This is a genomic window from Altibacter sp. HG106, assembly GCF_028561755.1.
In the GTDB taxonomy this organism is placed as follows: Bacteria; Bacteroidota; Bacteroidia; order Flavobacteriales; family Flavobacteriaceae; genus DFVG01.
This window is the reverse complement of sequence record NZ_JAQQTD010000004.1, coordinates 288,357-346,027: the sequence shown is the minus strand read 5'-3', so window position 1 is coordinate 346,027 and position 57,671 is coordinate 288,357. Positions and strand designations below refer to the sequence as shown.

The following is a 57,671-nucleotide window of genomic DNA, read 5'->3' as shown; positions in this document are numbered from 1 at the left end:
TACGTATCAATAATATTGACTATACGTAAACCGCTAATTATTAATTAATTATCGAAATGTAAAGGAATGATTTTTAAGTCTTTTAATTGTGTAAAAACAGGTACACCTGTGTAATTTTTACACATTTTTGGATATTATTCGGTAGGTGGCGGGCGGCGATCCCGCTTTTTGAGGGCTTGCTTTTTCTTATTGCGGAGACGTTTTTCAATAGCTCGTTTCGAGGGCTTTGTCTTTTTGCGTTTCTTTCGTTTCCGAAGACTTTGTTGTAGTAATTCCACGAGTCGTTCGGTGACGAGCGCTTTGTTTTTATGCTGACTCCTATACGTGTCGCAACTAAGAATCAATTCGCCATCCTTGGTGAGTCGGTTTTCCAATTTCGCTTGTAAGCGTTCCTTTTCTTCTTCGGAAAAGGCTTTTGAAGTTTCCACATTGAAATGAACTGCCACCTTGCTGGACGTTTTATTGGCATGTTGCCCTCCAGGTCCGCTACTGCGCATCGCTCGATAGCTAAGTTCGGTATGAAGTTGGGCGGTGTTCATTAGGCATTGGGTCGATGGGTGCGCTGTAAGAGATCATTGACATTCTTCACAGGGTTGAAGGTGATGATGGGCACCTCGACAAAAGAGGTATTCCAATGAGCCATGGCACCGTTCCAGAGTCCCGGTCGCTCCATAACACGCACCGGTTGCCCGTCAATCGTTTTAGTAGTAATAAAACCCGTATCGGGATTGACAAAAGCCTGCAAATCGAATTTATTCCCTTCATAATCACGAACACCACAGACAATATCCACCGGATTAAAATGTGTGGCATCTTGTACCAAGGTGCGTTGATGGGCATCGCTCAAATCAATTTGAGCCGTTTCTACGATTTGAACCGAGAGGTCTCCATTGCGGTTCTTTACCCAAAAAGGACCTCCCCCCGGAGCACCCGTGTTTTTTACCACTCCGCACACGCGAATCGGTCGGTTCAATAGATTGACGACATCCTTAAGGTGTACTGGCATATCTTTGATATTTAACTGCTGCCACAAAAATGTTTTTATCTCATTCCGCAGGGCATCCGTGATGTCTCCTCTTTTAATCGTTTTAATATAATCGAAGCACTTTTGCTGAATCCACAAGAGCTTACCCGCAAGCATCTTTTTTTGCGCTGCAATGGTGTCAACATATTCGGCAGCGGCAACATTATCGATATTCTTGATAAATATGATGTCCGCATCGATGTCGTTTAAATTGTCCAACAGCGCTCCGTGACCCGAAGGACGAAAAACCAACTCCCCCTTCTCATTTCTAAAGGGTTGGTCTTCTTCATTGAGCACAATATGGTTGGTCTCTGGCTTCTGAAAAGAATACGAAATGGAGAACTGTGTATGTGCCTTCTTTTCCAGGCGGGACTTTATCTTTTCAAAGCGTTTTTTAAATTTTGAAACATGAGCTTCGGAAAACGTAAAGTGCAAACGCGTCTCGCCCTGTGTTGCCGCATACCAGGCGCCTTCATACAGTTGTTCTTCAAAAGCCGTACGGGCAAATTTCTTGTATTTGTGAAACGGAATGAGACCTTTTGGCAAGTTTTCATAGCCTAATCCATCCTCTTTCAACATAGCCGTCACCAATTTGACGGCTCGTTCTCCTTTGTTCGATTGTTTATAGTCGGGAAACTGTTTCCGAATTTGTTTTCGAACTTTATTGATAAATGGAAAAGAATTGATACGATCAAAAAAGGTCACCAGCTTGGTATCGGCATCTGATTTCAAAAACTCGCTCAACGATTGTTTCTTAGGGTCGTATTCGTTTAAGAACGTATGCAAGAACCGAAACATGCGAGTAGCCGCGCCTGAGGCGGGAACGAACTTAACAACATCTAAGTCCTCTTTACATCGATCGTACAAATGGATGAGTGCCTCCTGATTCCCTTCACTAATTACTTCAATACCATTTCCTATCGAGGCGGCTGTCACCACGTCGGCGTGGTCGGTGCCTAATCGATACCGCTCGATTTGATGGATAACATCATTAAGGGTAAGGTGTTGTGCTTCAATTTGAGTGAGGTCTTTCTGTGTAAACATTCAGAGCAATTTATCGAGGATTTCACAAGCTTTCTTGAGTCGAACATCATGCGCTCCCGAAATGACCTCATAGGGTAACTTCTGCGCGATCAATTCCTGTTCAAAAGTATGAAATAAAGCCAACCTATCCTGCGGCCGATCTCTTAAATCGTCTTGCTCCCAGGGAACGTCAATCGAGGCTAATAAGTATAGTGTATATTGATTCGCTTCGGCATATTTGGCAAGGGAGGGAGGACAAAACCCATCAAAATAATATTCAGAATACACCTTGATCTCCAATAAGTTGGTGTCGCATATCAAAAAGGAATCGGTTCGTTTTGCCGCCTCGTTTTCGGCAGTCATCTGACCCTTCGCAATGGGAAGTACATCCTCCCTTTCTAACGAATTTTGGGTGCTATCAAATTTTTTTTGTGCGTATTGGCGCATGAATTCGGGTACCCAGGGTACTTCATAATGCGCTGCCAAGGCTTTGGCGAGGGTCGTTTTTCCCGTAGATTCAGGACCAAATAAGACGACCTTCAGGCAGGTTGAAGGTTCTTGTTGTAAATCTTTTTCCATGCAATAAATCCAAAGATAGAGATAATTACAAAGACCACGTATAGCAAACTGCTTAGGGTATATCCCTTGTAAAAGTAGAGAGGTACACTAATGATGTTCCCGATCAGCAGAAACAACCAGTGCTCGACCTTACGTCGTGCTAAAAGCCACATGCCCGCAAAGAAGAAGGCCGTTGTTAGGGTGTCGACATAAGCCGTCCAGGAGGTCCATTTTGAAAAGGATTCATAAACTAAGTAAATAAAAACTAAGGTCCCAAGAAAAATTCCCAAGGCTGTTTTCCGATCGCGCAGTTTCATCCAACTAATGGGGGTATATTGCCCAGGCGCAACCTTGCGGGTCCATACATACCACCCGTAGACGCTCATCACGAAATAATAGCCGTTAATGATCATGTCGCCCAGCAATTCCCATTGCCAGAGAAGATATACGAAAATTGTGGTGCTAATGATTCCTGTAGGATACACCCAAACGCTATTACGCATGCTACACAGCGCCGAAATAAGCCCAAAAGAAACGGCTACGGCTTCCAAGACAATCTGATACGTTTCATATTCGGAATAGACTCCGAAGAGCCATTCAAAAATGGGGCTCATAGGTGCTTCTATTTGATTTCACCACTTTAATGTACATGAGTCCGCGATCCACCGCTTCCAACGCCACCTTCATTTCCTTCTGAAGGAGTGTCATCACCGCGTCATAGTCACCATACACCTGAGTGCTCAATGGATTTTCCTTAATGGTGAGTCCGCTGTTCCGAAGCGCGGTGATAAATTGAATAATGGCCGGCTCGTAGTCGTCTTGTATGGGTGTTAAGGTCAATTCAACAGAAATATTCATAGCAATTGAGAATTTTAGGTGCGTTATATGATTCGTTCTTCGAGGGCGGTTCCTATCACGACCATGGTAGCTCCGGCGCTGTAGGCTCGATCCATTTGTTCTTTCGACCGGATTCCGCCCCCAACGATCACCGGAACGGTTACAGCTTCACAAACCGCGCTGATGATCTTGGGATGCACCGGATCTTTTGCGCCACTTCCCGCCTCCAAATAAATGAGCTTTTTTCCCATATATTCTGCCGCTTTAGCTGTATGAACGATAGCTTCTATATCCGACTGCGGAAGGGGTGTTGTTTGTGTAACACGCGCCACAGCGGAAGGACTTCCACCATCGATGAGCAGGTAGGCGGTGGGAATTACTGCCAGGTTGGAATTTTGCAGGGCAGGAACCGCCTTAATATGTTGTTCGATTAGGTATTCTGGATTTCGCCCTGAAACTAAAGAGAGAAACAGCAATGCGTCTGCCTGTGGTGTAATTTGCTGATAATCGCCGGGGAACAGCACAATAGGCTGTTGAATTACGGCTCGTAATTGGGCTACCAACGCTTCGGTTGCGCCAGGAGCCACTTCACTTCCTCCTACAAAAATATGGGTTGTTGATGCTGGGAGGTGGGTAATAAAATCTGCGATATGGCGCGAAGTCAATTTATCAGGATCGATCAGGATAGCTAGCAGCGGAATGCCGTTTTGCTGTGCCTTCAACACATCGTTGTAAACCGTTTGGGTTCTCATGCCACTGTCCTTTTGTGCTGTATGAGAGCAAAAGCACAGGTAAATCCTTCAAATTCTAAGAAAGTAATATCATATGCTTCCGTTCGATCGTCATAAGATACTTCAGCTGTTGTTTCGAGACCGTCTAACCTAAAATCCTCTACATAAATGTGCTGTAAAAAGCTCACGCCAGGAGATGCAAAACTCTTATAAAGCGATTCTTTGGCACCCCACACCATCGTTAATTTTCGCATTAAGGCTTCGTCATTTGCCATGGTTCGGTATTCTTCTATAGGAGTAAATTTATGCGCGATCCGCAATATTTTAAGACGCTGTTTTTCGATGTCGATCCCTACTTCTCGATCACTCACGATGATCGCTGAAAAAATAAACGAATGGGTAATGGAGATCTTTTTGCCATCCTTTAGATGGGGCTTGCCTTCTTGATCGTAATACAGGTCAAAATCGGTATATCCGGCTTCGTCCAACAAATGACGAATGCTCATAAAACCTCTTCGGTGCAACTCACTTTTCATCCCCGCAACACGCGATGCGCAATGCGGAGTTAATGCCACATCCTTTGAAAGCCATGCTAACGATTCTTCAATTTTCCAAATGTACACTTTGGTGTGTTCAGTAACCGTTATAGTTTTGTAAAGAGGCATAGAAATTGACTGATATTGTGTAAATTTGCCTTCTGAAAAAAATCAGAACACAATACATTTCAAATATAATAATATGTCTACGAAAACCACGAAATACGTACCGTATAAAGTAAAAGATATTTCCCTGGCAGAATGGGGCCGACGCGAGATCGAACTGGCAGAAGCTGAAATGCCCGGATTGATGTCTTTACGGGAAGAATACAAAGATGAGCAGCCCTTGAAAGGTGCTCGCATCGCGGGGTGTTTGCACATGACCATTCAAACAGCCGTGCTTATCGAAACCTTGGTAGCCCTTGGCGCTGAGGTAACCTGGAGCTCTTGTAATATCTTTTCGACGCAAGATCAGGCCGCAGCCGCTATTGCAGCCGCAGGAATTCCCGTGTATGCCTGGAAAGGTATGACTGACGAGGAATTTGACTGGTGTATCGAGCAAACGTTGTTTTTCGGAGAAGATCGTCAACCTTTGAACATGATCTTAGACGACGGCGGCGATCTCACCAATATGGTGTTAGATCAATACCCAGAACTTGTAGAAGGAATTCGCGGGCTTTCAGAAGAAACCACTACGGGAGTGCACCGTTTGTACGAACGTATGAAAAAAGGAACGCTTCCAATGCCGGCGATCAATGTGAACGACAGCGTTACCAAGTCGAAATTCGACAATAAATACGGATGCCGCGAAAGTGCTGTTGATGCCATTCGTCGTGCAACCGACGTCATGCTCGCCGGAAAACGTGTGGTAGTTTGCGGATACGGTGATGTTGGAAAAGGAACCGCTGCCTCCTTTAGAGGTGCCGGATCGATCGTTACGATTACCGAAATCGATCCTATTTGTGCGTTGCAAGCCGCCATGGATGGTTTTGAGGTGAAGCAATTGGAAACAGTTGTTGGAAATGCTGATATCGTAATTACTACCACCGGAAATAAAGACATCGTACAGGGACGTCACTTTGAAGCGATGAAAGACAAAACGATTGTATGTAATATCGGTCACTTTGATAACGAAATTGACGTAGCCTGGTTAAAAACCAACCACGGTAGTAGTCATGTTGAAATCAAGCCACAGGTAGATAAGTATACCGTTAATGGTAACGATATTATTTTATTAGCGGAAGGACGTCTGGTGAACTTAGGATGTGCGACAGGGCACCCGAGCTTTGTGATGAGTAACTCTTTTACCAATCAGACCTTGGCGCAAATCGAATTGTGGAAGAACAGCGATGAATACGAAAATAAAGTATATATGCTTCCGAAGCACTTAGATGAAAAAGTAGCAAAACTTCACTTAGAAAAGATTGGTGCAGAACTCACCGAACTTCGTGAAGAACAAGCTGAGTATATTGGTGTTGAAGTAAGCGGACCCTTCAAACCTGAATACTACCGTTACTAAGCAGTTATCAGTCAGTATAAAATTACAAACCCTGCCTTTTGAGCAGGGTTTTTTTATGTTGATGTTTTAACAAGTGCCACTCAATAGCAGGCAGTTTTCCACGTTAGAAAACAAGCTACTATGAAAAGAATCCTTTTTTTATATATCCTGCTGATGACTTGTCAAAACTTCGGAAAAACTTCGGAAGTCAATAAACTCGATCATCAAGTGCAAGCGCTAACCCATCGTGTTACACGCCATGCAACCACTTCCGAAGAAAAAGCAACTGCTATTTTCCTGTGGATCACCCGAAACTTTTCATATGATCAGGAATTATACAACAGCAAAACCCTACAACGCGAATTCTATGTTTCCGAAGAGAAGGTAGTACAGAAAGTTTTAGATCGAAAAAAAGGCCTTTGCGGTGGTTTTGCCTTTTTATTTCAGCGTATGTGTTACAGCGTGGGTCTGGAGGCAACCGTCATCCACGGCTACACAAAAAATGGGGCAACACGACGCGTCAAAAGTCAGGTACATCACACATGGAATGCCGTTAACATCAACGGAAAATGGCAACTGTTAGACATCACTTGGGCGATTAGCCACGGCCAACGGAATCGCCCCAATATGTATTGGTATCAAACCCCGCCAAAATCCTTTATCCTGTCGCATTATCCTGAGGAACCGCGATGGACGTTATTGCGACATCCGTTAAGTTTTGAGGCCTTTAAGAACAGTCGTTAGTGCTGTTTCACAAACAACAGCTCGTTGTATTGGGATGTTCTTAGGTATTCTTTCCGAAGGGTCTGCAAATAGGCAACCGAACGTTCCTGCAAGGAATGAGAAGGTCGAAGGCAATCAGTTCCTGACTCGTCGGTAAGTGTCATCACAATATACCAATTACCACTTCTGCTGTTATATTGTGATTCTAAAACAGGATCGACGCCTCTTTCAGAGAGCACGCCGTCCACCATCATAGGGAACAAATTATAGGTTTCGGTCGTTTTTTCTAATTCATAAAACGTGAGATACGCCAATTCATCTTCAATGCGGATCGGGACATTGCCGAGATCATCGTCGTATGAGGTTTGAAATTTATAGTTGATATAGGTATAAAAGGCATTGGCCTCTTTTGGGTCATTAAAGGCAAACACATATCGATTTTTAAAGGTTTTAATGAATTTTTTTCCTTTCACCACTTTTCCTTCGGAATAGTTTGGTGCAATCTTATAGGGAATACATGCGCTTACATTCAGCAGTAACAGCAAGAAGAGAAAATATCGAAGTAGCATCATAATGGAAAGGTTAGTGAGCATAAAACCACAAAAATCTAGCCACAAAAAAACCTCGGCATGTACCGAGGTTTTTAGTGATCTGTATGTTCTGAAAAGTTACGCTTCTGCGCTAGGAACGATCGATACGTACGATTTTCCACCTTTTTTCTTTTCAAACTTTACCACACCGTCAATTTTGGCGTGCAATGTATGGTCTTTTCCTCCATATACATTTTCACCAGGGTGGTGCGTATACCCGCGTTGTCTTACGATGATATTTCCTGCGATGGCAGATTGACCTCCAAAGATCTTTACACCTAAGCGTTTCGATTCAGATTCTCTACCGTTCTTAGAACTACCAACTCCTTTTTTATGTGCCATAATTCAGGGGGTTTTTAATTGTTATTATTTTCTTCCTCCGTCAAGTTTGTCTTGAAGCGCTTCTAGTTCTTCCCACTTGCCATCAGCTGCTAATTGCGCTTGCTCTGGCCAGGTTTCTGTTACTAGATGTGCCATTCGAGAACTTGCCTCGGTTAGGATTTCACTTAATTTCTCAGGACTGGTCTTCGCTACTTTTGCAAAGGTATCTACACCGGCATTCACCATCGCTTCCATTGCTTTTGGTCCTACTCCTTCGATCTTTTTCAGATCGTCTGCCTTGTCTGATTTCTTAGGAGCTGCTTTTTTAGCTTCCGTTTTCTTTGGAGCTTCTTTCTTTTCAGTAGCAGACTGCACTTTTGCCGCCTCCTCTTTTTTAGGAGCTGCTTTCTTTGGTGCTTCTTTCTTCGATTTTTTCGAACCGGAAGCAGCAATGCTTTCAATAACGATTTCAGAAAGGTATTGACGGTGTCCTTTTTTGACACGGTACCCTTTTCTTCGTTTCTTTTTGAAAACAATCACCTTATCTCCTTTAAGGTGTCTTACGACTTTCGCTCCTACGAGCGCTCCGTCTATAGCCGGGGCGCCAATGGTAATATCGTCTCCGTCGCCTACAAGAAGAACCTGGTCGAACTCAACCTTTTCTCCTTCGTCTGTAGCCAAACGATTGACAAAAACCTTTTGGTCTTTCGCAACTTTGAATTGCTGCCCTGCTATCTCTACAATTGCATACATAGCGTATCGTTTAAATAAATAATTTCGTTACAAAATAAAACCCGCTTCTTTTCAAAGCGGGTGCAAATATAATCGTAAAAAATGATTCTACAAAAGGTTTATTTCCATAATTATAGCTGATGTCGTTTGCCTTCTGGTGTGTTCCAAGACTCTTTCAGCAATTGCATAAAAGAAAGCGTAAGCACCAAGGAGGTAGAAAACCCCATGATCACCAATGAGATGACCAAAATCAGCGATCCCTTGTTAAAATTGATCGGCCAAGAATCAACCACCGCCTGCGCAAACTCACTATCCAACTGAAAAATGTAAAAGGCCATAAAAGCTGATATGATGATCGTCGCCAGTCCTCCTGTAAACAAGCCAATTTGAAAACCATCCTGATATTCAAATTTGCTCGTCGACTTTTTATATGTTTTTAAGGCCAAAAAGATAGCGCCTCCAATAATGACCCCATTTAACGCACTAAAGACCGGGTACTCGTGAAGTCCCAAAACTTTGGAGAGTAAGAAATAAAGGATCATGATAACGCCTGCGCCGATACCATATTTGAAATAATATTTTGACATAGTTGGCTTTTTGGAATGTTAAATTTCGGAAAAAAAATCGGAAAAGCCAGTATCCTTAACGATTCCCTAACTATTTGTTGGCTAGATATACTCCGGAAAGGATCACTCCAGCCGCTATTAATTGTCCTACTCCAAACTGCTCTCCATCCAGGACACCCCATAAAACCGCTACCATGGGAATCATATAAGTAACCGAGGTGGCGAATACCGGACTGCTTATTTGAACCAGTCTGTTGAATAACACTTTGGCTACGCCCGTTCCTACCAGCGCCAATAACGCGATATACCCCAGAGAGGGCACTAATTGATCGTGCTGAAAGGTGGTTTCTGAAAAGAATCCGGTTCCTACCAGCACCCCAAAAGCCGGAATGATCAACACAATAAAATTCCCCGCAGCTATCGCCAATGCGGGAACTTCCTGAAGGTGCCTCTTAATTATATTGACGTTGAACGCATAACATATCGACGCAATGAGCACCAGGCCGGCATACCAATAGTTCTTCCCCGGGTTCAACTCGGCTCCCAAATAAATGAGCAAACTGGTTCCTACCAAGCCAATGATTACACCGAGGAACTGATTTCGTGTAAACGGGATTCCGAAGACCAACCCTCCAAAGATCAGGGCCATGATAGGGGTTGTGGAGTTGAGCATGGAAGCAACAGCACTGTTGATCTCTGTTTCCGCGAAAGCGAACAGAAAGGCGGGAAAAAAGGTGCCAAGAAAACCCGAAATGACGATCCATTTCCACAACCGCTTAGGTATTTTCTTTAAGGTGGAATATCCCGCAAGCAATAGAAAGGCGGCGGCCATCAGCGTTCGAAGAGCCCCCAGTTGCAACGGACTCAACCCTAGCAATGCTTTCTTAATGAGGATAAAAGAACTGCCCCAAACCAGTGAAAGGATAATTAAATAAAGCCACTTTCTAGTTGATGCCTCCATAGCGCGCATTGAATCGGCAAAGGTCTTAATTTAATTTTCAGTAGGCTTCGGTTTTCAGATAGAAAAATACTATTTCTCTATAGCGGTAGAAGAACGCCAGTTGAGGCTCTCCATGATCCTACGGATATCACCTCTTAGATACGATACGGCCGGAAATATGGAGTCGAAGTTCGGCTTGGCCTCAAAATAGACCGAACCGGTAACAAAATGCTTAAGACTGTCGGTGGCGTAAAATTGCGATTGGGTAGCCGCATTTCCATTGATCATGTAGAACATTCCATACACCTTATTAATGGAGTCTACACGAGGTTGTTCTAAGATCTCGTTCGCCTTGACCGTATGATCGTAAGTCAATTTTTGAGCGTCTCGCAATAGCGAGTCTAAATTATCTTCAATGGGCAAGTACGTAAGATATATGGTGGCATTCATTCTGGGATACTTCAAATTCACCCAGCAATCAGGCCGCGCTTCGATCTTCGCTTGATCATTCTTGGCAAAATTGTAAGGGCAATCCAATTGCGTCATTTGGTAGCTGGGCTGTGGATATTCCAAACGAAGTTTTGCTTCAGGCTTAATAAAAACCTCTTCGCCGCAAGAAGCGGTCACCAAAAGCAACAGGAGCATGGTACAAAACCTTAGGATGTTGACTCGTTGATCGATAGTTTAATTTGTTTAATACGTTTATTGTCGAAGGCCTCTATGGTAAACGCGTACTGATGAAAGCTTATTATCTCGCCCTTCCGCGGAAAGCCCCGGGAAATTTCGAGCAAGAACCCCGCCAAGGTTTCGGCTTCGCCTTTTTCCTCTTCAAAAAGCTGCGGATCTTCGAGACTAATGACTTTGTAAAAATCTTTCAGAGATGTCTTGCCTTCAAACACAAAGTTACGTTCGTCTAGCTTGGAGAAGATGAGGTCGTCGTCGTCAAATTCATCACTAATTTCACCAACAATCTCTTCAATAATATCTTCCAAGGAAATGAGTCCGCTCGTCCCTCCGTATTCATCCACTACAATGGCCAGGTGCATTTTCATGTTTTTGAATTCATTGAGCAGATCGTCTAATTTTTTATTCTCCGGAACAAAGTAGGCTTCTCGTTGCAAACTTGTCCAGTCTAATTGTTTACGCTCGATATACGGCATCAAATCTTTCACATATAAAATTCCGGTAATGGTATCGATGCTTTCATGGTACACCGGAATGCGGGAATATCCTTTATCGATGATTTCGGGCATGATCTCTTTAAAAGAAGCTGTATCGTTCAAGGCAAAAATATCCATCCGTGGCTTCATGACATTTTTGGTGTCGGTATTCCCGAAGGTTACGATTCCTTGTAGTAATTTTTGTTCTTCCTGAGTGGTATCGCGATCGTCTGTAAGTTCTAACGCCTGTGAAAGTTGGTCTACACTGATACTGGCTCGCTGCTTTCCGAATTTTGCTTCCAAAAATAGCGTTGCCGAACGCATGGGCAAACTAATGGGCGAGAAGATTTTGTCCAGTACGTTGATAGGGTACGCCATGAAGGTAGAAAAGGTGATTTTATTCCGACTCGCATATACCTTCGGAAGAATTTCTCCAAAGAGCAAGATCAAGAAGGTTACCACCACCACTTCGAGCAGGAATCGCACCTCAGGTTGGGTCACGTTTCCAAAGAAAGCATCACTTACGGAAGCAAAAAGCAATACAATGGCAATATTGATCAGGTTATTGGCCACCAGGATCGTTGCCAGCAACTTTTTAGGTCGGTCTAAGAGTTTAGCGACCACCGGAAGTTTTTTGGCATTGGGATGGTCCTCGTCGGTGTCTAAATCGGTAGGCGTCAATGAAAAGAAGGCGACTTCAGCTCCCGAAATTAGCGCTGAGCAAATAAGTAGCACAAAGATGAGAACCACGCTAATAAGTTGTGGGTAGGCAAACGATAGAAATAGTAAACTCGGAGGTTCCGGTTCCAAGGCGTGTACTTTAGTTAAACTTTAAAAGGGGAGATCGTCATCTTCCATAGGTTCCTGAACATGGGCTTGTTGCGCTGGTCGTCCGGCAGGAGTAGCCGATTGTGATGAGGCGGTTCCAGAGGAAGCGGGTGCTCCTGCACCACTTTCTTGTTTGGGAGTTAAAAACGTAAAGTCGGTACATTGAATCTCGGTACTGTAGCGATCATTACCCTGGTCATCTTGCCAGCTTCGGGTCTTGATCCGTCCTTCAATATACACCTTATCTCCCTTTTTCAAATACTTCTCACAGATCTCTGCACCTTTATTACGCACCACGATATTATGCCATTCGGTGTTCGACACCCGTTCTCCTGTGGTTCTATTGGTATAGGTTTCGTTGGTTGCTAACGGAAACCGTCCTATACAACCTCCTCCTTCAAAATAATGCATTTTCACTTCATCTCCCGTATGCCCAATCAGCATTACTTTATTCAATGTTCCACTCATAGGTTAAAAAAATTTGATACAAAGGTACTTTTTGTTAGTTAAAGATACATAAAAATTAAGGTTGAAAAGGCTTGAATTCAGAAATAAACCGAGCGACCAACACCGGCACCGGATAAGCCTCCAACTCCTTCAACGCAATGCCAAGAGACCCTATAGCGTCTACATTCACAATCCAAAACCTCGTATAAAGGTGTTGATGTGATAATTTATGAATTACGGGCTCGTCTGCATACTCAGTCAGTGCCGTGATATCAAAATCACGCGCTAGCCTTTGAAAAGCTTCTGAATGCTTTAACGCAGCCAACGATTGCTTTTTAGCGCTTCGCACCGAAGGAAATTCGTAGAGTTGTTGCCATATCCCTTTTTGAGTTCGTTGTTCCAGGAGGGTTCTATCATCTTCAGAAAGCACCACAAAGTAGTCTAAGTAGATTTTTTTAACCCGATTCTTCTTACCCTTTACGGGGAGTTCAGAGACCCTCCCACTCCTATACGCGTCACATTGCTCAGCAAAAATGCACTCCCCACACTCAGGTTGTTGCGGTACGCAATAGCGGGCTCCAAACTCCATGATCGCCTGGTTGTACGTTCCGGGCTGTGTTGCGTCTAGCAGCGATTGCGCAAGCAACTTGAATATTTTAGTCCCTTCAGTACTATTTATTGGGGTATCGATTCCGAAGACACGCGACAACACGCGATATACATTTCCGTCCACCACCGCTGTAGGTTCGTTGTAACAGATGGATGCGATAGCGCTGGCCGTATAGTCTCCAACGCCTTTAAGCTGCAACAACCCCTTGTAATTCTTCGGAAAAACGCCACCCAGTTCGTTTGAAACGTACTGCGCCGTAGCATGTAGATTACGGGCTCGGGAATAGTAGCCAAGTCCCTGCCACAATTTCAACACTTCCTCTTGAGAAGCACTCGCCAATTCATGAACGGTAGGATATGTTTCAACAAATTTTTCGTAGTACGGAAGCCCTTGCGCAACTCTGGTTTGTTGTAAAATGATTTCTGATAGCCAAATACGATACGGATCAATGGTCTTTCGCCACGGTAATTTCCGAAAATTATTTAAATACCACGTTATCAGCTTTTTATGGAAAAAAGTTGTATCTTCTTGCACGGGGCGAAGGTACATCATATCTCATTATTTTTTAATGAATTACGATTTGATAATTTGAATTTAAAATTAGTATATTTGCCCACCTAAAAATTAACTAACCCTGAATTTGAATTACTTATTAATTAATTTTTAAAAAACCGTTAAATGACTAAAGCAGATCTTGTAGCGAAAATCTCTGAGAAATTGGGAATGGAAAAGGGTGATGTACAAGCCACTATTGAAACCTTCATGACCGAAGTAAAAGACTCATTAGAGAGTGGTGATAACGTATACCTTAGAGGTTTCGGAAGTTTTATTATCAAGAAGAGAGCAGAGAAAACAGGGAGAAACATTTCAAAGAATACAACGATAAAAATCCCAGCACACAACATCCCCGCTTTTAAGCCAGCAAAAGTTTTTGTTGAAGGCGTAAAAGCGAATGTTGAAGTAAAAAATTAATCATAATCCCCGTCTCTGCCGAGACGGGGACTTCAAAAATCAATTAGTGTATGCCAAGTGGTAAAAAAAGAAAAAGACATAAGGTAGCGACGCACAAGCGTAAAAAGCGCAGACGTGCGAATCGTCACAAAAAGAAAAAGTAGTTTTCAAACTACTTTTTTTGTTTACAGACCAATGAATTCACTTTCTGAACGTTTCAGAAGTACTGTTCTTTGACAACGAAATTATACCATCGTATAATTTCCTCGGGTTTAAACTACCTGCAGCCAACAGGTAACCAAAACCCTGTGATAAAATATTGTTTAATCCATTCCGCTCCCAAAGGGGTCGGGATAAAAATTAATGAACGTGAACTACGAATTATTTATTAGATCCGGTTCACAAGAAGTTGATTTTGCCCTGTTAAAAGATGGAAAACTAGTTGAATTACACAAAGAGGAAGACGGCAATAAATTTACCGTAGGAGATATTTTTCTTGCGAAAATTAGAAAAACCGTTCCCGGCCTTAACGCAGCCTTCGTCAATGTAGGCTATGAAAAAGATGCATTTTTGCATTATCACGACTTAGGACCCAATATTCCTTCTTTGCTGAAATTCGTAAAACGTGTAAGCACAGGTAAACTTAAAGACTATTCTTTAAGGAATTTCCCATTCGACAAAGAGATTGATAAGAACGGCGCCATTAACAACGCCGTGAAGAACAATCAATCGATACTGGTACAAATCGTAAAAGAACCCATTTCCACAAAAGGACCACGCATTAGTTCTGAGCTTTCCATAGCCGGACGTTATATTGTTTTGGTTCCCTTTTCAAACCGAGTTTCTATTTCACAAAAAATAGAGAGCCGCGAAGAAAAAGAGCGTCTAAAACGCTTGATTCAAAGCATTCGGCCTAAAGGATTTGGCGTTATTATACGTACCGTAGCAGAGGGCAAAAAAGTAGCAGAACTGGATCAAGATTTACAAAATCTTATGGATCGCTGGACAGCGATGTGTAAGAAGCTACGGGGAGCGCACCATCCCAGCAAGGTGCTTGGCGAGTTAAACAGAGGTGCTTCGATCATCAGAGATTTATTTAACGATTCCTTTTCGGCAATCCATATTGATGACGAAACCCTATACTTGCAAATAAAAGATTACGTGCAGTTAATTGCACCTAAGAAAGAGAATATTGTGAAGTTGTATGATAGCAAAGTTCCGATCTTTGAAAAATTCGGGATCGAACGGCAAATCAAAACTTCATTTGGCAAAACCGTATCAGGAAGCAAAGGTACTTACTTGGTGGTAGAACATACCGAAGCCATGCACGTCATCGACGTGAACAGTGGTAACCGAAGTAACAAATCGAAAAGCCAGGAAGAAACCGCACTTGAGGTGAATATGATCGCCGCTACCGAGGTAGCCCGGCAATTGCGTTTACGAGATATGGGAGGAATTATTGTCATCGACTTCATCGATATGGGAGTCGCCGGCAATCGCAAGAAGCTCTACAATCACCTTCGCAACGAAATGAAGGACGATAGAGCCAAACACAAGATCCTTCCGCCGAGTAAATTCGGACTCATACAAATCACACGCCAACGCGTGCGACCGGAAATGAACATCAAGACACGCGAAGAAGACCCTAACCAAGGGGAAGGCGAAATTGAAGCGCCCATCGTGCTGGTTCAGAAAATGACCGAAGACCTGAAACGCTTGTTCAAAAAAGACTATAAAAAGATGACCTTACATACGCATCCGTTTATAGCAGCCTTTTTAACCAAAGGCTTTCCATCGGTGCGAACCAAATGGTTCATGAAGCACAAAAAGTGGGTGAATATTCAACCCCGCGATGCTTACACGTATTTAGAATACCATTTCTTAGATAAGGATGGTAATATTATCAAATAACGAGAAACCCTTTCCAACCTAGTTGCGAAAGGGTTTTTTTATGTACTTTTTTAAGATGAAAAGGAAGTTCTCTTCGGAACAAAAAACTTCGTATACTCTAGAAGAAGCAACCCTTCGACTGGAACGCTACTGCGCCTACCAGGAACGCTCTCATAAAGAAGTTCGGCAAAAACTGAAGGAACTTAAGATGATCCCGGAAGCTGTCGATCATATCATTTTACACCTCCTTCAATACAATTACCTCAATGAAACTCGTTTCGCCACAGCCTTTGCTCGTGGAAAATTCCGCCAGAAAAAATGGGGGAAACAACGCATCGTCCTCGAATTGAAACGACGCGATATTTCGGCCTACAACATCAAAAAAGCGCTAGAAGAAATTTCGGCAACCGACTATAATACCGCTTTTCACACCCTGGCGGAAAAACGCTGGAAACAACTCGCTTCTGAAAAAAACGCACAGCACAAAAAGAGAAAATTTGTCACCTATCTACAATACCGCGGCTGGGAACTCTCGTGGATCTGGGAAAAATACAACGACCTTACGAGCTAAGGCCTAATTTTGCATGCGTCCGGTCAATCGCCTTTTGATTTTTCGCATCAATCCACGCCTGCCCTTTCCAACGTCGCATCAGCGTATCAAAATGCCGCATGATCAACACATTGTATAAAGCCTTTCCCAAATTCTTGGGGTTTCTGGCGATCGCACGCAGACTCATGGAAAATCCTGGGGTGATATAGCGCATATAATGCCAATACCCTTCGGGCATGTAAAGCACCTGCCCATGCGATAATTTCCCAGTAAAGCCTTCTGCTTTTCGTAAGGCGGGCCATTTATCGTAATCGGGATTTTTAAAATCGATATCCTCCCGAACAATCAACGAATGCGGGATCTTATAGAGATAGTCATTCTGACTTTGATCGAACAAGATCACCTCTTTTTCTCCGTGAAAGTGAAAATGAAAAATATTCGCCAGGTCAATATCGTAGTGCATGAAAGTATAACTGTCTTGACCCCCAAAAAACAACATGGGTAACTTTTTCATAAGACGAAGACCGAAATCAGGCCAATGGTAATCTTGCTGCAACTCCGGAACTTCTTTCAACACATTCCACAGAAAAATACGGTACTTGGTAGGTTCTTTCTGAAGCAATTCAATATACTCGGCCATCTTCATTGTTGCATGCGGCTCGTTGAAGCCGTCTTCATGCGATACCGGGCGATCATCGTACAGCGGAACTTCCTTATCACCCGCTTTGGACTTGATGTATGCTAAATCCCATTTTTCGAAAGCAGGCCAATCTTCAATAGCTCGTTCTAGAATCACCGGTTTTTGAGGCTTGAAATAGTGCTCCAAAAACTCAGTTTTGGTCAAAGATTCATGTCGGTCTATGGGATGTAAGGTCATATAGCTTTATTGAATGTAAAAGTACAAAACTTAACTATTCCGTAACCCCACGATCATTAGTTGTCTTTATGGAAATATTGGTTTAGAGCATAAAAAAGTCCGCCGAAGCGGACTTTTCAATGTGATCTGCTCAACCGATTAGGAGTCGGTTGTTACGACCAGAGCATCGGTATAATCGCTAAAGCCATCGCTTCCGCAATTCGCCCGCACATAGATTTCGTAGGTCGTTCCGGGCGTTAAGCCTTCTAAAAAAGCAGTGCTTTCCGAAGTGCCGATAGTCTCCCCACTTCCTAGCGGGAAACCAACAGGCCCGTATTCTACCTGCCATGCAGTCTCGGTATTTTCCAACCAATTCACACGTATGGTCGTATCGCCTACCGAAACTAATGTAAGTTCTAGCGGTACATTACAAGCGTCCGGATCGAACGGCGTTTCAAACTGAATCCGCAGATCATCGCTAAATCCATCACTTCCGCAGTTGGCACGCAAGTAGAGTTCGTAACTGGTTTCAGGTTCTAAACCATCCACCGTGTACGGAATGCGAGACGTACGTTCTACCGTTCCGTTACCCACCGCGAAGCCAGTAGGCCCGTACTCCAATTCGAATGCGGTTTCACCACGGTCGTCCCAACTCAGTAGCACGTTTCTACTATTTAATTGGTCAATGACCAAATCGGCGGGCATGGTACAATTATTTACACTTTCGTCGTCTTTGTTGCAGGAAACAAAGGTGATTCCCACCAATAATACTAAAGCAATTGTTTTTTTCATATGAGATTGTTTTCGGTACACATAACGCAAAGAGAGTGCCGATTATTTGGCGAATGCCATTTTTTGTTTGATTTGTATTCAGAAATATAAGGGGAAGTTAGCCCTACAAACGCTCCTTGGCATTCGCCTTCGCCGTTTCATTCCGTTCAATTTTATGCCCCGGCCGTGTCCATTTTGGTTTTTCTCCCAAGGGTGCAAATTGAGATGCTTCGGCTTCAACCGTTTCCGGTTTGGCCTTTTTCACAAAGGGAGCTTGCGGTTGTAAGCCCAGCAATTTGAACATTTCCATATCTTCGTTCACATCTGGGTTGGGTGTGGTTAGGAGTTTATCTCCGGCAAAGATGGAGTTCGCTCCTGCGAAAAAGCACATCGCTTGGCCTTCCCGACTCATTTCGGTGCGCCCGGCAGAAAGTCGTACCTGCGTTTTCGGCATTACAATTCGTGTGGTGGCTACCATACGCACCATATCCCAAATGCTTACCGGTTCCATTTCTTCCATGGGCGTTCCTTCTACCGCCACGAGCGCGTTGATAGGCACTGATTCGGGCTGCGGATTTAAGGTGGCCAGCGCTACGAGCATTCCGGCGCGGTCGTTTAGGTTTTCGCCCATACCGATAATTCCTCCGCTACAGACGGTTACATTGGTTTTACGCACATTCGAGATCGTATCCAAACGGTCCTGATACGCGCGGGTGGAAATTACATCCTTATAATAATCTTCCGAAGTGTCTAAATTGTGATTATAGGCATAGAGTCCGGCTTCTGCCAAGCGTTGCGCTTGCGTTTCAGTGATCATTCCCAGCGTGCAACACACTTCCATGTCCAACTTGTTAATAGTACGCACCATTTCCAGCACTTGATCGAACTCTTCTCCATCCTTCACATTTCTCCAGGCTGCTCCCATACATACCCGCGAACTTCCTGAAGCTTTTGCGCGTAAGGCCTGTGCCTTTACATGAGAGACGGTCATCAGGTCGTTTCCTTCAATATCGGTGTGGTATCGGGCCGCTTGCGGACAATACCCACAATCCTCAGGACACCCTCCTGTTTTAATCGACAGCAAGGTAGAAACCTGCACCTGATTAGGATCATGGTGTTCCCGATGGACGGTGGCTGCTCGATACAGCAATTCCATCATAGGAAGGTTGTAAATGGCTAAAATCTCGTCTTTGGTCCAGTTGTGTTTTGGTTCGGTCATGTAGCAGTTTTAGAGGCTTCCCCCAACAGTCGTTGGGGTCGGGCGGTACGCTGTATCTTTTTGCAGGGCAAAAAGGATGTCGCTTCCCTCCCTAAGCCAAATCAAAAATAGCCAAAATTGTATTAGGGTCAAGAATTTTCAGACAAAATGCCAGCACGTTTTTCCGCAGTTAAGTAATGAACTATGGATTGTGTTTGGAAACGATCAAGCTTACGGCATTTCCCCCAAAGCCTACGGCATTGACCATTACGGTTTGCAATTTGTTTGGCAGGTGACGCCTGTTGGCATAAAATGGATTCTCAATAAATTGATTGTGTTGTAGCATCATTACGGCCAACTCCAAACTCAGCATTCCCGAAGCCGCAAACGTATGGCCTACCAACCATTTGTTGGAGGTAAGCAGCGGCAAGCTATTTCCAAAAACCGACTCAATGGCCGCTTTTTCGGCCAAATCGCCTTTTACGGTTCCCGGTGCATGCATTACAATAGCATCGACCGTTTCAAGTTGGGCTTGTTGTAGCGCAGCTTTCATACTTTTCTGAAAACATTGGGCCTCCTCACTTATGCCACTTCCGTGGGTGATTTTTTCCGTCGCAAAGCCCCAACCACTCAGCAAGGCTTGCGTCCGCTTAGAAACTGATGCTTCTAAGAATGCCACGGCGGCGGCTTCTCCCAACACCATGGTATTGCGTTTTTTCTGAAATCGCATCGACTCACAAGGACGCTCATGTGTTTCTTTGGAATATAATCGCAGCGCCTTCATCTGTGCCAACGTAAAAGGCGTTAACGCTGCTTCAGCACCGCCCGCAATAAACCCTTCGGCCATCCCGGAACGCAACCAGGCAATGCCATTTAAAACCGCATGCAAGGCCGTTGAGCAGGTCACCGAATGCTCGACGGTAATGCCTTGCGCTCCCAAATCTTGTGCGACCCAGGATGAAATATTGCCCAAGGTCGTGGTAGGTGATGTAAAGGGAGATACTTTTCCTTCCTGCTGAAATTCTTGGAAATATTGTTCCCATAATCCGGTGGCACCACGAGAAGAGCCTATGTTAATTCCTAGTCGGTTTTGATTGATTCCTGACAAGGAAAGCTGTCGGGCTGCTTGAATGGCCATCAATACGCTCTTATCGAGGGTGTCGTACCCGTGTCGATCCAAACGAAGCTCATCGAGCGTAGTAATAATTTCTGTGGAGAGTTTCGAGACCCAATCGCTTCCCGCGTCGTGCTTCCATTGGGAAAAACGCGGACTCCCATTTTGATAGGCCTCCCAAATAGCGTGAGACCGACTTCCCAGGGCGGAAAGACTGGTGATTCCTGAAATAGAGATGGCAGATGGGCTCGTTAGGTTCATGTGCTGCAAAAGTACAGTGTATTCTGTACTTCCTTTGGCTACAAACTAAGAATTTTCTGCAGCAACCCTATCGATTGCCTGCCGCAACCCCTCATACAATTGTTCCAATGCTTCCGAAGAGATCACATAAGGCGGTACCAAATACAAGGTGTTTCCAAGCGGACGAAGATAACAACCGCGCTCCATTAAAAAATCGTACATACGCTGTCTTAAATTTCCATAGCGTTCCATAGTGACATTGAGCTCAAAGGCTAGAATAACGCCCAGCGATCTTGGGTTTGACACCAGCGAATGCGATTCCAATTCTTTCACAAACGCCTCATGACCTCCTTGGATTCGCTGAATACCTTTCTGAATTTCTTCGCTTTGCAACAGATCGATCGCTCTGGAGGCGACAGCACATGCCAAGGGGTTGGCGCTATAGGTATGCGCATGAAAAAATCCTTTGGTAATATCGTTATCTAGAAATGCCTCAAAGACCTGCTGGGTGCAACTTGTGATTCCCATTGGCAGCACACCTGCGGTCAAAGCCTTACTCAAGCAGATGATATCAGGGGTTTCGGTGAGGTATTGTGATGCAAAATGCTTTCCGGTCTTTCCAAAGCCTGTCATCACCTCATCGGCGATGCAAAGCACATCGTGCTTTTTACACATTTGGAGCAACGAACTTAACCCGGCCGCGTCGTGAAATTTCATGCCGGCCGCCCCTTGCACCAACGGCTCAAAAATGAAGGCTGCGATGTCGCCAATATCCAAAATTTCTGAAACACCTTCGAAATATTCCGCAGAAACCCCTACTTGTGGTGGGTCGATACGAATAACTTCCATGAAATGTTCCTCAAACGGGCCGTTGTACACCGAAAGATTAGATGCGCTCATCGCGGCCAGGGTGTCGCCGTGAAATCCTTTGGAAAAGGCGAGTAGTTTCTTTCGCTTTTGCCCTTTATTATCATGATACTGTAACGCCATTTTGATGGCTGCTTCCACAGCCGTCGAGCCGTTATCGTTAAAAAAGACCTTCGCTTGATGTGATGGAAGGATCCCTATCAACTTTTCCGCCAATTGTACGGCGGGTTCGTGTGTAAATCCGGTAAAGACCACCTGATCGAGCCGAGCAGCTTGGTCCTGTACCGCTTTGACCAGTTCGGGGTGACAATGCCCGTACACCGCGGTATACCATGACGAAATTCCATCGATATAGGTATTACCCGCTTCATCGAATAACCAAACACCTTCGGCTTTTACAATCCCCAACGGAGGGGCAGCCGTTTGGTGTTGCGTTAACGGATGCCAGATATGATCTCGATCACGTTGTTCTAAGGACATCTCGAAATTGTTTTGCGTATTGAGAGATTAAGGAACGATCAAAATGCTTTTCTTCACGAATACGACCGATCATTGGCACTTTGGTCTTCTCTAAGATGATCGCTTCGGTACTGGGATGTTCATCACCGCTGAACACCATTCCGAAGAGCTTAAGTCCGCGTGCCTGTAACGCTTCCACACTGAGCAAGGTATGATTGATACTTCCCAAATAATGGCGGGAAACTAGAATTACTTTATCAGAAGGCTGAATCAAATCAACTATTGTTTCCGTAGTGTTCAACGGCACCAACAATCCGCCTGCTCCTTCAATAACCAGTGTATTCTCCGTTTGTGGACGAAGGCATTGGTCTGCTTTCAGCCGCCGGCCTTCTATTTCGGCGGCAGCATGCGGACTCATAGGTGTTTGTAATTCGATGGCGGACGGATGAAAAACAGTCCTCGTATTCGCAATCCAAGACTTTACTTTATGGGTGTCGGAATGGTCTAGATCACCTGCCTGAACGGGTTTCCAGTAATCGGCCTCCAGCGCTTCCGTGAGTATGGCTGCCGTGATGGTTTTTCCAACTTCCGTAGAAATTCCGGTTATGAAATAGATGTCCTTCATGCTACAAAAGTAGCCAATCGCACGAGAAGTTCTTCGATTTCTTCGGTCGTGTTGAAGGTGTGCAAGCAAATACGCAACCGCGCTTGTCCTTCAGGCACGGTGGGTGGAAAAATAGGACGCACGTCAAAGCCTTTCGCTGCTAACAATTGCGACACTTTTTTAGCGTTCTTCGGAAGAAGCAATCCCTGAATCGCTGAGCGACTTTCCAGAAAGGAACCGGATGGAAAGTGTTCTTTGACCGTTGTGCGAAAAACATCAATCCGCTGTTGAAGTTGTTCCGAAAGCGCAGCGTTTTCCGTTACATATTCGTAGGCCGCTTGAATCGTCGCAATAGCATGTGGTGGCATTGCCGTGGTATACATAAAAGGCTTGGAGAAATTAATGAGGTATTCTCTCAAGGGGACTTCGCTCAAAACCGCCGCGCCATGACACCCCATTGCCTTTCCAAATGTCACCAGTCTGGCGAACACTTGCGCTTCTAAATCGAGCTCATTTGCTAGTCCGGCACCAAACGCGCCAACCGCATGGGCCTCATCTAAGATCAAATACCATCCCTGTTCCGTACACAGACTACATAGTTCTTTAAGATTTGGGCTATCCCCATCCATTGAAAAAACGGATTCTGTAACCACGTATATCTGCCCGGTGATCTGTTTTCTTTGCACCACTTCTGTTAAATGATCAAGATCATTGTGTCGAAATTTTACCGATTTCGCATGGCTTAACCGAATACCCTCACGAATGGAGGCATGACACAATTCGTCATAGCAAATTAGGTCGCCCCGTTGTGGCACACTACCCAGGAGTCCGATGTTTGCATCGAAACCACTTGTAAAGAACAAGGCCGAATGGGCATTGTGATATTGGGCTACAGTAGCCTCGGCTCGCTCATAGAGCGGATAGTGCCCCGTTAATAACCGTGAACCGGTTGCCCCATTTTTAAGACCTTCCGCTTCCACTACCAGTGCATTCGAACGGTGGAACACCCAGGGATTATGAGCCAACCCCAAATAATCGTTAGAGGCAAAGTCAACAAGCGGGCCCTTCGGTATCAGATGTCGAAATTGGTCATTTCCTTTCCTTTCATCTAACTTTTGCTGCAGTATTTGTGGTAGTTTCATGGCTTTTTCAAAAATAAGACTTGCCGTAAATTTATTGGGGATACAAAGCAAGAATCTCTCATTTTATCTAAAAAATTATTTCGGAACTTCCTATATGATAGATTTATACGTATTTTAAGACTCCAAACTAACTACCTATCTCATTGTCCTCACGCACGCAACACCTTTCCGAATGTTCCAAAGATCACAGCTGGGATGTAGCTATTGTGGGCGGAGGCGCCAGCGGACTGGGAATTGCGGTTGATGCCGCCTCGCGGGGACTCAAAACGATACTCTTCGAACAATATGATTTTGCCAAAGGAACAAGCAGTAAAAGTACCAAACTTGTTCACGGAGGGGTTCGGTATCTGGCCCAGGGCAATATCCATCTCGTGAAAGAAGCGCTGGAAGAACGAGGCATCTTAGAACGCAATGCACGACACCTATTTCATCGGCAAGAATTTATTATTCCGAATTACAAGTGGTGGGGCGGACCCTATTATTCACTCGGACTCAAATTTTATGACCTCCTTTCTAAAGATCTGAGTTTAGGACCTTCTACCTGGATCAAAAAAAAGCACGTTAAGCAAAAGCTGCCAACGCTAAAAACGAAAGGACTCTCCAGTGGGATCTCTTATTTCGACGGGCAGTTTGACGATGCGCGTCTGGCCATTAATCTTGCGCAAACAGCATCTTCTTTGGGAGCCTCGGTCTTCAACTATACGAAAGTAACGAAGTTTGAAAAGGATTCGAACCATCGAATTACACATTTGGAAGTAGAAGATACCGAAACGGGAACCGAGTATGCGATCCCCGCGAAAACCATTGTCAACGCCACCGGAATCTTCACCGATACCATTCAGAAAATGCAGAATCCAAAGCACAAGAAGACCGTGGTACCGAGCCAAGGAATACATTTGATGTTGGAACGCTCGGTCTTAGAAAGCGACACTGCCGTGATGATCCCAAAAACTTCAGACGGACGTGTGTTGTTTGTCATTCCCTGGCATGATAAGGTCATTGCGGGAACCACCGATACCCTCATCAAAAAACCAACCATTGAACCGATACCGCTTAAAGACGAAATCGATTTTATTATCGAAACGCTCAATGCCTATCTGAAAACAGAAGTAACTCGCAAGGACGTGCTTTCCGTATTTAGCGGCTTGCGTCCGCTTGCCAAGCCCAAAAAGGAGGACACTAGTACTAAAGAGGTCTCGCGTAGTCATAAGATATTACAAGATGCTAATCTGGTGAGTATCGTTGGTGGTAAATGGACCACCTATCGCAAAATGGCGGAAGACGTTGTAGATGTCATCTGCCGCAATACCGAGGTTGTGTTTATTCCTTCATCAACCAAAACAATCGCGATTCAAGGAAATATTTCTTCCGAAGAACAGCTCCCCGACGATCACTTACAGATGTATGGGAAAGACCGCAGTGCGTACATCGAATTAGAAAATAGCGATCCGCATTTGCAACAGAAAATTCATCCAAAATACCCCTATACCTTAGGACAAGTTACCTGGGCGGTACAACACGAAATGGCACGTACGGTGGAAGATCTACTTTCACGAAGAATCCGATTATTGCTGCTTGACGCAGCGGCTGCCATAGAAAGCGCCCCCACAGTAGCAAGGCATATGGCTACACTATTGGAGAGGTCGCAGGAATGGGAGGAACAACAAATAGCCTCCTTTAAACAAGTGGCTTCCCTCTACACGCTAATGGATTAAATTTACAGTTATGAAAGAAAAGTACATACTCTCCATCGATCAAGGAACGACCTCTTCGCGCGCTATTGTTTTCAATTATAAAGGGGAAAAAGTGGGCGTGGGGCAACAGGATTTTAAGCAATACTTTCCGAAGTCGGGTTGGGTAGAACACAACGGAATGGAGATTTGGGAATCGCAATGGGTAGCGATCCAAGAAGCTATGGTAACCTGCGGAATTTCGGGCCACGATATTGCCGCTATTGGGATCACCAATCAGCGTGAAACAACCTTGGTGTGGGATCGAAAAACGGGGAAACCCATTCATCGGGCTATCGTTTGGCAGGACAGGCGCACCTCTAAATATTGCGACAAACTTAAGCAAGAAGGGTATGTTGAAACCTTCAAAAAGAAAACCGGGCTCATTTTAGACGCCTATTTTTCAGGAACCAAACTGAAATGGATCTTAGATACTGTTCCCGAAGCTCGTGAAAAAGCGGCTAAAGGCGAGCTTTGCTTTGGAACCATCGATACGTGGTTGATCTGGAAGTTGACAGATGGCCAAGAGCACCTTACGGATGTAAGCAACGCCAGTAGAACCTTGCTATTTAATATTCATAGTCTGAAATGGGATGACGCGTTACTTTCCTTATTAGACATTCCAAAACAGATCCTACCTGAGGTAGTAGATAGTAGCACCATAATTGGGCAAACCTACGACGGGCTATTTGCCACCAATATTCCAATTGCAGGTATCGCCGGAGATCAGCAAGCCGCTTTGTTTGGTCAGCTATGCACCTCCAAAGGAATGGTAAAGAATACGTACGGAACTGGTTGTTTTTTATTGATGAATACCGGTACCGAACCGGTATATTCCAAAAACAACTTGCTGACAACGATTGCCTGGAAGATTGGAGAAAAAGTGGAATACGCCCTTGAAGGAAGTGTTTTCGTAGGAGGTGCTGCCATTCAGTGGCTTCGCGATGGATTAAAGATCATCAATACGGCTTCGGAAACCAATACGCTAGCAAGTTCGGTAGAGGATAACGGTGGAGTTTACTTTGTGCCCGCCCTGACCGGCCTGGGCGCGCCGCATTGGGACAGTTATGCCCGGGGAACTATTATTGGGCTGACCCGAGGCACCAGTAGGGCGCATATCGCGAGAGCGGCGCTTGAAGGAATTGCGTTTCAGGTATATGATATTGTAAAAGCCATGGAAGCCGATGCCAATACCGAAGGAAGTGAATTACGTGTGGATGGAGGAGCTAGCGCAAACGATTTTTTGCTACAGTTTCAAAGCGACATTTTTGAATTTCCCGTAACCCGACCGAAAGAGTTGGAAAGCACTGCGTTGGGTGCCGCTTATTTAGCCGGACTCGCCGTTGGCTATTGGAACTCCATAAACGACCTCCAAGAACAATGGACGGAAGACAAACGTTTTGAGCCAACGAAAGATTCTAAAGAAATAAAAGAAACCATTGATCAATGGCATAAGGCAGTGGCCCGAAGCACCCAATGGATTGAGGAATAAAAAACATAACACGTACTAATTATGAGTCCATTTATCGCTGAAATATTAGGAACCTTTTTACTTATGCTGCTTGGAAACGGAGTTGTAGCCAATGTTCTTCTAAAGAATACGAATGGAGAAAATTCGGGATGGATCGTGATTACCACCGGGTGGGCATTAGCTGTTTATGTAGCCGTACTCGTCGCCGGACCCTATAGTGGTGCCCACATCAATCCTGCCGTTACCGTAGCGTTGGCAGTGGCCGGTTTGTTTGAGTGGACCTCGGTGCCTAGCTACATTCTTGCTCAATTTATTGGAGCCATGTTAGGCTCTTTTACGGTATGGATATTTTACAAAGATCACTATGAGTCTACCGAAGACGGTGCCAGCAAGTTGGCTACTTTCTGCAACCTTCCTGCCATCAAGAACATTCCTCTTAATTTCTTTTGTGAAGTTATTGGAACCTTTGTATTGCTCATCGCTGTATTTTATATTGCCGACCCTGAATTGACACTTGAAAACGAAGGTGTAGTCGCTTTTGGATTAGGGTCTTTAGGCGCGTTGCCGGTGGCATTGGTGGTATGGGCGGTAGGCTTGTCGTTGGGTGGAACGACAGGATATGCTATCAACCCTGCCAGAGATCTAGGTCCGCGTATTGTGTATTCTTTGGTACCCATGAAACATCGAATTACCCATTGGTGGTACGCCTGGATTCCCGTCGCTGGACCCATTGCAGGCGGCGTTTTAGCCGCTGTAGTGTATCTTCTACTACTATGATTCAGCAATCATTCAGAATAAAAAATCCCAAATTTCGCATGAAATTTGGGATTCTTCTATAAGGTTAGATTGTTTATTAATCGGCTAAAACAATCACTTTATTATTATTACACTCAACGGTACCACTGGTAATTTCAAGGACCCACTTTCCTTGGTCGTCTTTCGTAAACTTCTTTTCGAATCCTTCAGCAATCGTCGGGTTTCCGTCAAACTTTACCTTCCCCGCTTCTAAAATAGATACAATCGGGGCGTGATTATTAAGCATTTGAAATTCTCCTTCGACACCCGGAACGGTTACAGAATTCACTTCACCACTCACTAAAGAAGCTTCGGGAGATACAATTTCTAAGTACATATTGTTTAGTATTGAGTAATGAGTATCGAGAAGTTAGTCATTTCTCTTTGAACTAACATCTCAAATCTCAGCACTAAGTTACGCTTCCGCTAACATTTTCTCACCAGCTTCGATCGCTTCTTCGATCGTTCCTTTCAGGTTGAAAGCAGCTTCAGGAAGGTGATCCAATTCTCCATCCATGATCATATTAAATCCTTTGATGGTTTCTTTGATATCTACCAACACTCCAGGAATTCCGGTAAACTGCTCGGCCACGTGGAAAGGTTGTGACAAGAATCGTTGTACACGACGCGCACGGCTTACGGCCAATTTATCTTCTTCCGACAATTCTTCCATTCCTAAGATGGCGATAATGTCTTGTAGTTCTTTATAGCGTTGTAGCAACTCTTTTACGCGCTGTGCACAGTCGTAGTGCTCGGCTCCTAAGATCTCTTTCGTTAAAATTCGAGACGTAGAGTCCAACGGATCTACCGCAGGATAAATTCCTAGCTCGGCAATCTTACGAGACAATACGGTAGTTGCATCCAAGTGAGCAAAGGTTGTTGCCGGTGCCGGGTCGGTAAGGTCATCCGCAGGTACATATACCGCCTGTACAGAAGTAATCGATCCTTTCTTGGTAGAGGTAATACGCTCCTGCATGGCACCCATTTCGGTAGCCAAGGTAGGTTGGTATCCTACCGCAGAAGGCATCCGACCAAGAAGTGCTGACACCTCAGAACCTGCTTGTGTAAATCGGAAAATGTTATCAACGAAGAAAAGCACGTCTTTTCCTTGTCCGTCGCCTGCTCCATCCCGGAAGTATTCTGCGATCGTAAGACCAGAAAGGGCTACACGAGCACGGGCTCCGGGAGGTTCGTTCATCTGACCGAACACAAAGGTTGCTTTACTTTCTTTCATGGCAGCTTTGTCCACCTTGGTCAGGTCCCATCCTCCTTCTTCCATAGAGTGTAAGAAATCGTCACCATACTTAATAATTCCAGATTCTAACATCTCTCGAAGCAAGTCGTTTCCTTCTCGGGTACGTTCTCCAACTCCTGCAAATACAGAAAGTCCCCCGTGCCCTTTTGCGATATTGTTAATCAACTCCTGGATCAAAACGGTTTTACCTACCCCTGCACCTCCAAAGAGTCCAATTTTACCCCCTTTAGCATATGGCTCGATAAGGTCGATTACCTTGATCCCGGTAAATAATACTTCTGTGGACGTGGAAAGATCTTCAAATTTTGGCGCCTCACGGTGAATAGGAAGTCCGTCTTCTCCTTTCTTCGGAAGGTTTCCGATTCCATCGATCGCATCTCCGATCACGTTGAAAAGACGTCCGTAAACATCTTCTCCTACTGGCATCTGAATAGGTGCTCCCGTAGCAACGGCGTCTACACCCCGACTTAAACCGTCGGTAGAGTCCATCGAAATGGTTCGTACGGTGTTTTCTCCGATATGTGACTGAACCTCTAGAATCAAGGCAGTCCCATTGTTATCTACTTCTAATGAATCGTAAATCTTGGGAAGTTCGACATCGTTAGCAAACGTTACGTCTACTACCGGGCCAATGATCTGGGCAACTTTTCCTGTAACTTGTGACATTCTTACCTATTTAATTTATAGTAGTCTAAGGGTCTATTTACTACCCCTGTTTTTAACGGTGCAAAGATAGTTTTTTCCTTTTAAATTCAGCAACCCAAAATTTAGTTTTTTTGGGATTTTTGATTGACAATTGCCTAGGTGGAAGTAAGCGGCTCACAATACGATCGAATTGCTTCCGAAAAATGGTTCAAAACTGATTTCATCACGGCATCCTCTTTGGGGATCGACCGACCGTCAATTTCTACCACGGGCGTTAATTCTCCCATGGTTCCCGTAGCGAAAACACCCTCTGCATTGATAAAATCCGACAATGACAAATTCTTCTCGATCAGTGGAATTTTCATTACCTCGCACATTTCGATGACCGTCTTTCGGGTGATGCCCGGCAAGCAGGCATGCGCATGCGGAGTGAACACCTTACCTTCTTTTACCAAGAAAAGATTGCTACCGTTTAGTTCGGCAACAAAACCATGCTCGTCTAGCATTAATCCGGCATCCTTTCCGGCGACGTTCGCTTGAATTTTCGCCAGAATATTATTTAATAGATTATTGTGATGGATCTTACTGTCTAGAAATTGTGGGGCGTTGCGACGCTGACTCGTACTAATCACTTTAATTCCGGAATCATTATCATATACTAAAGGTTTCCATTCGGCCAACACGATCAAACAGGATCCGCTTTGATTCAGTCTGGGATCCATCCCGCTTGTAATCTTCTCTCCCCGGGTGAGTGTCAAGCGGATGTGCGTATCAGTGGTCATGTCGTTAGCGTCCAAGGTTTTTTTGATGGCTTCTTTAATGACTGCTTTGGAAGGTATATCCACAAACGCCAAAGTCTTTGCGCTTTCCTGTAAGCGGGTTAAATGCGCATCCAAACAGACGATCCCTTCAGGATACACTCGAAGTCCTTCCCATACGGCATCACCGCCCTGCACCACACTATCAAACACGGATACTTTTGCGGCTTCTCTGGAATATAATCGGTCTTTGATATATACCTTAAGGTGTCGATTCTTCTCATTAAAAGTCTGTAGCATAAGAATTGTTTTTTAGAATATGTGGTTGCAATGTTTCATATAACGGCTTTGCCTCCTCGAATAACGACTGAAGATGTTCTGGCACGGGAAGTTCTTTCGGCTGTTGCTGTTTGAAGCCGGTTGTCGCATGCACGTTGGCGTACCAGTGTTTCGCCCAAATACCATCTTCCGGGATACCGCCCTTTGACCATTGTAACATGGATTCTTGAAAGGGAATTTCTAATTTTCCGCAGAGCAATTGAAGGTACGATTTTGGAGCTTTCATCAATTCATCGCTGTCGATAACCAGTGGCGTAGCGTTGTGTTTTTTCAGATAGTTGAATAGCCAAACCGATTTTTTAAGACCGATATCATCTAATGTAGGATGAGAAATCACTTTTGAAAAAGAAACAATCAATTTCTGAGGGTCGCGAATGAGCAATACATTCTTCCAATTCAGTAAAAAGATTGGATCCTCCGAAAGAATATGGTGGGCCATTCCCTTTACAAACACATGTTTTTCTAGCGATTTGTTTTGAATGGCACCAACGATTTCTTCCTCCCGAGCACCTAAAGCATCGACTATCGCCTCTTTCATAGGATGCGCAATGGTGACAGAAGCCCGTTGTAGGTAATTTCCGTAGAAAGGCTCATCCATCACCGCACAATCATCTCGCTGCGCGAAGGCATACATAAGTGCTGTGGATATGTTTCGAGGTCCTGAGAGCAGATTAATGACTTTCATCCTCTAAAAATACACCAAAAATATGGAGTGAAAAACGCTTATTCTACCGTCACCGATTTTGCTAAATTCCGTGGCTGATCAACATTCTTGTCGAGCATCACGGCGATGTGATACGACAGTAACTGTAAGGGAATCGTAGTTACTAGTGGCGTTAGTGTTTCTGGAGTGCGTGGCACTTCCATAATGTAATCGGCCAATTCTTTCACCGTAGTATCCCCCTCTGTAACTACAGCAATAATTTTTCCTTTGCGCGCTTTGATCTCCTCAATGTTACTCACTACTTTTTCATAGTGGTTACTATTCACAGCAATAACCACTACTGGCATGTGTTCATCGATCAACGCAATGGGACCGTGTTTCATTTCTGCGGCAGGATAGCCTTCCGCATGAATATATGAGATCTCTTTCAGCTTAAGCGCGCCTTCCAAAGCTACCGGGAAATTATACCCTCTACCCAAATAGAGGAAGTTAGACGCGTCCTTGAAGATGGCCGCTATCTCTTGAATCTTCTCGTCAGAACGCAAAGCTTCTTCCACGTGTCCTGGAATTCTGCTTAGCTCGTTGAGATGAAGCATATAGTCTGTTTGTGAAAGCGTCCCTTTTTCCTTGGCCAAACGAAGGGCGATCATCATTAAAACGGTAATCTGAGTGGTAAAGGCTTTGGTGGACGCCACCCCAATTTCGGGTCCGGCATGCGTATAGGTACCGCTATGTGTTTCTCTGGAAATGGTAGATCCTACCACATTACATACTCCGTATACAAATGCCCCTTTTTCTTTGGCAAGCTTTATGGCTGCTAGGGTGTCGGCGGTTTCCCCACTCTGTGATATGGCGATCACTACGTCTTTTTCGGTAATTATGGGGTTTCTATAGCGAAATTCGGAAGCGTATTCCACTTCCACTGGGATGCGTGCCAGATCTTCAAAAATATACTCGGCTACCAAGCCTGCGTGCCAAGAGGTACCACACGCCACAATGATGATACGATCGGCGTGGGTGAACTTCTGAATATGATCTTCTAATCCCCCCAGCTTCACGATACCCTGCGATGCTAGTAGTCGGCCACGATAGGTGTCTTTTATAACCGAAGGCTGTTCGTAGATCTCTTTCAGCATAAAATGCTCGTATCCTCCTTTTTCGATCTGTTCTAAGTTCAACTTCAGTTCCTGAATGTAAGGATCAACCAATCGATCATCCTTAATTTTTCGAACTTTTACTTCTTTATTCCGCCGTACAATGGCCATCTCTTCATCTTCCAGATAGATCGCATTGTTGGTAAATTCTATAAAAGGAGTAGCGTCACTTGCTACGAAAAATTCATTATCCCCGATTCCAATGGCCAACGGACTTCCCAGTTTGGCCACCACGATTTCATCGGGTTTCTTTCGGTCAAAGACGGCAATAGCATACGCCCCAACCACTTGGTTTAGTGCTATTTGAACCGCTTTCCCTAGCTTTACATTTTCTTGTTTTTTGATTTCTTCAATCAAATTGACCAGAACTTCCGTATCGGTGTCGCTTGTAAAGGTGTAGCCGCGATTGCTAAGTTCTTTTTTGATCGACGCGTAGTTCTCGATAATTCCATTGTGGATAATCACCAAATCACCACTGTTGGAATAATGGGGGTGTGAATTCACATCGTTTGGCACACCGTGAGTCGCCCAGCGTGTATGCCCAATTCCCAGGGTTCCTTTCGTTTCGATTTCCTTGGCTACTTTTTCCTCTAGATCAGCAACTTTTCCCTGAGTTTTGGATAATTGTATATCGTTTCCGTCATACAAAGCAACTCCAGCACTATCATACCCACGATATTCTAGGCGTTTCAAGCCGTTCAGAATGATGGGGTACGCCTCTCTATTTCCAATATATCCTACAATTCCACACACAATAGCTCCTATTTAATCGGGTTTGGTATAAAAAATCTCCAGGCGTAATCGTTTGTCGATATCGGAACTAAGATTTCCGTGCAAGGCAGTGCCTTCATGAGAAAGAATAACGCCTTGGGGCACACTATTGAGTCCGGGTGCCTGCGACAAACGCACTTCACTAAATTCTGTAAACAGTACGTTTTGTGTCACGACAAGTCCGAGCGCCGCATTGGTTGAGTCTTTACGAATAACATCATTGAGATGGTTTGTGATTCGAATTTTATAGAACTCGCCATTGTTATCACTGCCACGCTCTAATTTCCCCAGGTGGGTTGTCAAGGCTTCGGAAGCGGCTAACCCCGCGGTAAAATCGAAAGAATAATCGATTAGAACATCGCCGTTGTTCACATTGAAAATTTGAATTCTGTCGGGCTCTGAAGCACCCCCGACAATCTTGCTCTGATCTACATAGAACTTCAAATTGGCATCGTTAATCAACCAGTTTTCGGTTCTAATGTCGTCAATATCACGAATACCATTTCCATCGGCATCCCCTTCTAGCACTTCAATATAGGTGATGATTCCATCGCCACCGCCACGTAGATACAGTGTCTCTTCCCCTTCAGAAATATTGGGGTTTGCCAAGGCTGTCTGAAGATCGGTAGGCAGGGGTTCGGTATCGAAGGTATTTACCGTAATGCCATTGAACGGCAATTCAAAAGATCCGTTCACGCGGATAATATTCCCAGCATCATCCGTGAGTCGGTTTCCAGATTCATCTCGCTCTTCCGTATTGCTGGTGAAATAAATGGTCACGTTCGCATTGTCTGGATTGAATAGGAACAAGTTCCCATCGGCAGCTTCTTCTACCTCCATATAGATTCCGCGAAAATAATTTTTAAAGTTTTCATTCGTCAACAATACTTCTTCCCCTTCTTGATCGATGATGTTCTCCTGAAAATAATCTGGAGTGAACTCCACGAGTAATCCGGGATCATAATTAATGGTATCGGTCGCCGTAATGATTTCAATCGCTTCGTTGGAAGGCACAAAGTTTTCAAGTCGCCCTAGTTCGTCCGATAAAAACTGTTCAAAGAGAGAAGCCTGGTTAGAGTAATACGGTTGAGGATCTTCAAAATTTGAATCGGGATCAAGATCTCTGAGGAAGTAGTTAGAACGGTAAAAAGTGATGTTCATAGGCTCACTCCCATAGACCGAATCTAGCGTGAATGTTGTATCGCCGTCACTATTAGTACTCGCATCGTTAAAGAACGGAATATGCAAATACACCTTCGAAATCTCAAATTCGTCTCCGGGATCACCGGTATCGGCATTTGGGCCGTCATTTGGAAAATCAGGATCCTGAAGGCCTTGAGGCAAGAGTACTTGTCCGAGTACATTCGCGCGCATGGTTCCATAGTTAGGGTCGTTATAAATACCCAATTGATTTGTAGGGAGCACATTGGTGCGTATCGGAGGAAGTTTTCGGCTATAGGCGACCACATCGAAAACCGTATCCGGAATTTCAATGTCTTGATCGATCACTTCAGAACCTAAGGTGTTGAAATCTTCTTCACAGGAAGCCATCACAATGAGTACTCCTAAGATTGCCAAAATAGTGGGCAATAGCTTCTTAATCTTCATATACAATTTCTTGTGATAAATTAATCCAATACTTGCGATTGGTAAAAGTCTAAATACGCCTGCTCAAATTCCTCCTTGTTGGGAAACTTTAACACAGGTTTATCAGTGCTTTCGAGGTATGCAGATAATGCAGCAGGCATTTCTTCAGACCCCACAACTACCGCATCGGAATGTTCAGCAGCGAGTTGCATGAGATTTTCGTAGGTAGGTTCTTCCAGTAAGGCTACCGTTTCTTTATCAATACCGTCGAAGGTGACTTTTTCAATCAAGTTCTTATCTAACGTAGCATCGAAGCCTTGATTGTATATAGAGGTCACTATTTTGCTGTTATCAAATAAGGGCTCGTTGCCATAGTACTTCCGAAGGTATAGTGGGAGTAAGGAGGCTAACCAACCGTGCACGTGAATAATGTCGGGTGCCCAATTTAATTTCTTCACCGTTTCAATAACTCCCTTTGCGAAAAAGATGGCTCGCTCGTCATTATCTGGAAACAGATTTCCGTCCTCATCGGCAAAAGTCGCTTTGCGTTTGAAGTACTCGTCATTATCTATGAAGTACACCTGCATCCGCTCTTTTGGAATCGAGGCCACTTTAATAATCAGCGGCATATCCATATCATTAATCACCAGGTTCATCCCGGAAAGGCGAATAACTTCATGCAATTGGTGGCGTCGTTCATTGATATTACCATACCGCGGCATGAAAATTCGGATTTGACCGCCATTGTTGTTCACCATTCGTGGGGCTTCAAACGACATCGAAGAAATCTCGGTCTCCGGAAGGTAAGGAATCACTTCAGAAGACACATACAAGACTCTTTTATCTTTCATAAATTTGGACTTTTCGGATACTGCTTTTAAAACAAGCGCAAAAGTACGAAAATTTATGCATATTGCCCTTAATATCTTAATTTTGCTGCCCTTTTAATTCGTAACCCATGGTGTACCACCATAAAGATTCTATTCGAGATGTACTCGAGGCGTATTACAAGATGAACGCCCCTATTGGGTTGGTTCCAACCATGGGAGCGTTGCATCACGGTCATTTAGAACTGATCGCACGCTCACAGGCTGAAAACGCGATTACTATCATCTCGATTTTCGTTAATCCCACTCAATTCGACAATGCCGGCGATCTGGAAAAATATCCAAGAACCCTCGAGCAAGACGTTGCCATGATCAAGGAATTAGCGGGTAATTTTATCGTTTTTAACCCCAGTCCCGAACACCTCTATGAAGATGATGTTCGCTCTCAATCCTACGATTTTGGTGGTATTGAAAAGGAAATGGAAGGTGCTCATCGTACCGGTCATTTTGATGGCGTGGGTACCGTGCTATCTTTATTTTTTAAAGCGCTAAAGCCCACCAATGCCTATTTCGGAGAAAAAGATTTTCAACAGTTACAGATCGTGCGAAAGCTGGTGGAAATCGAATCGCTTCCCGTCACTATTGTAGGGTGTCCCATTGTTCGGGAGGAAAGCGGACTCGCCATGAGTTCTCGTAACAAACGCCTAAATGAAACCGAATTAGAAGAAGCCACCCTTTTGCATAAAACACTATTGGGAGCTACCGAACGATTTGAATCGCATACCATAGAGGAACTTAAAAAATGGGCGATCCATGAGTTTGAAAAAAATCCAAACATCCAATTGGAATATTTCGAAATTGCGGAAGCCGACACCCTTACGTCGGTTTCAGAAAAGAAGAAAAACACTCAATACCGCGTATTTTTAGCTGCTTTTGTAGGCCCTGTTCGCCTCATCGATAATATGGCGCTAAATTAATACCTTTGCCTCATGCAAATTCACGTCGTAAAATCAAAGATCCACCGCGTAAAAGTAACCGGTGCCGACCTCAACTATATAGGCAGCATTACCATTGATGAAGACCTCATGGATGCCGCTAACATTATTCAGGGTGAGAAGGTTCAAATTGTCAACAATAACAATGGAGAGCGTTTGGAAACTTACGCCATACCGGGCCCGCGTGGCAGTGGTGAAATTACTTTAAACGGTGCCGCGGCACGTAAGGTAGCTCCGGGGGATGTGCTTATCCTCATTACCTACGCCATCATGGAACTGGAAGCTGCCAAGACCTTCCAACCCGCCCTTGTTTTTCCCAATGAAGAAAATAATCTACTTAGCTGAGTTTGAAAAAATCGGTTTCTAAATTCTTAAAAATCGCCCTGCCCTTAGCGCTGGGTATTTTCCTCATTATCTGGTCGTATTCGAGGTTTTCCGCGGCACAACTCACCGAAATAAAAACCCACTTTAAAGCGGCCGATTACACCTATGTAATTCTGGCGGTCGTACTCAGTATTTTAAGTCATCTTTTTCGAGCCGTTCGTTGGAATTTAATGTTGGCGCCATTGGGCTATCAACCTAAATTGCTCAATAATTTTATGGCCATTTCAATCGCCTACCTCATGAATATCTTTATTCCGAAAAGCGGTGAGGTATCCAGAGGAATTGTGATTAATAAATACGAAGAGGTTCCGTTCGATAAGGCCTTCGGAACTATAATCTCGGAACGCGTCATCGATCTCGTTTTCCTTCTGGGCTTCACATTAGTGGCACTATGGTTACAGTACGACGTACTTTACGAGTATCTGACCCAGCTCATTCCCATCGCTAAATTGGCCTATTTATTTTTCGGGGTGGTCGCTTTTGGCGTATTGTTTTTGCTGTTCCTAAAGTATTCCCGTTCTGCCCTTCGACAGAAAATAAAAGGATTTCTCAGCGGGTTGCGAGATGGGGTTTTCACTATTTTTACCATGAAAAAGAAAGGCTTGTTCCTACTGCAAACCTGCATCATTTGGGGCTTGTATTTGCTGTCTTTCTACGTCTCGCTATTCGCTTTAGAAGCAACCTCCGGAATTGCGTTAGGCACGATCATTATCACCTTTGTCGTGGGAAGCTTTTCGTTTGCGTTTACGAACAGCGGATTTGGGTCATATCCTTTCTTTGTTGCAGGAATTTTAGCTGTTTTTGGGGTGGCTGAAACCGTTGGCACAGCATTCGGCTGGATTGTCTGGACGTCCAATATTGTGACGCTCATTGCGTTTGGCGGACTCTCCCTTCTTTTTCTTCCGCTCTATAATCAGAAGAAGGTATAATTCCCGAACCTTGCTTCTCAGCAACGATTCAAAAATTAGTATCTTTCGGCAACTAACATTGAGGCCCTATGAAGCAGTTTTCTCTTTTCCTATTCACGGTTTTTTGTATTTCGATAGCTAGCGGACAGTCCCGAATTATCTATGAAACGTTTTATTCCGCTAAAATGGATCAAGATCGCAAGCTGAAAATTCAGTTGCCGCGTGACTACGAGACCAATACCGAGAAGGTATATCCTATCGTGGTCGTCTTGGACGGAAATTATCTCTTTGAGCCCGTTGCCGGAAATGTAGATTATTTCAGCTATTGGGAAGATATGCCAGAATCGTTGGTGGTTGGTATTATGCAGGGAGACCAGCGATATGACGACTGCGATTATGACGACACCACCTTCTTCCCCTCAGACACCGGCTCGAAATTCTTCGAATTTATTGGGATGGAACTCATTCAATATCTTGATGAAAATTATCGCACCGCACAATTTGTGATTGGTGTGGGCCATGATTTTACCGCCAACTTTTTGAATTATTATCTTTTTAAAGACCCACCGCTTCTCAACGGTTACATAAATTTGAGTCCGGATCTCGCTCCCTTAATGGACGAACGACTGCCGGAACGTATTCCTTCGATAGAAACTAAAACCTTCTATTATCTCGCCACAGGAACCGACGATGTGAAAGACCTTCAGGAAATATCCAAAGGACTTGACGCGCGCTTGCGTCCGTTGAGCTCTGAAAATTTCTCCTATTACTTCGACAATTTTGAGGGAGCTACCCATTATTCTTTAGTTGGGCATGGTATCCCAAACGCCTTAGAGAAAATATTCTCAGTCTACCGCCCCATTAGCAAAACTGAATTTAATGATGTGGTCATGAAGTTGGAAACGCCCGTTAACGAGTACCTAAAGGAAAAATACACAACCATTGAAGAACTTTTTGGCCTGTCGAATCCCATACGTATTAACGATTTTATTGCCGTAGCCACGGCTGCGGAAAAAAAGAGCCAGTGGGAGGCCTTACGCGACATAGCCTCCATGGCCCAGCGCCAATACCCAGATACGGTATTAGGCGATTATTATATGGCGCGGTTTTATGAGGAAACGGGTGATCCGAAAAAAGCAATGCGAACCTATCAGGGCGGATTTGACAAAGAGGAAGTTGAATTTATCACGGTAGACCTCATGCTAGATCGGGCTGATCGCATCAAAGAGGATTTTGGATTTTAATTACTGAAACAGCTCCCCAACCACGGTTATGGCGAAAACAAAAACAGCTTTCTTCTGTCAGAATTGCGGCAGCCAATTCTCGAAATGGCAAGGTCAATGTAGTTCTTGCAAAGAGTGGAATACCATTGCCGAAGAGGTGGTTCAGAAGGCTTCCGGTACTTCCTGGAAATCTTCAGAAGCGAAACAACAGCGACGTCCAAAGCCACAGCGTATTCAAGAAATTGACGCGCACACCGAAGCCCGCTTCAACACTCAAAACGAAGAATTGAATCGCGTGCTGGGAGGCGGGCTCGTGCCCGGCTCATTAACCTTACTCGGCGGAGAGCCCGGTATTGGAAAGAGTACCTTAATGTTACAAGTGGCGCTCCAATGGAAGCGAAAGACCTTATATGTTTCGGGGGAAGAGAGTGCCCAACAAATAAAGTTGCGTGCCGAGCGCATTCAACCCGATGCCGCACATTGTTTTATTCTAACGGAAACTCAAACACAACAAATCTTTCAGCAAATAGAAGCGGTAGCCCCAGATTTGGTGATTATCGACTCCATTCAAACGCTTCACACCGATGCAATTGATAGCAGTCCCGGGAGCATTTCACAAATTCGCGAAACGACCGCAGAGCTTATCAAGTTTGCGAAAGAAACCCATACGCCCGTTGTATTGATAGGCCATATCACCAAAGACGGTCAAATCGCAGGACCCAAGATTCTTGAACATATGGTAGATACGGTGCTGCAATTTGAAGGCGATCGAAATCATGTGTACCGTATTCTGCGTGCCCATAAGAATCGCTTCGGAAGCACCCACGAATTAGGCATCTACGAAATGCTGGGCAACGGATTGCGAGAAGTGGCCAACCCCTCTGAAATTTTACTATCAAAAAATGATGAAGACCTCAGCGGAACGGCGGTTGCAGCTACCTTAGAAGGGATGCGACCCCTGATGATCGAAATTCAAGCCCTCGTAAGTTCTGCCGTGTACGGAACGCCCCAACGCAGTGCTACCGGGTACAATAGCAAACGTTTAAATATGCTGCTGGCCGTACTCGAGAAGCGTGCCGGCTTTAAACTAGGTGCCAAAGATGTGTTCTTGAACATCACCGGAGGTATTTCTGTTGACGATCCTGCCTTAGATCTGGCCGTTGTAGGAGCAGTCCTTTCCTCAAATATTGACATGGCCATCGACAAGCAGCTGTGCTTTGCCGCAGAAATTGGATTAGCGGGTGAAGTTCGGCCTGTAACGCGTGTAGAACAACGTATTTCGGAAGCAGAAAAATTAGGGTTTCGCGCTATTATTATTTCCAAATACTGCAAACTCTCTAAGAAATACCCCGATATTCAGGTCATTAAGGTGGGGAAAGTACACGATGTGGTTCGACATCTTTTTGGCTAACAAATTGGTACGATTTCTGCTAACGTATGGGTGCTATGAAGAATCTATGTACCTGCCTGCTTCTCGCCCTATTGGCGGTAAGCTGCAAACAAATACAACAAGCCACAGACGTCATTACGCAACCCACCCCTAGAGAGGTGTATGAACGACGTTTTGACGAAACGAATATCGCCTATCAAGAATGGGTAGCCATGTATCAATCTTCCCAACAAGACAGCCTCGAGGCTCCCCTACCCTTTTCCTTATCGGGACAATTACAAGCACCTAACATCAAGGCATTTGCCTATGATGTTTTGATTCAGCAAGGAGAGCGACTTTTCGTTACGGTAGTTTCAAAACCCGATAGCCTTCAGTTCTTTTTAGACGCGTTTCGAAAAGATCAAAAAGACCCGGTGGTTTATTCTGAAGAAAATAACAATACCTTCACCTACCTAGCCGAACGTACCGATACCTTAAAGGTTGTGATTCAACCCGAATTATACGCTAGCGGGAACTTTCAGCTCCAGATGTACACCCAACCCAGTTATGCCTTTCCCGTGGCGGGTGCCGACAACCGCAATGTGCAAAGCTTTTGGGGCGCAGCGCGTGACGGCGGAAGGCGGTCCCACGAAGGGATCGACATTTTTGCAGCAAGAGGCACACCCGTGGTGGCAGCCATTGATGGCAGGGTGAGTTCCACGGGGAAACGCGGACTGGGAGGAAAGCAAGTGTGGTTGCGCGATGGACTATTTGGTGCCTCGCTCTACTACGCCCATTTAGACAGCATCGCTGTTCGCAACGGTATGCGTGTAAAAGTGGGTGACACCTTAGGTTTTGTGGGGAATAGCGGAAACGCGCGAACCACGGCTCCTCATTTACATTTTGGAATTTATAAAGGGTATTCCGGAGCGGTGAATCCGTATCCGTTTGTAGCTCAGCAGAAGATACCTGAACAAAACATCAAAAGCGTTGAAACCGCGGCTCGTATCGGTAGGAATAACGCCGAGCTCCGTACGGGCCCAAGTACAAAATTCAATCAAATTGCAGGCTTGAGGCAACGAGATACTGTAGCCGTCTATGGACAGACAGAGAACTGGTATCACATTAAGTTGCAAGACAGTGTTGGCGGGTTTATGCATCGATCGCTGCTGGAACTGCTTCCGTAGAATTAACTTTTCGTTAAGCGCAAGTAGCATGTAGACACGTTATCTTTAGATTCCAACTAAAGTTTCGCAACCATGTCTGTATTCTCAAAAATCAAAAAGACCTTTCAATTAATGAAAACGGTGGACCTCGATGCCCTGGGAAAATTATCCCAGAAGGTAGATCTTTCCGAAGTGATGAGCGCTGTAGGGGAATTGGATGACCGACAATTGAAAGGCTTAATGAAAATGCTAAAAAGCCAGGGGAAGAAAGGACAACATCAACTACCCCCTATCGATGGTGATTTCTATGATTTGAGTCGGAAACTCACACCAAGGCAACGTGAAATCCAGTTAAAGGTGCGACATTTCATGGAGAAGGAAGTGAAGCCCATTGCCAATTATTATTGGAACCGGGCAGAGTTTCCACATGAAATCATTCCGAAGATGGCCGAATTGGATATCTGTGGTATCGCATACGATGGAATTGGCCCCGACGAGCAAACCTTTTTGATGGAAGGGATCATTGCGATGGAGCTCGCACGCATTGACGTTTCCATTTCTACTTTTTTTGGGGTTCACAGTGGGTTGGCCATGGGTTCTATTTATCTCTGCGGAAGTGAATCGCAAAAGCAAGAATGGCTTCCGAAGATGCAAAAAATGGAACAAATTGGCGCGTTTGGATTAACCGAACCTGAAGTAGGATCTGGCGTTGCGGGCGGTCTGGGCACTACGTGTAGAAGAGAAGGAGACGAATGGGTGTTGAATGGACAGAAAAAATGGATTGGTAATGCGACCTTTTCGGATGTTACTATTATCTGGGCTCGAGATGAAGAAAGCGGACGTGTGAAAGGGTTTTTAGTACGCAAAGGAAATCCTGGGTTTGTGGCGGAAAAAATGGAGGATAAAATGGCACTGCGTACCGTTCAGAATGCCTTGATCACCATGACCGAGTGCCGCGTTCCGGAAAGTGATCGCCTACAAAAATGTGATTCTTTCAAAGACACTGCAAAAGTGTTGAAAATGACGCGTGCCGCAGTGGCATGGCAAGCAGTCGGGTGTGCACGAGGCGCGTATGAAAGCGCCTTGAAATACACGAAAAAACGTGAACAATTTGGAAGACCTATTGCCTCTTTTCAGTTGATTCAAAATCACTTGGTCGAGATGCTTTCCAATTTAACCGCTATGCAGACCTTGTGTTTCCGACTTTCAGAATTGCAAGACGCCGATTTGTTAACCGATGAACACGCTTCTTTGGCCAAAGTATTTTGTAGTATGAGAACCCGCGATGTGGTAAGTCAGGCGCGCGAAGTCATGGGCGGAAACGGTATTCTCTTAGACCACGATGTGGCGCGCTTTGTTGCCGATGCCGAGGCGATTTACAGTTACGAAGGCACCAAAGAAATCAACACCTTGATCGTAGGACGCGCCATCACGGGCTATAGCGCCTTTGTAAGTTAAATATCGCTCAACAACTGATTGATCTCATCTAATTTTGGAGCTAAGATCACTTCAATACGTCTGTTCTTGGCTCTTCCTTCTGAAGTGGTGTTAGGAGCCATCGGCGCATATTCTCCTCTTCCTGCTGCGGTTAGATTATCCTTTGGAATCTGATTGTTTGTAGTGAGGATGGTCACAATTGCGGTCGCTCTCTTGGTGGATAAATCCCAATTGTCCTGAATGTTACCATTCCCTGAATACGGCACATTGTCGGTATGGCCTTCAATTAAGACGGCTATCTCTGGATTGTCGGCCAACACCTTACCAAGCGCCACGACTGCTTCTCTACCTCTTGCATTCACAGCCCAGCTTCCACTTTCAAAAAGCAATTTGTTTTCCATAGAAACGTACACTTTCCCATCGCGTTGCTCTACGGTTAGCCCCTTTCCTTCAAATTGTGTGAGGGCTGCAGAAATCGCATCTTTTAGGGCACGCATCTTGGCATCTTTGCTCGCAATGATTCCTTCCAATTCTGCTACACGTTGAGAACGGGCTTCAAGTTCTTTCTGAAGTGTGCTGAGGCGCTGCTCTTCGAGCGCTAAGGCCTTTTCTTTGGCCTCCAGTTGCTTGAGCAAGTTTCGGTTGCGCTCCAAATTTTCAGTAAGGGCGGAAGAACTGTTGGCTTCCAGCGCATCGTAGGACGCTTGCAGTCGGTTTAAGTTTCCACTAACGGCTTCTAAGTCCATCGCCAACTGTGTGTTTTCAGCCTTTAAGTTTTTAATGGTTTCTTCCAACTGCTCAACGCGATAGCCTTCTCCCTTTCCGGAGCGACCATCCAATTGCGACATTAGCGAGGCGTTCTCCGCTTTTAGTCGCTCATTCTGCGCTTTGAGGTCTTCGTATAATTGGGAACTCACACAAGAGATTCCGGTGAAGGCAAGTAGGAGGAGCAATAATCCTTTGTACAGCGTGTTCATGGGGTAGCGTTTAAAATTCAAATTCAACCAATAACGGACAGTGATCACTGTGTTTGGCTTCGGATAATATAACGGAGCGTTTCAGATTTTCTTGCAAGGGTTCTGCCACCATGTGATAATCAATTCTCCAGCCTTTGTTATTATTGCGTGCATTGGCACGGTAGCTCCACCAGGTGTAATGATGTGGCTCTTTGTTGAAGTGGCGGAAACTGTCGATAAAACCACTATCAATAAAGTTTCCAATCCATTCGCGCTCTACGGGAAGAAAACCCGACACGTTCTTGTTGCGTACAGGATCGTGAATATCGATGGCTTCATGACAAATATTATAATCTCCACAGACCAAAAGATTTGGGTGGGTTTCCCGAAGCTGATTTATGTATTGCTGAAAATCATCCATATAGGTTAATTTATGTTCCAACCGCGCCATATTAGTGCCGCTGGGCAGGTACAGGCTCATAATGGACAGCTCCTCAAAATCCACACGAACATTGCGTCCTTCATCATCCATATAGTCAATACCCGTTCCGTATTCCACATGATTGGGTTCTTTCTTAGATAATATGGCAACGCCACTATACCCTTTCTTCTTGGCGCTGAACCAATAGTGATAAGGGTAGCCCGCGGCTTCAATCGCTTCAATATCTACCTGGTCTTCCATGGCTTTGGTTTCTTGTAGGCAAACCACGTCGGGGTTGGCCGATGTTAACCATTCTAAAAATCCTTTGCGCATGGCGGCGCGAATGCCGTTGACGTTATATGAGATCACCTTCATAAGATACTTTTTTGTCGCTGTGGCTAAATTAAATAACATCGTATTTTTACCGATCGAAATGGCTGAAAGGTTTTCAAGAAAGAATCAACAAAATAAAAAGCCCTTCCGCTAGTTCTATAGATAATGAAGTACTTCCTGTTTTTATTGCTATGCTGCACCGCCTCACTGGGTTGGACGCAGGAGGTATCCTCTTCACTCAAGAGAAACACGCTGGCCGTACGCGACACGCTGGTCATTGATAGCGTTGGAATCAATCCAACAGCCTTTGCCATTACCGACACCCAAGGGAATCGCATCGATTCGCTGGGGTATGCAGTTGACTTCAAAAAAGGAAAGATCTACATTTCGGAACGTACCAAAGCCGTCTACGACTCGTTGGTAGTAACCTACTTGCCGTATCCCGAATATCTTCGGAAGCGCTATTTTGAACTCGACCGAAATATTATCGTTGAAAACACTGGGGCTTTAGACAAATTATATAGTCTTCAGACCGATAATACCCAGACCAACTTCACGCCCTTCGACGGACTCAATTCGGTGGGCAGCATTACCCGCGGGGTGACGATCGGGAACAATCAAAATGCGGTGGTGAATTCGCAATTAGACCTTCAGATCACCGGAAAACTGAATGATAAGGTTTCCATACGGGCTTCCATACAGGATGCTAACATTCCGACGCAAGAAGGAGGCTATTCACAAAGTTTGGACGAATTTGATGAGATCTTTATCGAACTCTTTAGCGAACGCTGGAATATCCGCGCAGGCGATGTGGATCTTCAGAATAATGACAGCTACTTCGGAAAATTTACCAAAAAGGTACAGGGAATTTCGTTGGGCGGCACCGTAGTACACGACAATGGGAGTCAGACCTCAGCATTCGCTTCGGGTGCCTTGGTGCGAGGTATCTTTCAGCGTAGTCAGTTTGTGGGAGAAGAAGGGAATCAGGGTCCGTATAAATTGGTGGGACCCAACGGAGAGTTATTCATCCTCATCGTATCCGGAAGCGAGCGCGTGTATGTAAACGGCTTATTGCTGAATCGCGGTGAAAATGAAGATTATGTCATTGATTACAACGCGGGAGAAATTCGGTTTAACCCCACCTATCCTATCACAGCGAACATGCGGATTACCGTCGAGTATCAATATACCGATCGCAGCTACACCCGCTTTATAGGGTATGGTGGCGGAAATCATAGCAGTGAAAAACTAGATCTAGGCGTCTATGTGTATACTGAAAATGACGCCAAAAATCAACCCTTACAGCAAAACCTTTCCGAAGAGCAAGTGGACATTTTGCAACAAGCGGGGGATGATATGGATCTAATGACAGCGCCCTCTGCCATTCCAGACACTTTTTCAGAAAATAAAATTCTCTATCGAAAGGAGCTCATCAATGGAGAAGAAGTATTTGTATTTTCCACCAATCCTGACGATGAGCTGTTCTCTGTTCGATTTTCGTTGGTAGGGCCCAATCAAGGGGATTATGTGCTTAGCAACGAAAGTACGATCAGTCGTGTTTTTGAATATATCCCTACTGTGAACGGGGTTCCTCAGGGGAATTACGCCCCTATCATCCGACTCCAAGCACCGGTGAAACTTCAAATAGGGGGTGTTCGCGGAAATTACCATCCCTCGCCCAAGACCAATATAGGCTTTGAACTGGCGGGGAGTCAGAATGACCTTAACCTGTTTTCAGATATTGATGATGGAAATAACGACGGGTTTGCGGGACGCGTGGCTGGGAATCAGCGTCTCTTCACCACGTCTGATTCCTTACGAGTTAACGCCACCGGTTCTATTGACTATATCGCCAGGGATTTTCGAACCGTGGAGCGCCTCTATAACATCGAATTTACGCGAGATTGGAACTTAGTGAACCCTACGGGAGATCAAACCTTTGTCAAGGCCGGCTTGGAAGCACTGCAGCTCAAGAATGGTGCGGCCCAATACGAACTACAACATTTGCGGTTTTCTGATAATTTTCAAGGAACCCGGCATGTCGTCAATGGGCGATGGAAATTTGGCAAGCTGGATGTCATTGCCAATGGAAGTCATCTCAACAGTACTGGCGACTCTTTAGATTCGAAATTTACACGGGCGCACACGGTGCTCCGATATCAGTTCAATAAAGCCTGGGTTGGTGGAAAAGTAAGCGGGGAGAACAATCAAGTGCGCGTGGTTCGTAATGATAGTCTAACCCCGGTAAGCCAACGGTTCCAGCAATACCAAGTCTTTACTGGAGTAGGTGATAGTACAAAGGTATTTGCGGAAGTGGGCTATGTGTATCGCATTAACGACAGTGTTCAAAACAATCGCTTGCAGGAAGTGAATCGTTCTAATAATGTGTATTTGAAATCAAGGCTAATAAACAATAGCAATACTCGATTGTCTTTATTTGCCAATTACCGGGAGTTGCAATACGCCAGAGATAGTCTGACCGATGAAAAGACCTTGAATACGCGACTCTTGTACAACCAGCAGCTCTTTCAGGGAGGCATCCGCTTAAACACAACCTTAGAATCGAGCAACGGGGTGCTTCCGCAGCAAGAATTCACCTATGTAAAAACCGAACCTGGACAAGGGGTATTTGCCTGGCAAGATTACAACGGGAATGGCGTGCAGGAATTAAACGAATTTGAAGTAGCGCAATTCCAGGACCAAGCAGAGTATGTGCGGGTGTTGCTTCCCAATCAAATTTTTGTAAAGATCAGGAACAACTCCTTCAGTCAGACGCTCACCTTGAACCCGCAATCGTGGGCTAGTGAAGGAGGATTCCGCGAGGTGTTATCTCATTTTTACAATCAGACCTCCTACATAGTGGATCGCAAGATCCGCCGTCGTGGGGATAATTTCAATATCAATCCGTTTGACGAAGGTGATGAAGCGCCGTTGGGCCTTTCCTTAAATTTTAGAAACGCCCTTTTCTTTAACCGAGGGAAGCAGCGCTTTACGACCAGCTATACCTATTTAAGTTCCTCGAGCAGCAACTTACTCTCGTTAGGATTACAAACACAAAAGCTGAAAAGTCATCAGCTCAATATCAACCATAAGTTTTGGGAGCAATGGTTGCTAAATCTGAAAGGAGCGCTGAGCACCAATGAAAGTATCAGCGAAAATTTTACCAATCGCAATTACGAACTCGACACCAAGGATGTGTTTCCGAAGCTTTCCTTTCTAGCAAGCCAACAAACACGATTCGATGTTTTTTATCAGTGGGTACAGAAAGAGAATCTTTTGGGATTGGAAGAAGAATTACTTCAGCAGAATATAGGGGTCTCATTTGCTTACAACAATGTGGAGAAAATCTCCATCAACGGAGAGTTTAAGTATATTGACAATGATTTCTCGGGAAGTGCGTTTTCTCCTGTGGCCTATCAAATGCTGGAAGGCTTGCAGCCGGGCACGAATTATACCTGGAATGTATTATTTCAGAAGCGAATCACGAAATATCTAGATGCCAATATCTCTTACTTCGGAAGAAAAAGTGAGAACACGAAGACCATTCATACCGGAAGCGTCCAATTACGAGCCTTTTTCTAATAAAAAAGGCGCTCCAGGTGGAGCGCCTTTTTGTTATCAATAGAAATTGGTTTAGCGAACGATGATTCGTTTCACACTTCCAAAGTCTTTGTTACCGATACGTACGATGTACACTCCTGAAGCCACATAAGACATATCAAGATTGTATTCGTAACCGTTTCCGGTTTCATTGTCAATACGACGACTCAACAGGGTTTGTCCTAGCATGTTCATCACGGTAAGCTCTAAGCGTTCGGTTACTTGCGTGGTAAGTAACTGCAACTGGTACTGATCATTTCCTTGATTGGTAATAATCAATTCAGAACCATCCGTAAAGCCAGGTGTTACAATGTCGAACAACTCATCACTACAAATTTGAAGCGTCCAATCTTGCAACTGACCTCCATCTTGGTTGGCGTCATCGGTAATACGAAGCGTCCAATCACCCGCTGACTGCAAACCATTGAAATCAGACAAGTTCCCTTCTGGACGGAACGAACCTGTAAAAGGCGCCGTACCTCCCGTAATTGGATCGGCGGCGTCATCATCGAACGTAGTGTTGATCATATTATCGCCGCTACTTCCATTATCGGTAGAAAGCTCTACGATGGTACCATCGGGACCTTCCAAGAAAATATCAAGATCTCCCGTGAACGTGTGCGTAAGGTTCAATGTTACATTCACATCATTGATTAAGAAATCGTCTGTGTATGTAATAACCGACTCTGTGGTGGTTCCTGCGCCAGGTCCAATTGGGAAGTTGGTGTCGTTGTCATCTGAAAGACAAGCGATGTTCTCTACAGTTTTGACAGTGCTGTCATTGGCACCTACGGCATCTCCAGCCAATTCTGTAGAAGCGGTAAACTCATACGATCCTACGCCAGAAATATCCGCGTTCTGGGTAAAGGTGTACGACAGCGTACTTCCAGGGTTGATAGGTCCTGCAACGGTTTCAGTAACAGCAGCGCCACCGTCAATGCTGTAAGAAACATCGAAGCCAGATTGAATGGCACCTCCAAAATTCTCGATGGTCACCGTGACAGGTTCTACACCTAGTCCTTCTCCACTTTCTGGAGCGGTAATTTCAGTAATCCCAAGGTCGTTTGCAAAAATGTGCGTTACCTCTTTCAGAACGGTATCATTCGAATTGTCTTCATCTGTAGGCAACCCGGTAGCTACAGAGATTTCATAAGTTTCTCCTTCAGTAGAAAGATCTACGGTAGCGGTAAAGGTATATTGCTCGGAAGTGGCCGAAGCGATCGTTCCGGTAAAGGTTTCCGTGGCAATCGTAGTACCGTCAACCGATAAGGTCAATGGAATATTAGATTGTGGATCTAAGCCGAAGTTGAAAATAGTTACGGTCACTTCTTCCATAGCGGTAAGAAGTCCGTCATTAGGCTCGTCAATATTAATAGCTCCTAAGTCGTTATTAAAGTCGGGTGCAATTTGAAATACTCCCACAACGTCTTTACGACCACTGTTCATGTATTCATTGATAAACCAAAATGTTTTATCATTACTTGGGTCGATGTCAATTTTGCTGTAATCACCGTAACGAAGTCCAGGAATGTTTTGATTTCCGTTTGCGATTAGTTCTTCGGTTACCGTCATGGTTCCCAATGGATCTCCTGCGAAACGCCCTGTGTAGTAGGAGCTCACACGCACTGGGTTAGGATCGTTAGGATCTACGGTCATACCTGAATATCCCATTCCGATATTTCCGAAGAGGTCCATCATCATACTCGCATGCCAAGCGTGCTTTTCACCACCTGAAGGGGTGTCTGGCGCCACGTAGGTACCTTCCTGATAGACAGTCCATGGTTGGTTATCATCGTCCTGACGTAGTTCGTACCAACGTACAGCTGCCTTTTCTCCACCAGAAGCGTCCACGTCAATCACAAAATTGAATAACGCCGAATTGTGTGTTCCGAACTTTCGGAATTGCGCCTGGTTCATGATGGTAGCCTGTAATGCATCAATGGCAACACCACCACCGGGCTGCGTCAAGTTAGAGAAGCTACCTCCGTCAAAAACAGAGATAAACGGAGTGGCTGTAAGTTCGGTAGGCGCTGAAACCGTAGAGTTTCCTGGAGTTGTCCAATCAACATCGATGGTCCATAATTTAACGTGATCTTCGGTGACTCCGCTCCAAGCATCGTCCTGAAGATATAGAATGGTGGCACCACCCGCTGCGGGCATAGTGTCATCGGTAACGTTCAAAGCCTGCGGACTAAAGAATCCACTGGTTACGATACCCGGTAGATTGAATCCAAGGATTTGTGCCGAAGGATTCCCTGCAAGCATTTCATCACGCTCTAGTGCCCAAACCTTGTTGGTAGAACTGGTATTGTCTGTAATGTAGTACCCATCACTCCAAACCGACAATTTTTGATAGTCGTTGATTTGAGGAATGGTATAGGTGAACCATCCATCGTTAATTGGGTCTGGTCCATCCGATACTGCAATCTGTGCCCCACCTCCTAGGAAGGAAAGCACCCAGCGATCTACCGCACTATCGTAAGATACAGTAAGGTCACAACAACCCCCATTCGGGAAAATAGTTGGGTTCGGTGAAATCTGGCCTGTTAATGCGTTACCATCCTTATCATAAATGATGAAACCTGTGTTGAAAACCACAAACACGTGATCGGGTCCAACAGCCAACGAAGGGTCTGTGGGTTGTGAACTGGATTGTGCAGCATCGAACACGAGAATAGGTGCTTTGGCTGGGATTTTTCCTGCAAGGCGGTGTGCATTCCGAGCGAAGAAATCATCTTCTACTTGGGGATCTTTTCCCGGCACGACTTCTGGTCGTGAAGATCGACCGTCTTGAGCTTCCTTATCTACTGTAATAGCAGGAGCTAAGTTTGCGCGAGAGGCGATCGAGGGCACATATTGCATGTCACCTACAGTACCCGTGTACATAGGGCCTTCTTTTTGTTGTGCATGCACTGCTGAAAGCGTAAAAAAGCAAAGCAATGCAATTAAGTAATTAAATTTCATTCGGTTTAAATTTTTATTAACAATTAAGTTTTCTAAAATACAATACCCGCGAAGGATTGTCAATTTTTACCAATCTTTTAACTTTCATCATATATACTTGTATATCAGCCTCTTAAAAGACGTGTATTGTAATTATTGTTAAATTTAAAGGGAGGAGCGAATAATTTGTCGCAAGCGGCTGGCACATTATTTGTAAATTACCTTGTATCAAACCAAACCAACGTGTATTATGACCACAATGTTAAAAACCACCTGTGTATTAGTGTCTGTTTTCTTTTTGGCTCAATGTGATGCTACCAAAAACACATCAGAGGCTCCAAAATCTAATGATGCTATGACTGAAAATGCTACCGCAAAAAAAATGATGGAAGAAGGCTTTAAGGCCGGAACGATTGTGTACTCTCAAGCGGAAGAAGACTGCCCATATACTATTCAAATTGAGAATGATGAGCCTTCGTATTTTCTTGACCCTGTAAATTTAGAGGAGTCCTACAAAAAGGATGGCATGAAAGTATGGGTACAATACGCAGGCATGCGCATGATGAATCGCTGTGAAAAGGCGAATCCTGTGAACGTCGTAGCGATACAAAAAAGAGAGGAGTAACATATACTCCTCTCCTTAAATAATCTTCTAAAACCGTGTGCTTACTTCACGATGATTTTCGCTGTTTGGAAAGCATTTGCTTCCTCACTTCCAATCTTCACTAAGTATACTCCGCTTGCCGCATACGACATATCAATCGTTTGCTTGTAAGCAGGACCATCCTTGCTCAAGTTATTGAAAATGACGGTTCTTCCCTGAATATCGATAACGCTCATGGCAACCGTTCCGTCGAAGCTAGTATTTAATATTACTTCGAATTTATTATTCGGAAGGGTAATCACTTGCATGTCAGCATTCGAAATCTGATTGTCGGTTACACTAAACTCAGGCTCTAAGCTGAAGTGAAATGCTTGGTCGCGACGAACTGGATTGAACGTCTCTCCAATATACCAAAAAGTCATATCATCTGAAGGGTCTACCGTTAGATGCGTATAATCTGCCAGACGGTTACTCGGGTTCGCATTGGTACTTAAAATTAATGGCGTTTCATCAACGGTCATCACATTCAGGGCATCTTCTGCGAAACGTCCTGTAAAGTTCATCTGAATTCTATCTGTGCTCGATGAAGTATAGTACCCAATCGCAATGTCTCCATCACCGTTCATAGCCATGGTTCCTGAATAGGCGTCCTTTCCGTCTGGAGCTTCATAGGTTCCTTCTTGGAAAATTGTCCATGGATCACCATCGGCATCCTGACGTAATTCATACCAGCGAATCGCTGCTTTCTCTCCACCGCCGGCTACTACGTCTACAACGAAGTTCATCACTGCAGAGTTGTATCCTGGAAAACGACGGTATTGCACCTGATTCATCATGGTTGCTTGAAGTACGTCGATATCTACACCACCTCCTTGAGGACGGTTCGAGAAAGAACCTCCATCAAAAACGCCGGTAAAATCGGCAACAGTAATTTCTTGTGCCGCAGAAATGGAAGAGTTAGCGGGCGTATCCCAATCAACGGTTGCACTCCAAATTTTCAAGTGGTCGTCTGAAACACCACCCCATGCATCATCCTGCATATAAACAATTGGCACAGGTGTTCCCGGAGGCGCTTGTTCGTCGTCGGTAGTGTGAAACGCGTGTGGGCTGTAGAATCCAAACGTACTGATTCCTGGAAGTGGGAATGCGATGAACTGCGCCGGATTACCTTGCAACATTTCATCTCTTTCTACTGCAAATACACGGTTCCCGCTATTAATATTAGCTGTAACCATATACACATCTCCAAAAGAAGCAAATTTCGTGTAATCAGGGAAGGATCCTGTTCCGAAACCAGTGGTATATACAAACCATCCGTCGTTAACAGGGTCTGGTCCTTGACATACGGCTACGTTGAAGCCGTTCGGGTTATTATCGAATTCCGTAATCACAAATCGATCTGCTACCGCATCGTAAAATACGATGGGGTCTCCAATAGCGTTCCCTGGGAAAATAGTCGCCAAAGACGCTTCCGACGTAAGAGGGTTCCCATCTTTATCAAAAATTCTGAAAGCGGAGTTCCAAGCGGCCACATAGTGATTTGGTCCTGCTGCTCCGGTTGGGTCAGAAGGCGTTGCTTGTGAAACGTCTGCTAAAAATTCCAAAAGAATGGTACCCTGATCGCGTTGTGGCGCTCTCGCCTGTGTTCCTATTAATGGATCATCGCCTTTAGGCATGCCTTTTCCAGGCACTACTGGGTTACCATGTCTACGTTTCGGATGTCCTTCCTTTAGTGTATTATCCGCCTCTTGAAAGGATCCGTTTCGCATCTGTTCTGCGATACTAGGCACCACGATCGGCCCCTCAATAAGTCCAACCTCAGAAGGACCTACTGAATCCTGTGCTGATACCATTCCAAAAGATAACAGGAATAGCATCGCCACTGCATACTTAGTAAATTTCATTTCGATAGTTTTTTAGTTAAAGAGTTATTAATTCGTGTTAAAAATACACTAAATCTTTAACCTAGACCAGTTTTCAACCGTCTTTAACGCAGTAAGATCGGGTTTTTGAGAAGGTATTCTCTACGCCAACCACGTTTTGTAGGAAACTGCTTCCGAAATTTTACTTCCAAGTTCAGAAATAGGGAGGCGTTCCTGCTCCATGCTGTCGCGATGGCGCAGTGTTACCGTTTGATCGTCCAGCGTTTGATGATCTACTGTAATGCAGAAGGGAGTTCCGGCAGCATCTTGACGACGATACCGTCTTCCCACCGCATCCTTTTCATCATACACCACATTATGTTCCCATTGTAGTTCGTCTATAATTTCTTGAGCGATCTCTGGAAGTCCGTCTTTTTTTACCAGCGGAAGCACCGCAGCCTTTACCGGAGCCAATATAGCGGGAAGTTTAAGCACGGTTCTGGTATTACCATCGTCTAACGTTTCTTCTTCGAGCGAATTGCTGAGCACCGCCAAAAACATACGATCCAGCCCTATGGAAGTTTCAACTACGTAAGGCACATAGTTTTCTTGTAATTCAGGATCGTAGAATTGTAATTTTTTTCCACTGTATTGTTCGTGCGCCTTTAGATCAAAATCGGTTCTGGAGTGAATGCCTTCCAACTCTTTGAATCCAAACGGAAAGTTGAATTCAATATCGGCGGCAGCATTGGCATAGTGCGCTAATTTCTCATGATCGTGAAAACGGTAGTTCTCTTTACCCATCCCGAGAGACAAATGCCATTTGAGTCGCGTTTCCTTCCAGTATTCATACCACTTGAGCTCTTCCCCTGGGCGTACAAAGAATTGCATTTCCATTTGTTCAAATTCGCGCATTCTAAAGATAAACTGACGCGCCACAATTTCATTTCTGAAGGCCTTTCCGGTTTGTGCGATTCCGAAAGGAATTTTCATCCTACCGGTTTTCTGAACGTTTAAGAAATTAACAAAAATGCCCTGTGCGGTCTCGGGACGCAAGTAGAGATCGGTAGCGCTTTCTGCGGAAGCTCCTAATTTGGTTCCAAACATTAAATTGAACTGTCGAACTTCTGTCCAGTTCTTACTTCCGGTTTCGGGATCCGCAATATCCAATTCTTCGATCAACGCTTTTACATCCGCCAGATCTTCCTTTTCCAACGAACGCGCTAACCGCTCCACTGCGGCTTTGGCTTCCCCTCTGTATCGCAATACTCTTGGGTTGGTAGTGACAAATTGTGCTTCGTCGAAGGCCTCACCAAATCGTTTTTGTGCTTTGGCAATCTCCTTTTGCGCCTTTTGTTCTAGCTTTTCCGCATAATCTTCCACTAAGACATCAGCTCGGTAGCGCTTTTTAGAATCTTTATTGTCGATCAAAGGATCATTAAACGCATCTACGTGACCTGAGGCTTTCCAGGTGGTGGGATGCATCAATATTGCCGCGTCGATACCCACAATATTCTGGTGCATGTACACCATGCTTCGCCACCAGTATTCGCGGATGTTCTTTTTTAGTTCGGCTCCGTTTTGCGCATAATCGTATACGGCACTTAAACCGTCATAAATTTCGCTGGAAGCGAAGATGTATCCGTACTCCTTAGCGTGGGATACCACTTTCTTAAATTGATCGTCGTTGTTTGCCATGGAACAAAAATAAAAAACCGCTACCATACCATGGCAGCGGTTCTATCTTTTTTTAAAGGGAAATTTATTTCAGTTCCATCGTGGCGGTGGCGATTTGATTGGAGCCGTCAAACACATTGATCCGATATATTCCTTCTATCAGATCGTCTTCAATGGCATCTACCAATACGCAAACATCAAGTTCCTCATTTTCATAAAACACATTGGTGCTTTTACTGTAGTTAAGAATACCGTTTTCGAACTCGAGGATTCCCTTATCTCCTAACAGATTGTTCTTAGGGTTAATTACTTGCACATATAAAGTACGCTCTCCAACACTAGCAACCGGGTTGGGGGCAAGTGTAAAACATGTTCTCACCTTATCGGCCCTACTGGAACGTCTGGTATCTACCACTCTTCCGCTGTTTCGAATAATAACGCCTTCTCCACGCAAGTCCACAGCATTTACAACGGCTGCTTTTTTCACCGTTTGAGAAAGCTCTTCATTCGATAGACTTACACTATCTACCACCTTAATGGTCTCGTTCAGCATTGTATTGGCACTATCTCTTTCAACCGCTAACATTTGATTGGCGCGAATCAGACTATCAGCCTTCTGAAATAACAGCTTTCGTTCTTGCTTTAGCCGACCTACCTCACTTTTATATCGCTTGATCAGGGCAATGTTAGCCTCTGCGTCCTTCACCGAATCCAGTAATACCTCGATGCGCTCACGCGCGGCAAGAAGGTCTTTATCTTTGAGTTCGTTATCTTGAATCACCTCATCATAGTTTGCGATCAGTCCTTCAAGTTCATCTTCAATTTCAGCCTTTTGGAGCTCAAGACTCGCAATGTTTGTTTCTTTGTCGTTGTACAAGAAAACGGTATATACAGCGAGCGCAATTAGTAGGGCGGACAAAACTCCGATTAAAATCTTAAATTTGTTAGTGCTATTTTCAGCCGTCATAACATTTCGATTTTTGATAGTCATCAAAAGTACTAAGAGCAACTCTCCCAGAACGTTTAGGAAATAATAAAAAAACAAAAATTATGTTAAATCTATTATTCCCAGCGGAATGTAGCGGATGTGGGAGCGTTTTAAACACGAAAAAAGAGTTGCTTTGTGTAAGCTGCCGTCATTCCCTTCCGCTCGCCTGCCATCATCTAACGCTAGACGAGACCTTGAAGAACCTTTGGTATGGTAGATTACCCTTGGTTCAGGCTACCGCCTTGCTTCGGTTCGAAAAACAGGGCATTACCCAACGCGTACTTCATCAGCTGAAATATCGTGGCCAAAAAGAGCTGAGCACCTTTTTTGGCCATTGGCTGGGAGCCGAGTTACAAGAAATTGACACCTATGCCACCATCGATACAGTTATTCCAGTTCCACTTCACAAAAAAAGGCTACGAAAGCGTGGCTATAATCAGGTAACAGGATTCGGAAATGCGATTGCGACCGCACTAGACGTACCCTTTTTAGAAGATGTCTTATTAAAAGTAACAGCGGCACGTTCTCAAGTATTTAAAGGGAGACTCTCAAGATTTGGTGGTACCGAAGTATTTACCTTGAACCACCGTGAAAAAGTGATGGGAAAACACATCCTTCTAGTAGATGATGTCGTTACCACGGGAGCCACCCTAGAACGTTGCGGGCTGTGTTTGCTGGAAGGAACCGAGGCAAAACTTAGCATTGCTACCATAGCAGTCGCCTAAGAAAGTTTGTGTAATTTTGCCACGATGAAAGGACTGTTTCGCGATTTCCTGTGGGTATTTATTCTCCTGATGAGTATGACCCACTGCGCTAAAAAAGGAACCCCCACGGGTGGGGCCAAGGATACTATTCCTCCGGTCATCGTACGCAGTAGTCCGGAAAATTTCAGCACCAACTTCGAGGCTGATGAAATTCGGATTACCTTCGATGAGTATATCAAACTGGAAAAGCTTCAACAGAACCTGATCATTTCACCACCCTTACAATACGATCCGGAAATCACCCCCATAAGCACTTCCAAGCAGTTACGCATCAAACTT

General features: G+C 44.6%; 55 protein-coding genes (1 of these 55 only partly in view). 19 read left to right on the top strand and 36 right to left on the bottom strand.

Annotation, left to right across the window (positions count from 1 at the left end; translation table 11 throughout):
- Window positions 1–134 precede the first annotated feature (134 nt).
- The 7 genes from arfB to PO830_RS08830 are packed head-to-tail and all read right to left on the bottom strand — an operon-like array spanning window position 135 to window position 4,838.
- Window positions 135–539: an alternative ribosome rescue aminoacyl-tRNA hydrolase ArfB gene (gene arfB / locus PO830_RS08860; protein ID WP_272853187.1), complete on the bottom strand. Its 405-nt coding sequence runs from the start codon at window positions 537–539 to the stop codon at window positions 135–137.
- Window positions 539–2,068 (bottom strand): DUF4301 family protein, encoded by a 1,530-nt coding sequence (locus tag PO830_RS08855; RefSeq protein WP_272853186.1) that lies wholly within the window; start codon window positions 2,066–2,068, stop codon window positions 539–541. Before PO830_RS08855 ends, arfB begins: the two co-directional genes overlap by 1 nt.
- Complete coding sequence (locus tag PO830_RS08850) at window positions 2,069–2,626, bottom strand: ATP-binding protein (protein WP_272853185.1); 558 nt, start codon at window positions 2,624–2,626, stop codon at window positions 2,069–2,071. It abuts the gene before it with no gap.
- Entirely contained in the window at window positions 2,587–3,219 is a 633-nt protein-coding gene (gene pnuC, locus PO830_RS08845) for a nicotinamide riboside transporter PnuC (RefSeq protein WP_272853184.1), read from the bottom strand. The genes PO830_RS08850 and pnuC overlap by 40 nt, the downstream gene beginning before the upstream one ends.
- On the bottom strand, window positions 3,203–3,463 hold the full coding sequence (locus PO830_RS08840; protein WP_272853183.1) for a thiamine-binding protein: 261 nt from the start codon (window positions 3,461–3,463) through the stop codon (window positions 3,203–3,205). Before PO830_RS08840 ends, pnuC begins: the two co-directional genes overlap by 17 nt.
- 23 nt (window positions 3,464–3,486) lie before the next feature.
- Window positions 3,487–4,194, bottom strand: coding sequence for a geranylgeranylglyceryl/heptaprenylglyceryl phosphate synthase (locus PO830_RS08835; protein WP_272853182.1), 708 nt, complete (start codon window positions 4,192–4,194; stop codon window positions 3,487–3,489).
- A complete protein-coding gene (locus PO830_RS08830; RefSeq protein ID WP_272853181.1) occupies window positions 4,191–4,838 on the bottom strand; it encodes a 4'-phosphopantetheinyl transferase family protein in 648 nt (215 codons plus the stop codon). Before PO830_RS08830 ends, PO830_RS08835 begins: the two co-directional genes overlap by 4 nt.
- 73 nt (window positions 4,839–4,911) lie before the next feature.
- Here PO830_RS08830 and ahcY point away from each other — a divergent pair, with 73 nt between their 5' ends.
- A complete protein-coding gene (gene ahcY / locus PO830_RS08825) occupies window positions 4,912–6,228 on the top strand; it encodes an adenosylhomocysteinase (protein ID WP_272853180.1) in 1,317 nt (438 codons plus the stop codon).
- Between the two features lie 120 nt (window positions 6,229–6,348).
- Complete coding sequence (locus PO830_RS08820) at window positions 6,349–6,951, top strand: transglutaminase domain-containing protein (RefSeq protein WP_272853179.1); 603 nt, start codon at window positions 6,349–6,351, stop codon at window positions 6,949–6,951.
- On the opposite strand, the gene PO830_RS08815 is transcribed toward PO830_RS08820, so the two are convergent.
- The 9 genes from PO830_RS08815 to mutY form a co-directional block, all read right to left on the bottom strand.
- Complete coding sequence (locus PO830_RS08815) at window positions 6,948–7,502, bottom strand: hypothetical protein (protein WP_272853178.1); 555 nt, start codon at window positions 7,500–7,502, stop codon at window positions 6,948–6,950. The two genes, PO830_RS08820 and PO830_RS08815, sit on opposite strands and share 4 nt — an antisense overlap.
- Window positions 7,503–7,598: 96 nt before the next feature.
- Window positions 7,599–7,862 (bottom strand): 50S ribosomal protein L27, encoded by a 264-nt coding sequence (rpmA, locus tag PO830_RS08810; RefSeq protein WP_272853177.1) that lies wholly within the window; start codon window positions 7,860–7,862, stop codon window positions 7,599–7,601.
- Window positions 7,863–7,886: 24 nt separating this feature from the next.
- Complete coding sequence (gene rplU, locus PO830_RS08805) at window positions 7,887–8,594, bottom strand: 50S ribosomal protein L21 (RefSeq protein ID WP_272853176.1); 708 nt, start codon at window positions 8,592–8,594, stop codon at window positions 7,887–7,889.
- Between the two features lie 110 nt (window positions 8,595–8,704).
- On the bottom strand, window positions 8,705–9,160 hold the full coding sequence (locus PO830_RS08800; protein ID WP_272853175.1) for a DUF4199 domain-containing protein: 456 nt from the start codon (window positions 9,158–9,160) through the stop codon (window positions 8,705–8,707).
- Window positions 9,161–9,230: 70 nt separating this feature from the next.
- Complete coding sequence (locus tag PO830_RS08795) at window positions 9,231–10,100, bottom strand: DMT family transporter (protein WP_272853174.1); 870 nt, start codon at window positions 10,098–10,100, stop codon at window positions 9,231–9,233.
- 69 nt (window positions 10,101–10,169) lie between these two features.
- Window positions 10,170–10,724 carry a gliding motility lipoprotein GldD gene (gene gldD / locus PO830_RS08790; RefSeq protein WP_272853173.1) on the bottom strand — a complete coding sequence of 185 codons (555 nt, stop codon included), beginning with the start codon at window positions 10,722–10,724 and terminating at the stop codon, window positions 10,170–10,172.
- An 11-nt stretch (window positions 10,725–10,735) separates the two neighbouring features.
- A complete protein-coding gene (locus tag PO830_RS08785) occupies window positions 10,736–12,049 on the bottom strand; it encodes a gliding motility-associated protein GldE (protein ID WP_272853172.1) in 1,314 nt (437 codons plus the stop codon).
- A gap of 21 nt (window positions 12,050–12,070) precedes the next feature.
- Window positions 12,071–12,535, bottom strand: a complete 465-nt coding sequence (locus PO830_RS08780) for a single-stranded DNA-binding protein (RefSeq protein WP_272853171.1) — start codon at window positions 12,533–12,535, stop codon at window positions 12,071–12,073.
- Window positions 12,536–12,590: 55 nt separating this feature from the next.
- Window positions 12,591–13,676, bottom strand: a complete 1,086-nt coding sequence (gene mutY, locus PO830_RS08775; RefSeq protein ID WP_272853170.1) for an A/G-specific adenine glycosylase — start codon at window positions 13,674–13,676, stop codon at window positions 12,591–12,593.
- Between the two features lie 126 nt (window positions 13,677–13,802).
- Here mutY and PO830_RS08770 point away from each other — a divergent pair, with 126 nt between their 5' ends.
- The 3 genes from PO830_RS08770 (at window position 13,803) to PO830_RS08760 (ending at window position 16,536) form a co-directional block, all read left to right on the top strand.
- Entirely contained in the window at window positions 13,803–14,096 is a 294-nt protein-coding gene (locus PO830_RS08770) for an HU family DNA-binding protein (RefSeq protein ID WP_272853169.1), read from the top strand.
- Between the two features lie 348 nt (window positions 14,097–14,444).
- On the top strand, window positions 14,445–15,986 hold the full coding sequence (locus tag PO830_RS08765) for a ribonuclease E/G (RefSeq protein WP_272853168.1): 1,542 nt from the start codon (window positions 14,445–14,447) through the stop codon (window positions 15,984–15,986).
- A gap of 55 nt (window positions 15,987–16,041) precedes the next feature.
- Complete coding sequence (locus tag PO830_RS08760) at window positions 16,042–16,536, top strand: regulatory protein RecX (RefSeq protein ID WP_272853167.1); 495 nt, start codon at window positions 16,042–16,044, stop codon at window positions 16,534–16,536.
- Here the strand turns inward: PO830_RS08760 and PO830_RS08755 are convergent.
- The 7 genes from PO830_RS08755 to PO830_RS08725 form a co-directional block, all read right to left on the bottom strand.
- Entirely contained in the window at window positions 16,526–17,392 is an 867-nt protein-coding gene (locus PO830_RS08755) for a cupin-like domain-containing protein (RefSeq protein WP_272853166.1), read from the bottom strand. The genes PO830_RS08760 and PO830_RS08755 overlap by 11 nt on opposite strands.
- Window positions 17,393–17,530: 138 nt before the next feature.
- Window positions 17,531–18,163 (bottom strand): fibronectin type III domain-containing protein, encoded by a 633-nt coding sequence (locus PO830_RS08750; protein WP_272853165.1) that lies wholly within the window; start codon window positions 18,161–18,163, stop codon window positions 17,531–17,533.
- A gap of 103 nt (window positions 18,164–18,266) precedes the next feature.
- The gene (gene bioB / locus PO830_RS08745; protein WP_272853164.1) at window positions 18,267–19,361 is read right to left on the bottom strand and encodes a biotin synthase BioB; all 1,095 of its coding nucleotides are present in this window, start codon (window positions 19,359–19,361) and stop codon (window positions 18,267–18,269) included.
- 181 nt (window positions 19,362–19,542) lie between these two features.
- Complete coding sequence (locus PO830_RS08740) at window positions 19,543–20,715, bottom strand: beta-ketoacyl synthase N-terminal-like domain-containing protein (protein WP_272853163.1); 1,173 nt, start codon at window positions 20,713–20,715, stop codon at window positions 19,543–19,545.
- A gap of 45 nt (window positions 20,716–20,760) precedes the next feature.
- Window positions 20,761–22,041, bottom strand: a complete 1,281-nt coding sequence (bioA, locus tag PO830_RS08735; RefSeq protein WP_272853162.1) for an adenosylmethionine--8-amino-7-oxononanoate transaminase — start codon at window positions 22,039–22,041, stop codon at window positions 20,761–20,763.
- Window positions 22,022–22,645: a dethiobiotin synthase gene (gene bioD, locus PO830_RS08730; protein WP_272853161.1), complete on the bottom strand. Its 624-nt coding sequence runs from the start codon at window positions 22,643–22,645 to the stop codon at window positions 22,022–22,024. The genes bioA and bioD overlap by 20 nt, the downstream gene beginning before the upstream one ends.
- Complete coding sequence (locus PO830_RS08725; RefSeq protein ID WP_272853160.1) at window positions 22,642–23,766, bottom strand: aminotransferase class I/II-fold pyridoxal phosphate-dependent enzyme; 1,125 nt, start codon at window positions 23,764–23,766, stop codon at window positions 22,642–22,644. Before PO830_RS08725 ends, bioD begins: the two co-directional genes overlap by 4 nt.
- Before the next feature lie 143 nt (window positions 23,767–23,909).
- Here PO830_RS08725 and PO830_RS08720 point away from each other — a divergent pair, with 143 nt between their 5' ends.
- From PO830_RS08720 to PO830_RS08710, 3 genes are read left to right on the top strand one after another with little or no spacing between them, the layout of a single operon-like run.
- Entirely contained in the window at window positions 23,910–25,481 is a 1,572-nt protein-coding gene (locus PO830_RS08720) for a glycerol-3-phosphate dehydrogenase/oxidase (RefSeq protein WP_272853159.1), read from the top strand.
- A gap of 10 nt (window positions 25,482–25,491) precedes the next feature.
- Window positions 25,492–26,988, top strand: coding sequence for a glycerol kinase GlpK (gene glpK / locus PO830_RS08715; RefSeq protein WP_272853158.1), 1,497 nt, complete (start codon window positions 25,492–25,494; stop codon window positions 26,986–26,988).
- 21 nt (window positions 26,989–27,009) lie between these two features.
- On the top strand, window positions 27,010–27,744 hold the full coding sequence (locus PO830_RS08710; protein WP_272853157.1) for an MIP/aquaporin family protein: 735 nt from the start codon (window positions 27,010–27,012) through the stop codon (window positions 27,742–27,744).
- Window positions 27,745–27,820: 76 nt separating this feature from the next.
- Here PO830_RS08710 and PO830_RS08705 read toward each other — a convergent pair whose 3' ends face one another.
- From PO830_RS08705 to PO830_RS08675, 7 genes are all read right to left on the bottom strand, one after another.
- A complete protein-coding gene (locus PO830_RS08705) occupies window positions 27,821–28,099 on the bottom strand; it encodes a F0F1 ATP synthase subunit epsilon (RefSeq protein ID WP_272853156.1) in 279 nt (92 codons plus the stop codon).
- Window positions 28,100–28,177: 78 nt separating this feature from the next.
- On the bottom strand, window positions 28,178–29,683 hold the full coding sequence (gene atpD / locus PO830_RS08700) for a F0F1 ATP synthase subunit beta (RefSeq protein WP_272853155.1): 1,506 nt from the start codon (window positions 29,681–29,683) through the stop codon (window positions 28,178–28,180).
- A 134-nt stretch (window positions 29,684–29,817) separates the two neighbouring features.
- Entirely contained in the window at window positions 29,818–30,720 is a 903-nt protein-coding gene (locus PO830_RS08695; RefSeq protein ID WP_272853154.1) for an aminotransferase class IV, read from the bottom strand.
- A complete protein-coding gene (locus PO830_RS08690) occupies window positions 30,704–31,444 on the bottom strand; it encodes a sulfotransferase family protein (RefSeq protein ID WP_272853153.1) in 741 nt (246 codons plus the stop codon). The genes PO830_RS08695 and PO830_RS08690 overlap by 17 nt, the downstream gene beginning before the upstream one ends.
- Before the next feature lie 38 nt (window positions 31,445–31,482).
- Window positions 31,483–33,330 (bottom strand): glutamine--fructose-6-phosphate transaminase (isomerizing), encoded by a 1,848-nt coding sequence (gene glmS / locus PO830_RS08685; protein WP_272853152.1) that lies wholly within the window; start codon window positions 33,328–33,330, stop codon window positions 31,483–31,485.
- A 12-nt stretch (window positions 33,331–33,342) separates the two neighbouring features.
- On the bottom strand, window positions 33,343–34,956 hold the full coding sequence (locus tag PO830_RS08680) for a DUF4270 domain-containing protein (protein WP_272853151.1): 1,614 nt from the start codon (window positions 34,954–34,956) through the stop codon (window positions 33,343–33,345).
- A 20-nt stretch (window positions 34,957–34,976) separates the two neighbouring features.
- Window positions 34,977–35,786: a glycogen/starch synthase gene (locus PO830_RS08675; protein WP_272853150.1), complete on the bottom strand. Its 810-nt coding sequence runs from the start codon at window positions 35,784–35,786 to the stop codon at window positions 34,977–34,979.
- A gap of 107 nt (window positions 35,787–35,893) precedes the next feature.
- Between PO830_RS08675 and panC the strand changes: the two genes are divergently transcribed.
- From panC to PO830_RS08640, 7 genes are all read left to right on the top strand, one after another.
- Window positions 35,894–36,739, top strand: coding sequence for a pantoate--beta-alanine ligase (gene panC, locus PO830_RS08670; protein ID WP_272853149.1), 846 nt, complete (start codon window positions 35,894–35,896; stop codon window positions 36,737–36,739).
- Window positions 36,740–36,751: 12 nt separating this feature from the next.
- Entirely contained in the window at window positions 36,752–37,102 is a 351-nt protein-coding gene (gene panD / locus PO830_RS08665; RefSeq protein ID WP_272853148.1) for an aspartate 1-decarboxylase, read from the top strand.
- A gap of 2 nt (window positions 37,103–37,104) precedes the next feature.
- The gene (locus PO830_RS08660) at window positions 37,105–38,070 is read left to right on the top strand and encodes a lysylphosphatidylglycerol synthase transmembrane domain-containing protein (protein ID WP_272853147.1); all 966 of its coding nucleotides are present in this window, start codon (window positions 37,105–37,107) and stop codon (window positions 38,068–38,070) included.
- Window positions 38,071–38,138: 68 nt separating this feature from the next.
- A complete protein-coding gene (locus PO830_RS08655; protein ID WP_272853146.1) occupies window positions 38,139–39,293 on the top strand; it encodes an alpha/beta hydrolase in 1,155 nt (384 codons plus the stop codon).
- A 28-nt stretch (window positions 39,294–39,321) separates the two neighbouring features.
- The gene (radA, locus tag PO830_RS08650; protein ID WP_272853145.1) at window positions 39,322–40,683 is read left to right on the top strand and encodes a DNA repair protein RadA; all 1,362 of its coding nucleotides are present in this window, start codon (window positions 39,322–39,324) and stop codon (window positions 40,681–40,683) included.
- A 35-nt stretch (window positions 40,684–40,718) separates the two neighbouring features.
- A complete protein-coding gene (locus PO830_RS08645) occupies window positions 40,719–41,828 on the top strand; it encodes a M23 family metallopeptidase (RefSeq protein ID WP_272853144.1) in 1,110 nt (369 codons plus the stop codon).
- Between the two features lie 72 nt (window positions 41,829–41,900).
- Window positions 41,901–43,265: an acyl-CoA dehydrogenase family protein gene (locus PO830_RS08640; protein WP_272853143.1), complete on the top strand. Its 1,365-nt coding sequence runs from the start codon at window positions 41,901–41,903 to the stop codon at window positions 43,263–43,265.
- Here PO830_RS08640 and PO830_RS08635 read toward each other — a convergent pair.
- Window positions 43,262–44,221 carry an OmpA family protein gene (locus PO830_RS08635; protein WP_272853142.1) on the bottom strand — a complete coding sequence of 320 codons (960 nt, stop codon included), beginning with the start codon at window positions 44,219–44,221 and terminating at the stop codon, window positions 43,262–43,264. The genes PO830_RS08640 and PO830_RS08635 overlap by 4 nt on opposite strands.
- A gap of 10 nt (window positions 44,222–44,231) precedes the next feature.
- Window positions 44,232–44,996 (bottom strand): exodeoxyribonuclease III, encoded by a 765-nt coding sequence (locus PO830_RS08630; RefSeq protein ID WP_272853141.1) that lies wholly within the window; start codon window positions 44,994–44,996, stop codon window positions 44,232–44,234.
- A 123-nt stretch (window positions 44,997–45,119) separates the two neighbouring features.
- On the opposite strand from PO830_RS08630, the gene PO830_RS08625 reads away from it, so the two are divergent.
- A complete protein-coding gene (locus PO830_RS08625; RefSeq protein ID WP_272853140.1) occupies window positions 45,120–48,536 on the top strand; it encodes a hypothetical protein in 3,417 nt (1,138 codons plus the stop codon).
- A gap of 51 nt (window positions 48,537–48,587) precedes the next feature.
- Here the strand turns inward: PO830_RS08625 and PO830_RS08620 are convergent, their stop codons facing one another.
- On the bottom strand, window positions 48,588–51,518 hold the full coding sequence (locus tag PO830_RS08620; RefSeq protein WP_272853139.1) for a proprotein convertase P-domain-containing protein: 2,931 nt from the start codon (window positions 51,516–51,518) through the stop codon (window positions 48,588–48,590).
- Between the two features lie 229 nt (window positions 51,519–51,747).
- On the opposite strand from PO830_RS08620, the gene PO830_RS08615 reads away from it, so the two are divergent.
- Window positions 51,748–52,122, top strand: a complete 375-nt coding sequence (locus PO830_RS08615; RefSeq protein ID WP_272853138.1) for a hypothetical protein — start codon at window positions 51,748–51,750, stop codon at window positions 52,120–52,122.
- A 41-nt stretch (window positions 52,123–52,163) separates the two neighbouring features.
- On the opposite strand, the gene PO830_RS08610 is transcribed toward PO830_RS08615, so the two are convergent.
- The 3 genes from PO830_RS08610 to PO830_RS08600 all read right to left on the bottom strand — a co-directional run bounded on the left by PO830_RS08610 (window position 52,164) and on the right by PO830_RS08600 (window position 56,607).
- Window positions 52,164–54,005 (bottom strand): T9SS type A sorting domain-containing protein, encoded by a 1,842-nt coding sequence (locus tag PO830_RS08610; protein ID WP_272853137.1) that lies wholly within the window; start codon window positions 54,003–54,005, stop codon window positions 52,164–52,166.
- Between the two features lie 120 nt (window positions 54,006–54,125).
- A complete protein-coding gene (locus tag PO830_RS08605; protein WP_272853136.1) occupies window positions 54,126–55,661 on the bottom strand; it encodes a glycine--tRNA ligase in 1,536 nt (511 codons plus the stop codon).
- A gap of 64 nt (window positions 55,662–55,725) precedes the next feature.
- On the bottom strand, window positions 55,726–56,607 hold the full coding sequence (locus PO830_RS08600) for a hypothetical protein (protein WP_272853135.1): 882 nt from the start codon (window positions 56,605–56,607) through the stop codon (window positions 55,726–55,728).
- 83 nt (window positions 56,608–56,690) lie between these two features.
- On the opposite strand from PO830_RS08600, the gene PO830_RS08595 reads away from it, so the two are divergent.
- Together PO830_RS08595 and PO830_RS08590 are read left to right on the top strand one after the other, a co-directional pair.
- Window positions 56,691–57,353, top strand: coding sequence for a ComF family protein (locus PO830_RS08595; protein ID WP_272853134.1), 663 nt, complete (start codon window positions 56,691–56,693; stop codon window positions 57,351–57,353).
- Between the two features lie 24 nt (window positions 57,354–57,377).
- Window positions 57,378–57,671: the 5' end (the start) of an Ig-like domain-containing protein gene (locus tag PO830_RS08590; RefSeq protein WP_272853133.1), read on the top strand. 1,365 nt of this gene lie beyond the right edge of the window; the window shows 294 of its 1,659 coding nt (coding positions 1–294); the start codon lies at window positions 57,378–57,380; its stop codon lies beyond the right edge, outside the window.

Excerpts from the sequence above, each read along its gene's own strand:
- mutY (WP_272853170.1), bottom strand. The coding sequence starts at position 13,676 with ATGATGTACCTTCGCCCCGTGCAAGAAGATACAACTTTTTTCCATAAA.
- glpK (WP_272853158.1), top strand. The coding sequence starts at position 25,492 with ATGAAAGAAAAGTACATACTCTCCATCGATCAAGGAACGACCTCTTCG.
- PO830_RS08680 (WP_272853151.1), bottom strand. The coding sequence starts at position 34,956 with ATGAAGATTAAGAAGCTATTGCCCACTATTTTGGCAATCTTAGGAGTA.
- PO830_RS08695 (WP_272853154.1), bottom strand. The coding sequence starts at position 30,720 with ATGCTACAGACTTTTAATGAGAAGAATCGACACCTTAAGGTATATATC.
- PO830_RS08620 (WP_272853139.1), bottom strand. The coding sequence starts at position 51,518 with ATGAAATTTAATTACTTAATTGCATTGCTTTGCTTTTTTACGCTTTCA.
- PO830_RS08815 (WP_272853178.1), bottom strand. The coding sequence starts at position 7,502 with ATGATGCTACTTCGATATTTTCTCTTCTTGCTGTTACTGCTGAATGTA.
- PO830_RS08645 (WP_272853144.1), top strand. The coding sequence starts at position 40,719 with ATGAAGAATCTATGTACCTGCCTGCTTCTCGCCCTATTGGCGGTAAGC.
- PO830_RS08855 (WP_272853186.1), bottom strand. The coding sequence starts at position 2,068 with ATGTTTACACAGAAAGACCTCACTCAAATTGAAGCACAACACCTTACC.
- radA (WP_272853145.1), top strand. The coding sequence starts at position 39,322 with ATGGCGAAAACAAAAACAGCTTTCTTCTGTCAGAATTGCGGCAGCCAA.
- PO830_RS08615 (WP_272853138.1), top strand. The coding sequence starts at position 51,748 with ATGACCACAATGTTAAAAACCACCTGTGTATTAGTGTCTGTTTTCTTT.
- PO830_RS08635 (WP_272853142.1), bottom strand. The coding sequence starts at position 44,221 with ATGAACACGCTGTACAAAGGATTATTGCTCCTCCTACTTGCCTTCACC.
- rpmA (WP_272853177.1), bottom strand. The coding sequence starts at position 7,862 with ATGGCACATAAAAAAGGAGTTGGTAGTTCTAAGAACGGTAGAGAATCT.
- rplU (WP_272853176.1), bottom strand. The coding sequence starts at position 8,594 with ATGTATGCAATTGTAGAGATAGCAGGGCAGCAATTCAAAGTTGCGAAA.
- PO830_RS08780 (WP_272853171.1), bottom strand. The coding sequence starts at position 12,535 with ATGAGTGGAACATTGAATAAAGTAATGCTGATTGGGCATACGGGAGAT.
- PO830_RS08725 (WP_272853160.1), bottom strand. The coding sequence starts at position 23,766 with ATGAAACTACCACAAATACTGCAGCAAAAGTTAGATGAAAGGAAAGGA.
- PO830_RS08835 (WP_272853182.1), bottom strand. The coding sequence starts at position 4,194 with ATGAGAACCCAAACGGTTTACAACGATGTGTTGAAGGCACAGCAAAAC.
- PO830_RS08595 (WP_272853134.1), top strand. The coding sequence starts at position 56,691 with ATGTTAAATCTATTATTCCCAGCGGAATGTAGCGGATGTGGGAGCGTT.
- PO830_RS08750 (WP_272853165.1), bottom strand. The coding sequence starts at position 18,163 with ATGAAAAAAACAATTGCTTTAGTATTATTGGTGGGAATCACCTTTGTT.
- PO830_RS08710 (WP_272853157.1), top strand. The coding sequence starts at position 27,010 with ATGAGTCCATTTATCGCTGAAATATTAGGAACCTTTTTACTTATGCTG.
- bioB (WP_272853164.1), bottom strand. The coding sequence starts at position 19,361 with ATGACCGAACCAAAACACAACTGGACCAAAGACGAGATTTTAGCCATT.
- panC (WP_272853149.1), top strand. The coding sequence starts at position 35,894 with ATGGTGTACCACCATAAAGATTCTATTCGAGATGTACTCGAGGCGTAT.
- PO830_RS08830 (WP_272853181.1), bottom strand. The coding sequence starts at position 4,838 with ATGCCTCTTTACAAAACTATAACGGTTACTGAACACACCAAAGTGTAC.
- PO830_RS08690 (WP_272853153.1), bottom strand. The coding sequence starts at position 31,444 with ATGAAAGTCATTAATCTGCTCTCAGGACCTCGAAACATATCCACAGCA.
- atpD (WP_272853155.1), bottom strand. The coding sequence starts at position 29,683 with ATGTCACAAGTTACAGGAAAAGTTGCCCAGATCATTGGCCCGGTAGTA.
- PO830_RS08610 (WP_272853137.1), bottom strand. The coding sequence starts at position 54,005 with ATGAAATTTACTAAGTATGCAGTGGCGATGCTATTCCTGTTATCTTTT.
- PO830_RS08600 (WP_272853135.1), bottom strand. The coding sequence starts at position 56,607 with ATGACGGCTGAAAATAGCACTAACAAATTTAAGATTTTAATCGGAGTT.
- PO830_RS08655 (WP_272853146.1), top strand. The coding sequence starts at position 38,139 with ATGAAGCAGTTTTCTCTTTTCCTATTCACGGTTTTTTGTATTTCGATA.
- gldD (WP_272853173.1), bottom strand. The coding sequence starts at position 10,724 with ATGCTCCTGTTGCTTTTGGTGACCGCTTCTTGCGGCGAAGAGGTTTTT.
- PO830_RS08795 (WP_272853174.1), bottom strand. The coding sequence starts at position 10,100 with ATGGAGGCATCAACTAGAAAGTGGCTTTATTTAATTATCCTTTCACTG.
- bioD (WP_272853161.1), bottom strand. The coding sequence starts at position 22,645 with ATGAAGGACATCTATTTCATAACCGGAATTTCTACGGAAGTTGGAAAA.
- panD (WP_272853148.1), top strand. The coding sequence starts at position 36,752 with ATGCAAATTCACGTCGTAAAATCAAAGATCCACCGCGTAAAAGTAACC.
- pnuC (WP_272853184.1), bottom strand. The coding sequence starts at position 3,219 with ATGAGCCCCATTTTTGAATGGCTCTTCGGAGTCTATTCCGAATATGAA.
- PO830_RS08605 (WP_272853136.1), bottom strand. The coding sequence starts at position 55,661 with ATGGCAAACAACGACGATCAATTTAAGAAAGTGGTATCCCACGCTAAG.
- PO830_RS08850 (WP_272853185.1), bottom strand. The coding sequence starts at position 2,626 with ATGGAAAAAGATTTACAACAAGAACCTTCAACCTGCCTGAAGGTCGTC.
- PO830_RS08820 (WP_272853179.1), top strand. The coding sequence starts at position 6,349 with ATGAAAAGAATCCTTTTTTTATATATCCTGCTGATGACTTGTCAAAAC.
- PO830_RS08740 (WP_272853163.1), bottom strand. The coding sequence starts at position 20,715 with ATGAACCTAACGAGCCCATCTGCCATCTCTATTTCAGGAATCACCAGT.
- PO830_RS08625 (WP_272853140.1), top strand. The coding sequence starts at position 45,120 with ATGAAGTACTTCCTGTTTTTATTGCTATGCTGCACCGCCTCACTGGGT.
- arfB (WP_272853187.1), bottom strand. The coding sequence starts at position 539 with ATGAACACCGCCCAACTTCATACCGAACTTAGCTATCGAGCGATGCGC.
- PO830_RS08755 (WP_272853166.1), bottom strand. The coding sequence starts at position 17,392 with ATGACCTTACATCCCATAGACCGACATGAATCTTTGACCAAAACTGAG.
- PO830_RS08760 (WP_272853167.1), top strand. The coding sequence starts at position 16,042 with ATGAAAAGGAAGTTCTCTTCGGAACAAAAAACTTCGTATACTCTAGAA.
- bioA (WP_272853162.1), bottom strand. The coding sequence starts at position 22,041 with ATGTCCTTAGAACAACGTGATCGAGATCATATCTGGCATCCGTTAACG.
- PO830_RS08640 (WP_272853143.1), top strand. The coding sequence starts at position 41,901 with ATGTCTGTATTCTCAAAAATCAAAAAGACCTTTCAATTAATGAAAACG.
- PO830_RS08840 (WP_272853183.1), bottom strand. The coding sequence starts at position 3,463 with ATGAATATTTCTGTTGAATTGACCTTAACACCCATACAAGACGACTAC.
- PO830_RS08705 (WP_272853156.1), bottom strand. The coding sequence starts at position 28,099 with ATGTACTTAGAAATTGTATCTCCCGAAGCTTCTTTAGTGAGTGGTGAA.
- PO830_RS08675 (WP_272853150.1), bottom strand. The coding sequence starts at position 35,786 with ATGAAAGATAAAAGAGTCTTGTATGTGTCTTCTGAAGTGATTCCTTAC.
- PO830_RS08800 (WP_272853175.1), bottom strand. The coding sequence starts at position 9,160 with ATGTCAAAATATTATTTCAAATATGGTATCGGCGCAGGCGTTATCATG.
- ahcY (WP_272853180.1), top strand. The coding sequence starts at position 4,912 with ATGTCTACGAAAACCACGAAATACGTACCGTATAAAGTAAAAGATATT.
- PO830_RS08770 (WP_272853169.1), top strand. The coding sequence starts at position 13,803 with ATGACTAAAGCAGATCTTGTAGCGAAAATCTCTGAGAAATTGGGAATG.
- PO830_RS08630 (WP_272853141.1), bottom strand. The coding sequence starts at position 44,996 with ATGAAGGTGATCTCATATAACGTCAACGGCATTCGCGCCGCCATGCGC.